At 45.3% G+C, this 54,143-nt stretch carries 53 protein-coding genes and 1 riboswitch; of the genes, 36 read left to right on the top strand and 17 right to left on the bottom strand.

Features of this window, described 5'->3' with window-relative positions:
• Nucleotides 1-750: 750 nt before the first annotated feature.
• The 4 genes from R7Z41_RS20680 to hemC are packed head-to-tail and all read right to left on the bottom strand — an operon-like array spanning nt 751 to nt 4,830.
• The gene (locus R7Z41_RS20680) at nt 751-1,932 is read right to left on the bottom strand and encodes a heme biosynthesis protein HemY (protein WP_104975683.1); all 1,182 of its coding nucleotides are present in this window, start codon (nt 1,930-1,932) and stop codon (nt 751-753) included.
• Entirely contained in the window at nt 1,932-3,143 is a 1,212-nt protein-coding gene (locus R7Z41_RS20685; RefSeq protein ID WP_206971043.1) for a uroporphyrinogen-III C-methyltransferase, read from the bottom strand. The genes R7Z41_RS20680 and R7Z41_RS20685 overlap by 1 nt, the downstream gene beginning before the upstream one ends.
• A 17-nt stretch (nt 3,144-3,160) precedes the next feature.
• On the bottom strand, nt 3,161-3,889 hold the full coding sequence (locus tag R7Z41_RS20690) for a uroporphyrinogen-III synthase (protein ID WP_005383386.1): 729 nt from the start codon (nt 3,887-3,889) through the stop codon (nt 3,161-3,163).
• 2 nt (nt 3,890-3,891) lie between these two features.
• Nucleotides 3,892-4,830 carry a hydroxymethylbilane synthase gene (gene hemC / locus R7Z41_RS20695; protein ID WP_206971042.1) on the bottom strand — a complete coding sequence of 313 codons (939 nt, stop codon included), beginning with the start codon at nt 4,828-4,830 and terminating at the stop codon, nt 3,892-3,894.
• Nucleotides 4,831-5,176: 346 nt separating this feature from the next.
• Here hemC and R7Z41_RS20700 point away from each other — a divergent pair, with 346 nt between their 5' ends.
• Nucleotides 5,177-7,705, top strand: a complete 2,529-nt coding sequence (locus tag R7Z41_RS20700) for a class I adenylate cyclase (protein ID WP_053350817.1) — start codon at nt 5,177-5,179, stop codon at nt 7,703-7,705.
• A gap of 69 nt (nt 7,706-7,774) precedes the next feature.
• On the opposite strand, the gene cyaY is transcribed toward R7Z41_RS20700, so the two are convergent.
• Nucleotides 7,775-8,089 carry an iron donor protein CyaY gene (gene cyaY / locus R7Z41_RS20705; RefSeq protein WP_005383391.1) on the bottom strand — a complete coding sequence of 105 codons (315 nt, stop codon included), beginning with the start codon at nt 8,087-8,089 and terminating at the stop codon, nt 7,775-7,777.
• 74 nt (nt 8,090-8,163) lie between these two features.
• On the opposite strand from cyaY, the gene lptM reads away from it, so the two are divergent.
• The 7 genes from lptM (at nt 8,164) to R7Z41_RS20740 (ending at nt 15,409) form a co-directional block, all read left to right on the top strand.
• The gene (gene lptM / locus R7Z41_RS24700) at nt 8,164-8,280 is read left to right on the top strand and encodes an LPS translocon maturation chaperone LptM (RefSeq protein WP_005378746.1); all 117 of its coding nucleotides are present in this window, start codon (nt 8,164-8,166) and stop codon (nt 8,278-8,280) included.
• A 61-nt stretch (nt 8,281-8,341) separates the two neighbouring features.
• Nucleotides 8,342-9,595: a diaminopimelate decarboxylase gene (gene lysA, locus R7Z41_RS20715; protein ID WP_033907276.1), complete on the top strand. Its 1,254-nt coding sequence runs from the start codon at nt 8,342-8,344 to the stop codon at nt 9,593-9,595.
• Between the two features lie 10 nt (nt 9,596-9,605).
• Complete coding sequence (gene dapF / locus R7Z41_RS20720; protein WP_005378744.1) at nt 9,606-10,436, top strand: diaminopimelate epimerase; 831 nt, start codon at nt 9,606-9,608, stop codon at nt 10,434-10,436.
• The gene (locus R7Z41_RS20725; RefSeq protein WP_005383398.1) at nt 10,430-11,161 is read left to right on the top strand and encodes a DUF484 family protein; all 732 of its coding nucleotides are present in this window, start codon (nt 10,430-10,432) and stop codon (nt 11,159-11,161) included. The genes dapF and R7Z41_RS20725 overlap by 7 nt, the downstream gene beginning before the upstream one ends.
• Nucleotides 11,127-12,059 (top strand): tyrosine recombinase XerC, encoded by a 933-nt coding sequence (xerC, locus tag R7Z41_RS20730; protein WP_005378742.1) that lies wholly within the window; start codon nt 11,127-11,129, stop codon nt 12,057-12,059. The genes R7Z41_RS20725 and xerC overlap by 35 nt, the downstream gene beginning before the upstream one ends.
• 8 nt (nt 12,060-12,067) lie before the next feature.
• Nucleotides 12,068-12,784 (top strand): 5-amino-6-(5-phospho-D-ribitylamino)uracil phosphatase YigB, encoded by a 717-nt coding sequence (gene yigB, locus R7Z41_RS20735; RefSeq protein WP_054575533.1) that lies wholly within the window; start codon nt 12,068-12,070, stop codon nt 12,782-12,784.
• A gap of 138 nt (nt 12,785-12,922) precedes the next feature.
• Nucleotides 12,923-15,409, top strand: a complete 2,487-nt coding sequence (locus R7Z41_RS20740; RefSeq protein WP_053307415.1) for an EAL domain-containing protein — start codon at nt 12,923-12,925, stop codon at nt 15,407-15,409.
• Nucleotides 15,410-15,492: 83 nt separating this feature from the next.
• Here R7Z41_RS20740 and R7Z41_RS20745 read toward each other — a convergent pair whose 3' ends face one another.
• On the bottom strand, nt 15,493-16,089 hold the full coding sequence (locus R7Z41_RS20745; protein WP_176311206.1) for a tRNA-uridine aminocarboxypropyltransferase: 597 nt from the start codon (nt 16,087-16,089) through the stop codon (nt 15,493-15,495).
• Nucleotides 16,089-17,639 carry a COG3650 family protein gene (locus R7Z41_RS20750; RefSeq protein WP_206971041.1) on the bottom strand — a complete coding sequence of 517 codons (1,551 nt, stop codon included), beginning with the start codon at nt 17,637-17,639 and terminating at the stop codon, nt 16,089-16,091. The genes R7Z41_RS20745 and R7Z41_RS20750 overlap by 1 nt, the downstream gene beginning before the upstream one ends.
• 47 nt (nt 17,640-17,686) lie before the next feature.
• Between R7Z41_RS20750 and R7Z41_RS20755 the strand changes: the two genes are divergently transcribed.
• Nucleotides 17,687-18,157, top strand: a complete 471-nt coding sequence (locus R7Z41_RS20755; protein ID WP_005378735.1) for an EVE domain-containing protein — start codon at nt 17,687-17,689, stop codon at nt 18,155-18,157.
• Nucleotides 18,158-18,207: 50 nt separating this feature from the next.
• Here R7Z41_RS20755 and R7Z41_RS20760 read toward each other — a convergent pair whose 3' ends face one another.
• Both R7Z41_RS20760 and R7Z41_RS20765 read right to left on the bottom strand, forming a co-directional pair.
• The gene (locus tag R7Z41_RS20760) at nt 18,208-19,032 is read right to left on the bottom strand and encodes a Cof-type HAD-IIB family hydrolase (protein WP_017636084.1); all 825 of its coding nucleotides are present in this window, start codon (nt 19,030-19,032) and stop codon (nt 18,208-18,210) included.
• 245 nt (nt 19,033-19,277) lie between these two features.
• Nucleotides 19,278-20,288: an alpha/beta fold hydrolase gene (locus R7Z41_RS20765; protein ID WP_005378733.1), complete on the bottom strand. Its 1,011-nt coding sequence runs from the start codon at nt 20,286-20,288 to the stop codon at nt 19,278-19,280.
• Between the two features lie 65 nt (nt 20,289-20,353).
• Here R7Z41_RS20765 and rhtB point away from each other — a divergent pair, with 65 nt between their 5' ends.
• The 7 genes from rhtB (at nt 20,354) to R7Z41_RS20800 (ending at nt 27,029) form a co-directional block, all read left to right on the top strand.
• The gene (gene rhtB, locus R7Z41_RS20770) at nt 20,354-20,971 is read left to right on the top strand and encodes a homoserine/homoserine lactone efflux protein (RefSeq protein ID WP_005378732.1); all 618 of its coding nucleotides are present in this window, start codon (nt 20,354-20,356) and stop codon (nt 20,969-20,971) included.
• Nucleotides 20,972-20,995: 24 nt separating this feature from the next.
• Nucleotides 20,996-22,219, top strand: coding sequence for an EAL and HDOD domain-containing protein (locus R7Z41_RS20775; RefSeq protein WP_225478167.1), 1,224 nt, complete (start codon nt 20,996-20,998; stop codon nt 22,217-22,219).
• Between the two features lie 154 nt (nt 22,220-22,373).
• Complete coding sequence (locus R7Z41_RS20780) at nt 22,374-22,709, top strand: metalloregulator ArsR/SmtB family transcription factor (protein ID WP_005378730.1); 336 nt, start codon at nt 22,374-22,376, stop codon at nt 22,707-22,709.
• Between the two features lie 42 nt (nt 22,710-22,751).
• Nucleotides 22,752-23,753: an ArsJ-associated glyceraldehyde-3-phosphate dehydrogenase gene (locus R7Z41_RS20785; protein WP_005383630.1), complete on the top strand. Its 1,002-nt coding sequence runs from the start codon at nt 22,752-22,754 to the stop codon at nt 23,751-23,753.
• 12 nt (nt 23,754-23,765) lie between these two features.
• Nucleotides 23,766-24,260, top strand: a complete 495-nt coding sequence (locus tag R7Z41_RS20790; RefSeq protein ID WP_005383629.1) for a cyclin-dependent kinase inhibitor 3 family protein — start codon at nt 23,766-23,768, stop codon at nt 24,258-24,260.
• A 254-nt stretch (nt 24,261-24,514) separates the two neighbouring features.
• Complete coding sequence (arsJ, locus tag R7Z41_RS20795; protein WP_005378722.1) at nt 24,515-25,732, top strand: organoarsenical effux MFS transporter ArsJ; 1,218 nt, start codon at nt 24,515-24,517, stop codon at nt 25,730-25,732.
• Between the two features lie 283 nt (nt 25,733-26,015).
• Complete coding sequence (locus R7Z41_RS20800) at nt 26,016-27,029, top strand: acyltransferase (protein ID WP_206971037.1); 1,014 nt, start codon at nt 26,016-26,018, stop codon at nt 27,027-27,029.
• Here R7Z41_RS20800 and R7Z41_RS20805 read toward each other — a convergent pair.
• Nucleotides 27,026-27,355, bottom strand: coding sequence for a DUF2500 domain-containing protein (locus tag R7Z41_RS20805; protein ID WP_005378719.1), 330 nt, complete (start codon nt 27,353-27,355; stop codon nt 27,026-27,028). The two genes, R7Z41_RS20800 and R7Z41_RS20805, sit on opposite strands and share 4 nt — an antisense overlap.
• Before the next feature lie 328 nt (nt 27,356-27,683).
• On the opposite strand from R7Z41_RS20805, the gene R7Z41_RS20810 reads away from it, so the two are divergent.
• From R7Z41_RS20810 to R7Z41_RS20825, 4 genes are all read left to right on the top strand, one after another.
• Nucleotides 27,684-28,052: a hypothetical protein gene (locus R7Z41_RS20810; RefSeq protein WP_005378717.1), complete on the top strand. Its 369-nt coding sequence runs from the start codon at nt 27,684-27,686 to the stop codon at nt 28,050-28,052.
• 1,081 nt (nt 28,053-29,133) lie between these two features.
• Entirely contained in the window at nt 29,134-29,754 is a 621-nt protein-coding gene (locus tag R7Z41_RS20815; RefSeq protein ID WP_005389670.1) for a lysoplasmalogenase, read from the top strand.
• Between the two features lie 69 nt (nt 29,755-29,823).
• Complete coding sequence (locus R7Z41_RS20820; protein WP_005378711.1) at nt 29,824-30,045, top strand: YecH family metal-binding protein; 222 nt, start codon at nt 29,824-29,826, stop codon at nt 30,043-30,045.
• A 106-nt stretch (nt 30,046-30,151) separates the two neighbouring features.
• The gene (locus R7Z41_RS20825) at nt 30,152-30,736 is read left to right on the top strand and encodes a YhgN family NAAT transporter (protein ID WP_005389671.1); all 585 of its coding nucleotides are present in this window, start codon (nt 30,152-30,154) and stop codon (nt 30,734-30,736) included.
• A gap of 56 nt (nt 30,737-30,792) precedes the next feature.
• On the opposite strand, the gene R7Z41_RS20830 is transcribed toward R7Z41_RS20825, so the two are convergent.
• The gene (locus R7Z41_RS20830) at nt 30,793-31,059 is read right to left on the bottom strand and encodes a DUF1145 domain-containing protein (protein WP_005378704.1); all 267 of its coding nucleotides are present in this window, start codon (nt 31,057-31,059) and stop codon (nt 30,793-30,795) included.
• 25 nt (nt 31,060-31,084) lie between these two features.
• Nucleotides 31,085-31,684, bottom strand: coding sequence for a 16S rRNA (guanine(966)-N(2))-methyltransferase RsmD (gene rsmD, locus R7Z41_RS20835; RefSeq protein WP_005378702.1), 600 nt, complete (start codon nt 31,682-31,684; stop codon nt 31,085-31,087).
• 230 nt (nt 31,685-31,914) lie between these two features.
• Here rsmD and ftsY point away from each other — a divergent pair, with 230 nt between their 5' ends.
• The 6 genes from ftsY (at nt 31,915) to glpG (ending at nt 37,492) form a co-directional block, all read left to right on the top strand.
• A complete protein-coding gene (gene ftsY / locus R7Z41_RS20840) occupies nt 31,915-33,147 on the top strand; it encodes a signal recognition particle-docking protein FtsY (RefSeq protein ID WP_064354405.1) in 1,233 nt (410 codons plus the stop codon).
• A gap of 22 nt (nt 33,148-33,169) precedes the next feature.
• On the top strand, nt 33,170-33,844 hold the full coding sequence (ftsE, locus tag R7Z41_RS20845; RefSeq protein ID WP_005378697.1) for a cell division ATP-binding protein FtsE: 675 nt from the start codon (nt 33,170-33,172) through the stop codon (nt 33,842-33,844).
• The gene (gene ftsX / locus R7Z41_RS20850) at nt 33,834-34,802 is read left to right on the top strand and encodes a permease-like cell division protein FtsX (protein WP_005378695.1); all 969 of its coding nucleotides are present in this window, start codon (nt 33,834-33,836) and stop codon (nt 34,800-34,802) included. Before ftsE ends, ftsX begins: the two co-directional genes overlap by 11 nt.
• 176 nt (nt 34,803-34,978) lie before the next feature.
• Nucleotides 34,979-35,836 (top strand): RNA polymerase sigma factor RpoH, encoded by an 858-nt coding sequence (gene rpoH / locus R7Z41_RS20855; protein WP_005378693.1) that lies wholly within the window; start codon nt 34,979-34,981, stop codon nt 35,834-35,836.
• A gap of 493 nt (nt 35,837-36,329) precedes the next feature.
• Entirely contained in the window at nt 36,330-36,650 is a 321-nt protein-coding gene (gene glpE, locus R7Z41_RS20860; RefSeq protein WP_005378691.1) for a thiosulfate sulfurtransferase GlpE, read from the top strand.
• Nucleotides 36,650-37,492 (top strand): rhomboid family intramembrane serine protease GlpG, encoded by an 843-nt coding sequence (glpG, locus tag R7Z41_RS20865; RefSeq protein ID WP_017636076.1) that lies wholly within the window; start codon nt 36,650-36,652, stop codon nt 37,490-37,492. The genes glpE and glpG overlap by 1 nt, the downstream gene beginning before the upstream one ends.
• A gap of 62 nt (nt 37,493-37,554) precedes the next feature.
• Here the strand turns inward: glpG and R7Z41_RS20870 are convergent, their stop codons facing one another.
• Nucleotides 37,555-37,965, bottom strand: coding sequence for a flagellar basal body-associated protein FliL (locus R7Z41_RS20870; RefSeq protein WP_005378687.1), 411 nt, complete (start codon nt 37,963-37,965; stop codon nt 37,555-37,557).
• A 161-nt stretch (nt 37,966-38,126) separates the two neighbouring features.
• Here R7Z41_RS20870 and R7Z41_RS20875 point away from each other — a divergent pair, with 161 nt between their 5' ends.
• Both R7Z41_RS20875 and ubiA read left to right on the top strand, forming a co-directional pair.
• A complete protein-coding gene (locus tag R7Z41_RS20875) occupies nt 38,127-38,666 on the top strand; it encodes a chorismate lyase (RefSeq protein ID WP_005378686.1) in 540 nt (179 codons plus the stop codon).
• Nucleotides 38,667-39,521 carry a 4-hydroxybenzoate octaprenyltransferase gene (ubiA, locus tag R7Z41_RS20880; protein ID WP_005378684.1) on the top strand — a complete coding sequence of 285 codons (855 nt, stop codon included), beginning with the start codon at nt 38,667-38,669 and terminating at the stop codon, nt 39,519-39,521.
• 64 nt (nt 39,522-39,585) lie between these two features.
• Here ubiA and plsB read toward each other — a convergent pair whose 3' ends face one another.
• Nucleotides 39,586-42,012, bottom strand: coding sequence for a glycerol-3-phosphate 1-O-acyltransferase PlsB (gene plsB / locus R7Z41_RS20885; protein ID WP_005389683.1), 2,427 nt, complete (start codon nt 42,010-42,012; stop codon nt 39,586-39,588).
• Between the two features lie 368 nt (nt 42,013-42,380).
• Between plsB and lexA the strand changes: the two genes are divergently transcribed.
• From lexA to dinF, 3 genes are all read left to right on the top strand, one after another.
• Nucleotides 42,381-43,001, top strand: a complete 621-nt coding sequence (gene lexA, locus R7Z41_RS20890; RefSeq protein ID WP_005378682.1) for a transcriptional repressor LexA — start codon at nt 42,381-42,383, stop codon at nt 42,999-43,001.
• A 194-nt stretch (nt 43,002-43,195) separates the two neighbouring features.
• Complete coding sequence (locus tag R7Z41_RS20895; RefSeq protein ID WP_053304469.1) at nt 43,196-43,990, top strand: class I SAM-dependent methyltransferase; 795 nt, start codon at nt 43,196-43,198, stop codon at nt 43,988-43,990.
• Between the two features lie 55 nt (nt 43,991-44,045).
• Nucleotides 44,046-45,395 carry an MATE family efflux transporter DinF gene (gene dinF, locus R7Z41_RS20900; RefSeq protein ID WP_225455826.1) on the top strand — a complete coding sequence of 450 codons (1,350 nt, stop codon included), beginning with the start codon at nt 44,046-44,048 and terminating at the stop codon, nt 45,393-45,395.
• Nucleotides 45,396-45,452: 57 nt separating this feature from the next.
• On the opposite strand, the gene sthA is transcribed toward dinF, so the two are convergent.
• On the bottom strand, nt 45,453-46,883 hold the full coding sequence (sthA, locus tag R7Z41_RS20905; protein WP_005389689.1) for a Si-specific NAD(P)(+) transhydrogenase: 1,431 nt from the start codon (nt 46,881-46,883) through the stop codon (nt 45,453-45,455).
• Between the two features lie 263 nt (nt 46,884-47,146).
• Here sthA and fabR point away from each other — a divergent pair, with 263 nt between their 5' ends.
• Nucleotides 47,147-47,788, top strand: coding sequence for an HTH-type transcriptional repressor FabR (gene fabR, locus R7Z41_RS20910; RefSeq protein ID WP_005378632.1), 642 nt, complete (start codon nt 47,147-47,149; stop codon nt 47,786-47,788).
• A complete protein-coding gene (locus R7Z41_RS20915; RefSeq protein ID WP_005378634.1) occupies nt 47,788-48,153 on the top strand; it encodes a YijD family membrane protein in 366 nt (121 codons plus the stop codon). The genes fabR and R7Z41_RS20915 overlap by 1 nt, the downstream gene beginning before the upstream one ends.
• 62 nt (nt 48,154-48,215) lie before the next feature.
• Here R7Z41_RS20915 and trmA read toward each other — a convergent pair whose 3' ends face one another.
• The gene (trmA, locus tag R7Z41_RS20920; protein WP_206971034.1) at nt 48,216-49,325 is read right to left on the bottom strand and encodes a tRNA (uridine(54)-C5)-methyltransferase TrmA; all 1,110 of its coding nucleotides are present in this window, start codon (nt 49,323-49,325) and stop codon (nt 48,216-48,218) included.
• A gap of 184 nt (nt 49,326-49,509) precedes the next feature.
• A riboswitch (cobalamin riboswitch) is annotated at nt 49,510-49,710 on the top strand.
• A 55-nt stretch (nt 49,711-49,765) separates the two neighbouring features.
• Between trmA and btuB the strand changes: the two genes are divergently transcribed.
• The 3 genes from btuB to murI are packed head-to-tail and all read left to right on the top strand — an operon-like array spanning nt 49,766 to nt 53,188.
• Nucleotides 49,766-51,601: a TonB-dependent vitamin B12 receptor gene (btuB, locus tag R7Z41_RS20925; protein ID WP_206955045.1), complete on the top strand. Its 1,836-nt coding sequence runs from the start codon at nt 49,766-49,768 to the stop codon at nt 51,599-51,601.
• A 59-nt stretch (nt 51,602-51,660) separates the two neighbouring features.
• Nucleotides 51,661-52,353, top strand: a complete 693-nt coding sequence (locus tag R7Z41_RS20930; RefSeq protein WP_017636068.1) for an ATPase — start codon at nt 51,661-51,663, stop codon at nt 52,351-52,353.
• 31 nt (nt 52,354-52,384) lie between these two features.
• Nucleotides 52,385-53,188 (top strand): glutamate racemase, encoded by an 804-nt coding sequence (murI, locus tag R7Z41_RS20935; protein ID WP_017636067.1) that lies wholly within the window; start codon nt 52,385-52,387, stop codon nt 53,186-53,188.
• Here murI and R7Z41_RS20940 read toward each other — a convergent pair.
• The gene (locus tag R7Z41_RS20940; protein WP_017821270.1) at nt 53,151-53,606 is read right to left on the bottom strand and encodes an RNA-binding protein; all 456 of its coding nucleotides are present in this window, start codon (nt 53,604-53,606) and stop codon (nt 53,151-53,153) included. The two genes, murI and R7Z41_RS20940, sit on opposite strands and share 38 nt — an antisense overlap.
• Nucleotides 53,607-54,143: the final 537 nt, after the last annotated feature.

The raw sequence follows: 54,143 nt of genomic DNA on the forward strand, positions 1-54,143 counted from the left end.
GGTTGAAAGCACCGGTCTTGAAAACCGGCATACGTTAATAGCGTATCTAGGGTTCAAATCCCTATCTCTCCGCCACTATTAAGAAGCCTCGCTAGAAATAGCGAGGCTTTTTTCATTTCCGCACATCTTTATTACTCTATCTGTGCTTGCCAAAAATCAATTCCATATGCGATCTACTTTTCGACAAAGTAATATTGGTATCGGTCTTGGTTGTGACGTTTTGATTTTTGCTAAGAAGTGCAGTTGCCTCTAAAGCTGTTCATCCTCATCACTGCATGCTGTCCCGATAAGGTTGTTGGAGATGCTTTGTTAAGGTGTTGAACCATCTATTGCCTTATCGTTCTCTTAAAGCACTACCATTGCTTCTCTAGCCCCTTTTACTGGATAGACCGAACAAATAAGCATACTCAAATAGCCACTGTTTCACTGATGTATCTTTTTGTTTTGCTCAGTCTAGCGATGCGTGTGCTCTATTGCCTAAATCTAGCTACGTCTTAAAACCATACATCAACAGGCTAAAGTTACGTATTCCTGCATCTTTTAAAATTGTTTTGGATTCTGCTGGAATGACAGGATCAGAGTAGTCAAAAGAGAAGAGTGAAAGTGAAACGATAGTGAGTTGCTAGGAAGTTGGAAATTACTTGGGAACCAATGAATTTGATAAACATATTGATGTAAGGACTAAAGGGTTAATAGCAGGCAATAAAAAAGCCGACAGGTAAGCTGTCGGCTTGGTTAGGTCATCTTAAGTTAGTCATTCTGTACGAGCGTGAGAGCTTTACGAGAGACTTCGTGAGCAGCTTTGGTTAGATTTTGCTTCTCTAGTGTGTCTGCTAGGAATGCATAGTCAGAGACGTCAGAGCGAAGCTTTAAGGCGATCTCAAAGTGATCCTGGGCTTCTTGCCACTTCTCTTGACGGAAATAGAAGTGCGCTAATGCGCTATGGGCAGCGGCGTTATCCGGTTCTTTCTTCACTACTCCCTCTAAGAAGACCACGACAGGGTGGGTATCTGGCAGATTTAGATCTGGCAGTAGTTGATAAAGCTCTGGGGCTGGTTGTTTTTTTAATGCTTCTTTTAGCACGGTAAAGGCTTCTGCATCAGCTTTTCGTGTGATGAGTTCTCGAGCAAAACAGGCAACGAGGTGTGTGTCTTGTTTCACTTTACGTGAGAGGCTATTCCAATGGGAGATTAGCCCTTCGCTACCCTGTTGCTGCGCTACTTCATGGAGTAAGCCGCACTGCGCCTTTTGAATCAGCTCTGCATGTTCTTCGTCCGAGATGAGTTTTGCTTTGGTTAGTTGTGGCAAGAGGTCAATAAGAGGTTGCCACAACTTTAGCTGCATGTACGTTGTTTTCAGCAAGTTCAATACAATAGAGTTACTCGCATACTGACTTTTTAACGATTGCAAGGTATCGAAAGCGGACTCGAACTCGTTGTCGCGGATAAATTGTTTCGCTCGAGTCAGCTCTACTGCGAGATGGGCGTTCTCTTGTTGGCTCGCTAGCTCTAGATAGTGATCTCGTTTTGCTTTATCACCTTGACCTTGTGCGGCTTCAGAGGCAACTAAGTAGCAAAGCAGCGGCATATCGTGATGATTTGCCCAGCGAGTTACTTTTTTCTCAGCACCTTTCCAGTCACCTTCTAGAAGTTTAATAATGCCTTCATTGGTGTATCGGCGGGAATGGCGCATTTTGCGAACACTGAAGTAGTTCCATGTTGTAGAACTAGCATAAACTAACTTCTTAATCAGGTACTCAAGCAGAAAAAGACCTGCGAGTGCTGCGATAACGAAAACCACTAATGTCGTTACGCTCATCTCGATCGTTTTCTCGGCAATGGAGATGAGTACATAGCCTTGCTGACCAGAAAGCTGGGTGCCAACAAATAGTCCTGCGCCTAGTACAACAAATAGGAAAATAAGACGAAACATTACTTATCCTCCATGCCTGTCATCGTTGTGACTTCACGACGTAGGCGTTCACGGATGACATCTGATAGTTGAGACTGACTTTGCAGTTTTGTTGGGTATTCCACTTGAATATTTTGCTGACTTAGCAGGTTAACCGTTTTGTTGAACTCTTTAACGGAATTATCGTCTTGGTTGAAGAAAGCTAATGCCCATTTGTCGGCTGTTTTTAGAGATGTGGTGTAAATTTCACCTTGTTCTTGGTACACCGCTTTTATTGCCGTTTCCAATTTGGCTTTGATGTTTTCTTTCAGGTAAAAGTGTTGCTCAGGAGAAAGCAGTGGAATGACGTTACCATCGCGCGTGCGGAAGGTAATGAAGTTTTCTGAAAAGTCCTTCAAAGAGGTCATTAAGTTATCTTGCCAGTTTGCGATATCTTCAGACACTTCAGTGTTTTCTACGGCTTCAGCTTCAGGTAGCAGTGCATTGGCGAGAGGGAGCTTGTCTACTTGCTGTTGCAGGGCAGTTAAGCGTAGTACCAATCCATCACGGTCAATTAGCGGGATAGTGCGAAGTTTGGTGATATCGTTTGCCATTGCTTTACGTAGTTTGACGAGACTAGGGTCATTCAGCGCTGCAATGCGTTGGTCTGCACTTTCCATCAGTTGAGTCGCGCTTTCTACATCGTGCTCTAAGAACAATTTACGGCCGGCTAATTTGACGAGGTAATCGGCTTCCGCCAATAGCCAGTCGTTTGGTCGACGACCTTTCACATCGGCAACGGCGAGCTGTAAGCTTTCAATGCTCTTCTGTTGCTGTCCAAGTACCACTTCCGCTTTGTGTGTCACGGTTGTTGCTTTCTCGATGGTTTCTTCTTGTACCCGGCTGAGCTCTTGCTTCATGGAAGCTTGAGTGCTTTCTAGCTGACTTTTTAGTTGGGCGATCTGCGCTTGGTAATCGGCTTGCTGTTGATGCAGCTTGTACGCGAGGCCACCGCCAAAAATAATCGATAAGATGATAGCGACCGTGCCTAGTTTGACACCGCGTTTACCTTGTTTTTCTTCAAACTCGACTTTGGTTGGCTCTGCTGTTTTTGGGGGCTCGGCCGCTTGTGGTTGCTCTTTTTTAAGGTCCGCATCCTGCTGCGATGTGGTTTTTTCGACTAGCGGTGTCGATGAGGTTTCTTCGGAAAGGTTTTTATCGTTATTTTTTTGGTCGTTATTTTTACTTGTCATGCCTATATCCTGTGTAGCTAGGGCTGGAGAGCCGCCAGTAATTCTTGGTTGGATGCGCTTCCCGTGCATCTCACGCGAGTGAACCCCCTTTGAATTGCAATGTCAGCGATACGCTGACTGGGGATATACAACTCTTGTTGATTAAGCCAAGTCAATTGCTCCGACGTCAATTGGCTGCACAAATAATCCAGTTGTTCACCACTGGTGACAATAATCTGGTTAATTTGTAGGTTTTTCCATAGTGAGATACAGCTTACTGGATCGAATGGGATGAATTCTCTCTTGTAAGTCTCACTATAGTGAACTTTTGCGCCACGCCTCACCAATGCATCTTTGATCAGCTCTCTTCCGCCGTTACCACGAAGGATAAGAACTTGTTGTTGTGCCACATTGTTGAGCTCTGGCAGTCGCAATAAGTGTTCACTATCACTGACTTGGGGATAGTGTACTTTCTGTTGGGTACATTTGCTTAAATAGTGTGCTGTTTTTTGACCAACGGCAAGGTAAATAGCTTGTTTCGGCCATGACATCCCGTTGCTGGCTAAGATTTGCTGTGCACATTGCACTGCATGTCGACTAACAGCGATAACAATTTGAGCTTGATGTAGATGTTTAGAGAGGTGCGTGTCCGTGAGATCGGCGACAATGTCGATCAGAGGATGGTGATATGCGGAAATGCCGTGCCTTTCGAGCAGAGAGCAAAGCGCGTTGCCTTGCTCTCCCGGCCGAGTGACCAACACTGCCATGGTTATTCGTGATCTGCGTACAGCTTAGTTAGGATTTCACGAGCGCCGTTATCTAGCAGCTCATTGGCTAGCTGCACTCCTAATGCTTCGCCGTCTTTACGATGGCCACGAATTTCACCACGCACAATTTCGCTGCCATCTGGTTCGCCAACTAATGCGCGTAGCCAAATGTTGTCGCCGTCTAGCAGGGCATAGCTGCCGATAGGTACCTGACAGCCGCCTTCTAGCGTAAGGTTCATTGCGCGCTCACACAAAACGCGGTCTACGGTGTCTTGGTGGTTAAGTGGCTCAAGCAGCTTAAGCAGTCTTTCATCGTCAAGGCGGCACTCAATACCGACAGCACCTTGCCCTACCGCTGGTAGTGATTGCTCTGGTTCGATAAAGCTACGAATGCGCTCTTCAAGCATCAATCGTTTGAGGCCAGCCGCAGCAAGAATGATTGCATCATACTCACCCGCATCTAACTTACCAAGGCGAGTGCCCACATTACCGCGAAGCTCTTTGATGATGATGTCCGGACGATATTCTTTCAGTTGGCATTGACGGCGCAAACTGCAAGTACCAACCACGGCACCTTGAGGGAGCTCATCAATGTGGCTATAGGTATTAGAGACGAAGGCATCACGAGGATCTTCACGCTCACAAATGGTCACGAGGCCAAGGCCTTCTGGGAAATCGACGGGTACGTCTTTCATTGAGTGAACGGCGAGGTCTGCACGTCCTTCTAGCATCGCGATTTCAAGCTCTTTTACGAACAAGCCTTTGCCGCCAACTTTTGCTAGTGGTGTATCTAAAATCACGTCACCTTTGGTCACCATGGTTACTAACTCGACTTCCAAGCCAGGGTGAGCGGCTTGAAGGGCGTCTTTAACAAAGTAAGCTTGCCATAAAGCAAGAGGGCTTTTTCGAGTTGCAATGCGAATCGGTGTGGATTGTGTCATGATCTTCTCAATGCTGTTTGGATTTGGGTTTATCCTACCATTCTCATCAAGAAATGCTTACTGTTAGTTCGTTATCTCTGAAGGCTATGAATGGAATTACATGACGTTATGAAAATAGTGTGACTGGATTCTCAATTAGACTAAGGACTATTATTAGTAATAGGTAATAAGAGCGAAACTACCGCGCGATTAATTTTGTGACTAAAGTATGGTTTTGTATCCAGAGTGATACGCGGGCGTGAAGCTTTACCCGCACCAATAAAAGTGTTAAATTGATCACGTTTTTAAGCCATTTTGGTTTAAAACGTCAGCAGATTTTCGTGATTGTTCAACCAAGGAATTCCCCTTGCAGGCTTACACCCAAAAAATCATCCAGCGACTAGATAATTTGAATCAGCAGCGAGTTGATCGCGCGCTGGCGCTTATGGATTCGCAAAGCCAGCAAGTCTTCCATTTGATTCCTGCCTTGTTGAATTACAACCATCCTGTAATTCCTGGCTATTATGATGCCGATGTCCCTTTTGGTGTGCATGGGCTTGAACTAAATAGCATTCAGCAACAATTCATAGATGATATTCAACTTGCCATTGGTCAGCCGCTCAAGACGGTAGAAAAGCCCGCTATATTGGGTTTGTACACCATGGGCAGTACCTCCTCGATTGGTCAAAGTACTTCCAGTGATTTGGATATTTGGGTGTGTATCTCACCAGAGATGGATTGTGACGAACGCGAGTTATTGACCAATAAATGCTTACTCATCACGGATTGGGCACAAAGCAAAGGCGTGGAAGCGAACTTTTTCTTAATGGATAAAGAGCGCTTTAGAAGCAATCATTCTGAGGAGATGACAGGTGATAACTGTGGTTCATCTCAGCACTTACTTTTGCTAGATGAATTCTATCGTAGTGCGGTGCGTATTGCCGGACAGCGTTTGTTATGGCAAATCGTGCCGCCAGAAATGGAAGAGTGTTACGACGAGTACGTTTCTCAACTGTGCAGTGATGGTTACATCGACTGTAGTGAATGGATCGACTTTGGTAAATTGAACTGCATTCCTGCTGAAGAATACTTCGGCTCGAACTTGTGGCAGTTATACAAAAGCATCGACTCTCCCTACAAATCGGTATTAAAAGCCATCTTGCTAGAAGCTTACTCGTGGGAATACCCGCATACTCAATTGTTAAGCATCGACACTAAACGTCGTTTCTTTGCCCATGAGCCTGATCTCTATGGCATGGATGCGTACTACTTAATGTTGGAAAAAGTAACCCGTTACTTAGAGCGAATTCAAGACGATACACGTTTGGATTTAGTGCGTCGCTGTTTCTATCTCAAAACCCATGAAAAATTATCTCGTGAGCCGAATGTTGGCTCAGTAGCTTGGCGTCGTGAAGCGCTGAGCGATATGATTGCAAAATGGAATTGGGATGCCAGTGTCGTTGCAGAGCTCGATGACCGCCGTAATTGGAAGGTTGAACAAGTAAAGGTGGTACATCATGCATTGCTGGATGCGTTGATGCAAAGCTACCGTAACTTGATTCAATTTGCGCGTCGTAACGACATCACTTCTGCTATCAGTCCGCAAGACATCAGTATTTTGGCCCGTAAACTTTACGCAGCTTTTGAAGTATTGCCGGGCAAAGTAACGTTACTAAACCCACAGATTTCACCTGATCTGCACGAGCCTGACTTGAGCTTTATCGAAGTGAAAAAAGGGGGGGTAAACAAGTCTGGTTGGTACCTCTATAAACAACCGCTTATTGCGCACCGCATTTTGGGGCAACCATATCTAGAGCATCATGAATACTTGAGTAAGTTGGTTGCTTGGGCATTCTTCAATGGCTTGATTACTGAATCGACTCGTTTACATGCCGTGGTACGTGAAGCGCAGCTAGATATTGATAAGTTTTACCAAATGGTGAGTGACTTACGAAATACTTTTGCGTTGCGTAAGCGTCGTCCATCTATGCAGGCGCTAGCGAGTCCTTGTGAAATAAGCCAGCTTGCGATGTTCATCAACTTCGAAAATGATCCGACGTCTGAACTTTCTGGTCGTTCGTTGAAAGTGGATGTTAAGAACACCGATATTTTTAGCTTTGGTCCAGAACATAAAAATTTAGTCGGCAGTGTTGACCTTGTTTACCGTAACTCTTGGCATGAAGTGCGTACGCTGCATTTCAAAGGGGAAACGGCGATGCTGGATGCACTGAAAACCATTTTGGGCAAAATGCACCAAGATGCGTTGCCACCAGAATCAGTGGATGTGTTCTGCTATGCGAAGAACATGCGTGGTGTGATGCGTAATATGGTTTACCAGCTTTTAGCTGAATGTATCGACTTACGCTTAAAACCAGTAGAGCAAGAGAAACGCCGCCGCTTTAAAGCGATGCGTCTTGGTAACCAGACTTATGGGTTGTTCTTTGAACGTCGTGGTGTGTCGGTGCAGAAGCTAGAAAATTCCATCGATTTCTACCGCAGCATTTCCACTAACAAACTCAAAGGCTCGCCGCTGTTAATGCTCGATCGTGAGCAAGAATATCAAATGCCTGAAGCGGTGGATGGGTTTGCCAGTGAAGGTCTAGTGCAGTTCTTCTTTGAAGATAACGAAGATGGCTTCAATATTTATGTGTTGGATGAGTCAAATCAAGTGGAAGTGTATCACCAATTTAGCGGCTCTAAAGATGAAATGATTTCGTCTGTAAACAGCTTCTACACGTCGGTAAAAGACGATAGTCGCGTCGCGTCTAAGTTTATTAACTTTAACCTGCCTCAGTACTATCAAATTATTCACCCTGAAGAGGGGAATGCGTATATCATTCCTTACCGTAATGACGGTTGTTCACCGAGTCGCCCGACCAAAACTGTGAACGCGTAATTAAACCCGTATCAATAAACAAAAAGAGCACTTCGGTGCTCTTTTTGTTTTGGTGACGATTGACCAGAATTATGCCCAATCAATGGCTTCGCCTGCGTGCTTTTCACATTCTTGCTTCACCATTTCAAATAGCTCCATACCCGTTTTTGAGCAGGTCCATTTACCTTCAATAAGTTTGAAGTGGAAACCACCAGATTTGGACGCTAGCCAGATCTCATGCATCGGCTCTTGGCGATTAATGATGATTTGGCTGCGGTCTTCAAATTCCAATGTCATTACGTTGCCAGTGACTTCGTAATCAATGTCTGCGCCTGAATCATCGATGGATTCTTCGATGATTTGCATCTGCGCATCCACCAGTTGATGAAATTCAGTATCGTTCATCCGTCTATCCTATTGCTTTTCCTGAGTGTGGTGCGATTATAGGGGGCATTGATTCAATAATCACGATATGCGAAATGAAAAAATTAGTTACTGTGTTGTTTGTGATGGTTGCCGCGACCTTAGCGGGGTGTGGTCAGTCTGGCTCACTATACATTCCAGATGACACTCAACAGAATGAGCAATCACAATAAATAACCGCACCTTAGGGTGAAATTAGGGTTCAGCAGTCGAATAAAATAAGGGAAGCGAATTTTGGATTACTTCAACTATCAGGATGATGGCCAGCTTTGGGCCGAAGACGTCCCACTTCAAGCTCTTGCAGAGCAATATGGCACTCCTCTTTACGTATATTCTCGAGCCACGCTAGAGCGCCATTGGAAGGCGTTTGATAGTGCTGTGGGTCAGCATCCTCACCTAGTTTGCTACGCGGTGAAAGCCAACTCAAACTTAGGCGTATTGAACACGCTAGCGCGTTTGGGATCGGGTTTTGACATCGTGTCGGGTGGTGAACTTGAGCGTGTGATTGCCGCAGGCGGTGATCCGAAAAAAGTCGTTTTCTCTGGTGTTGGTAAAACATCGGCAGAGATGAAGCGCGCTCTTGAGCTAGGTATCAAATGTTTCAACGTTGAATCTGAGCCAGAGCTAGAACGTTTGAACAAGGTTGCGGGTGAGCTTGGTGTGATTGCACCAATTTCTCTGCGTATCAATCCAGATGTCGACGCGAAAACACACCCTTACATTTCGACTGGTCTTCGCGACAATAAATTCGGCATTGCGTTTGATCGTGCGCCAGATGTTTATAAATTCGCGCAAAGCCTGCCGAACTTGAATGTGCAAGGCATCGACTGCCACATTGGTTCTCAGCTGACCAATATAGACCCATTTATCGACGCGACAGACCGTTTATTAGCTCTGATTGATGATTTAAAAGCACAAGGCATTAACATTCGTCACCTTGATGTCGGCGGCGGTTTGGGTGTGGTCTATCGTGATGAATTACCACCTCAGCCTTCTGATTACGCCAAAGCGTTACTAGGCCGTCTTGAAAATCACCAAGACTTGGAGCTGATCTTTGAGCCAGGCCGTGCAATTGCTGCGAACGCAGGTATCTTGCTAACGCGTGTTGAGTTTTTAAAACATACTGAGCATAAAAACTTTGCGATTATCGACGCTGCAATGAACGACTTGATGCGTCCTGCGCTATACCAAGCATGGCAAGATATTGTGCCAGTTTCACCGCGAAAGGGTGAAGCTCAGACTTACGACTTGGTTGGTCCTATTTGTGAAACCGGCGACTTCTTGGGTAAAGATCGCGCACTCGTTTTGCAAGAAGGTGATCTACTCGCGGTTCGTTCAGCAGGTGCCTATGGTTTTGTGATGTCTTCGAACTACAATACTCGTACCCGAGCGGCAGAAGTGATGGTGGACGGTAAACAAAGCCACTTAGTTCGCCAGCGTGAGGAGCTGACCAGTTTGTGGCAGCTGGAACAGATTCTACCGGAGTAACACACAACAAATGCATTTCCACTTTTCCAAAATGCACGGTTTGGGCAACGACTTCATGGTCGTCGACTGTATTACCCAGAACGTGTTTTTCTCGCAAGACCTGATCCGCCGCTTGGCGGATCGTCATACTGGCGTTGGTTTTGACCAATTGCTTGTGGTAGAGGCCCCTTACGACCCTGAAACCGACTTCCATTATCGGATTTTTAATGCCGATGGTAGTGAAGTTGAACAGTGTGGTAACGGTGCACGCTGTTTTGCCCGCTTTGTTCGCTTGAAGGGGCTGACCAATAAATACAGCATCAGCGTGAGCACCAAGAAAGGAAAGATGATTCTCAACATCGAAGATGATGGGGAAGTGACGGTCAACATGGGCGTGCCAGAGTTTGAACCGAACAAAATTCCTTTCAAAGCGAAGCAAAAAGAGAAAACTTACATCATGCGAGCAGGCGACAATACCTTGTTTTGTGGTGCTGTGAGCATGGGTAACCCGCACGTAGTGACCGTGGTCGACGATGTGGATACGGCAGAAGTGGAAACTCTCGGTCCGCTGCTTGAGTCGCATGAGCGTTTCCCAGAGCGCGTCAACGCTGGCTTTATGCAGGTGATGAGTCGTGACCATATTCGTCTTCGAGTTTACGAGCGAGGCGCAGGAGAGACACAAGCTTGTGGTAGTGGTGCATGCGCGGCAGTCGCGGTTGGGATTCTGCAGGGCTTGTTGGATGAAAACGTTAAGGTTTCTCTACCTGGTGGTGAATTGCGAATTGCATGGCAAGGTCCTGGCAAGCCGTTGTTTATGACCGGACCTACAACGCATGTATTTGATGGTCAATTGTCTTGCTAGTTGAAGAAAAAGGAAACGGTTTGTCTCAAGTAGAAGCAGATGCCTTAACGGCTGAAGTAGTGGCCGAGTACCTCAAAGATCATCCAGACTTTTTTGTGCAACGTCCGGAGCTTGTGGATCGTTTATCTTTCCCACACTCAGACTTAGGCGCGGTATCTTTGGTGCACATCCAAATGAATCGTCAACGTCAGCGCATTGAAGAGTTAGAGGAAGAGATCACTACACTAATGTCGCTTGCGGCGAACAATGATCGCACCTTTTACGAATTTATGGATTTGCAGGGGCAGATTCTAAAGTGTGGTGACTTTAAACAAGTCATTCATTCTATCGAAGAGAAAGCCAAAGCATTGGGCTTACGTGCGTTTGTTCGATTGTTTAGTCAGTGCGACGCATCGATTCAATTGAGTAAGGAAAGTTATCAACGCTTTGCGACCACTCACTTAAATGGCAAAGATGCGTACTTAGGACGTCTTCGCAAAGTGGATCGTGAAGCTTTGTTTGGCAACATGGAAGTGCCGGAAATGGGGTCCTATGTGGTACTGCCGCTCGTGAAACAGCAAACACTGGGCGTGCTTGCTTTTTCTAGTGAAGATGGCGGCCATTTTCAGCCAGATATGGATACCTTGTTTTTGCGTCACCTATCATTAGTGGTGGCACATCTCGCTCAAACACTGGTATGGCAAAGTTACGATGACGACAACTCCCAACACTCCTCTGCCAAATAGTCTGCAAAAGCCTCTTGAGCGCTTCTATGAATTCTTACGAAGCGAAAAGGGGCTTAGCCTACATACTCAGCGCAATTACAAACAGCAGCTAGAAACAATGGCGCAGCACCTAGCTGAAATGGGGCTCAAAGATTGGTCTCAAGTGGATGCTGGTTGGGTGCGCCAATTAGCAGGTAAGGGTATGCGAGAAGGCATGAAAGCCAGCAGTTTGGCAACGCGACTCTCATCGCTGCGTAGCTTTTTCGATTTCCTTATTCTGCGTGGCGAGATGTCGGCTAACCCAGCCAAAGGGGTTTCAGCACCTCGCAAAAAACGCCCGTTGCCCAAAAACCTCGATGTTGACGAAGTGAGCCAATTACTTGAAGTCAACGAGGACGACCCGTTGGCTGTGCGCGATCGCGCCATGATGGAGCTGATGTACGGCGCCGGTTTACGTTTGGCTGAGTTGGTGGGTGTGGATGTACGTGATGTACAACTGCGTAGTGGTGAGCTTCGTGTTATTGGTAAAGGCGATAAAGAACGTAAAGTGCCGTTCTCTGGGATGGCAACCGAGTGGGTTGGGAAGTGGCTACGCGTTCGTGGTGATTTAGCCGCTCCAGGTGAGCCCGCCTTGTTTGTATCTAAGCTCGGAACGCGTATTTCGCATCGTAGCGTGCAAAAGCGCATGGCTGAATGGGGGCAGAAACAGTCTGTCGCAAGCCATATTAGTCCGCATAAATTGCGTCACTCATTTGCGACACATATGCTCGAATCAAGCAATAACTTACGTGCGGTGCAGGAGCTTTTAGGGCACGAGAACATTTCGACGACCCAAATCTACACGCACTTGGATTTCCAACATTTGGCGCAAGCCTACGACCAAGCCCACCCACGCGCACGCAAAAAGAACGGGGAGTGAGCCGAAGTATGAAATTTTATCGCCGTATCGAGCCTATTAAGGCAATGACCTTTGACCTAGATGATACCCTCTATGACAACTATCCTGTGATCGTTCGCATGGAGCGTGAGTTGCTATCTTGGCTCAAGCACCATCATCCAGCGGTTGCTCATATGAACAAAGCGGATTGGTTTGCTCTCAAACAGCGAGTTGTGCAGCAACAACCCGAGCTGAAGAGCGATGTCACTTTATGGCGTTTAGTGCAACTTCAGCAAGCCTTCTCCCAAGTAGGCTACGACGAAGACGCAGCACATGCCGCCGCGAAAGCCGCAGTAGACGTTGCGTTGGACTGGCGTAGCCGTTTTGAAGTGCCGCAGCAAAGCCTCGATGTACTGGAGGAACTCGCGCAGCACTTCCCGTTGGTGGCAATCACCAACGGTAATGTGGATTTAGACCGCATCGGTCTTACGCCTTATTTCCAACAGGTACTTAAAGCAGGGCCAGATGGATTGGCGAAACCCGCAACCGATATGTTTACTAAAGCGAAGCGATTCTTGGATATTCCTGCGGAGAATATTCTGCATGTCGGTGATCATCTAACCACGGATGTGCATGGTGCAAAGTTGGCTGGTTTTGCAGCCTGTTGGTTTAATGATATGAATAAAAATGTCATTAACCATTCAAAAACACGTACTTTACCTGATATTGAAATCAATAGTTTGCAGCCGTTACTCACACTTTTTTAATTGCTTTCGCATTAATCCATTCTAATCTCATTTTGTGTCTAGAAAAGCAGCGCAAAGCCACGTAAATTATTCTCTATTAAATAAAAATAGTAACGCCACAAGTCGTGGTGAAGATAGTGTTACGGCAGTGGTAGGTCCATGCGAGCTTTTTCAAAACTGGTTCACGATGTCAGTCAACTGAATGACTTTTTAGTCACTTTTCCGACTTCCTCAGATAAACAATATTTAGTACAAATATTGTCGACGCAATCGCGCGAAATTACGACCACACTTGCAGACGCCGTTTTGTCGTCGCTGCCGAATGCTCATGTTATGGGGCATAGTACGCGTAATGTGATTCTGGAAGGGGAGATATTTACCTCTGGTTGCCTAGTGAGTGTGATTGAATTTGAGCAAACCACGCTGACTTCTGCGGTACAAACATACTCTTACTCCCCTGACATTGATGGCGGGGAGCTCAAGCGCTCTCTTCTAATGCAGCATAATTCACAGGTGATCCTCAGCTTTGCTGTGCAAATTGAACGACGTGACTATCCCTTGTTTCAAACCTTCGCCAGTGAAGAAGTAGTGATTTCTGGAGGGTTGGCGCAGAGTATTGACGATGGCTGCTGGGTGCTATATCAAAACCGAGTTTACGATAACGCTGTGGTTGCCGTAGCTTTGCACAGTGATACTTTGAAGCTATGGACTGATGCGTATTCGGAATGGAACCCGATTGGCATGCCACACAAAGTCACTCATGCAAAAGGAACGCGCTTGTATTGTTTAGGTGAGAAGAAAGCGCTGGAAGTATACAAGCGTTACTTGGCGGATGGCCATGACGTGACGCTGAGTCAACTGCTCAGCTTTCCTTTGTATCGAGAAAGCTTAGGGCGAAAGGAAGTTTGTACGGTAACGGAGCTACACGCTGATGGCAGTATGAGCTTCGACAGGCCCTGGTGTCTTGGTGACGAAGTGCAATTTTGCTATAACCATCCCTCGTTAACGCTCGAGCAAGTGCGGCATGGTGTGGTTGAGTTAGCCATGCACCAACCTGAAGTCGTGATGATTTTTAACTGCGCGTCACGGTTAGACTTTATTGACAGCAGCGACGAAGTCCAAGCCTTTAAAGATATTGCGACGACGTTTGGTAGTTACTGTATGGGGGAACTGCATGGTGGTATTGGTCAGCCCGAAATTCTTCATCACAGCCTGACGTATTTAGCGATGCGAGAGGGAGACGAAGTGCAAACATTGAACTTGCCTAAGTCGCCCGTTAGCTCCTCTATTTCACCGTTGTTTAGCTTGATTCGAAATGCGATCGGCGATCTCAACCATATGAACGCGCATATGGGATATCAACTCGATCGCCAAACGCGCAAGTTACAAGAAAGCTATCGACGCGACAGTCGCACGGGGTTACAAAACCGGGTCGCATTGCAAGAGCGGCTGAGTAACATCGATTTGGATGAGCATTTGTTGACTCTAAAGCTACTTAACTTTAGTCATATCAACGAAAAATACGGCTACCGAGTGGGAGATCAATTACTCAAAGATCTCTCAATGCACTTTACGAATCGATTACGAAAGCGTTTCGGCATGCCAACGGCTTTGCAGCTTTATAGTATTGGGGTTGGTGAATGGGCGTTCATATTTAAAGCTGATCAAAGCAGCGAGACCATCAAACAGCACTTTACGCGTTTTGCTGACGCGGTAGAACAAACTAATTTTGAGCCAATTGGCCTACGTGAAATAGATTATCTTTCTATCTCGCTATGCGGCGGCTTAGTGAGTCGTCGAGACTTTCCATCCGCTTCAGTAGATGAGCTCTTACTCAAAGGCATCGAAGCGAGGCGCTCTGGTGTACGCAGTAATACCCATATCTGTAATGCGAAAGATATTGAAGTCAGTGAGGATGTGCGCAAAGAGCAACTTGGATGGCTAAGTTGCGTCAGTAGAGCCATTCTCAAACAGAATATCATCACCTATAGCCAACCGATTGTGCATGCGGGTAGCCACAAATTGGCAAGCCAAGAATGTTTGGTTCGTATTCTGGAAGCCGATGGAACGGTGATTGCGCCAGGGCGTTTTCTGCCAATTATCTCTGATACGCATCTTTACACTCGACTAAGTCGGCACATGATTCATTCTACGTTGCATTACATGCGAGATAAGCAAGGTGACTTTTCTATAAACTTATCGCCGCAAGATTTGCTCAGTGATAAAACTTTAATACTTTTAGAGCATGAAATTAGCCAGCTAAATGACCCAAGGCGAATTGGTTTAGAAGTGCTGGAATCTGAGCAGATCAAAGACTATGGCCGAATGATAGAAGTGTGCAGTCATTTTAGAAGCTTAGGGGCGCGTATCATTGTTGATGACTTTGGGTCCGGCTATTCGAATATCGATGAAATCCTAAAGTTGGAGCCAGAAGTCATAAAGCTCGATGGCAGCTTGATTCGTGATATTGATAAAGACTTAAAACAGCGCAAGATCGCTTCCCAGTTGGTGCGTTTGTGCCAGGTGTTTAACGCGGAGACGGTGGCGGAGTTCGTCCACAATCAGGAGGTGTGTACCATTGCACAAGACATGGGGGTGGATTATTTGCAGGGTTACTATCTTGGCGAGCCGACTCGACTGTTTTAATGATGTTTCACGTGAAACTTCTTGTCGTAAAAAACGCAGCGTAGGCTGCGTTTTTTGTTTGATTCTTCTACTAAGCTTAATGTTTACCGCTTAAGAGCGTGTCCACTCTTTTCAGCTTGGAACAAAGCGAGGTAATGGGCAAAAAAGCGCTGCATTTGTTGTTGGTTGTTTTGTTCTCCAAGTTGCCCGAGCAAATGTGCAGCGACTTCAAACGTGCACAAGTTACCTTGTTGTTGGTTGCGTCGCAGCTGATATTGTGAGTCCGCCGACGCAGACAATCCCATAGTAGGGATACCTTCTAACCAAAGGCTCTTATTGATCATTTTGCGCGCCTCTTGCCAGGTGGCATCCAAAATAATAAACAGCGGAGTTTTGGTTTGTTGCTGGCTTTGGAGTACCACATGTTCGAGTGTGATACTTTCTTCACAGGGGAAGAGCAACACCGGATACCGCGACGGATCAGTTAATAGAGTGAGCAATTCTGCTGGTGGCTGTTTGCGATCCCAGATTACTCGCTCAATGTTGAGTTGGCACTGCTCTAGTAGCTGGCCGGTATTAGTATCACGCTTCAGTTCATTCGGATGCATTAACAGCAGGATGTTGTGCTCACTGTTAAGTTTCGGCATTAGCGAGCACATACAATTGAATTGAAAACCGCAGGTTGGACACGGTTGTGACATTACAGACGAACTCCTTCTCGCACCGGGCTTATCCCATCAGAGAACAGACGCACGCCACTGACTTGGTTCGGCGTTGCCGTTGGCGCCATGCTTGGGTTGAGTGGGTAGCTAACCCCAGTGTATTGCATCACGTGTTGAGCCGCTTTAGCTCCGCCACCGCTGACATTAAAAATCAGATCTCGCCAACCATGAGAGGTTTGTTGGCCGAGCATAATCGGGCTTTGCACTAGTGTAATGCGGCTATTAAATCGCCATTCCTTTTCGTGATGTTCAAATATCAGCAATGTACAGCCTCCGGAACCACACCAATCCAACTGTACCAATAGCTCTTCGTTACCATCGCTGTTGAGGTCGTAAGTTAGCCAACGGTATTGGTTATTGTTGGGGGTGGTTTGATGGATAAAGAAGTAGTTGCGCACCGCGGCATCTACTTTTGAATCAAACTCTGCACTAGAAGGGACGTCAGCACTACCGATGGGGTTGTTGGTGCGTTTTTCGGCTGGTTGCATGATGCCTTCATCACGAACGGTGGCAGGATAAAGGACTAAACCACCATCGGCGATTGGGTATACTAAGTTACCGACTTTTTCTTTGGTCGCTTTGAGCTGATTGCCTTCTCGAGTAAACAGTCGCTCTGACATTAGCCTTTGCTGTTGATGATGCGTCATGACAACTTGAACCTGAGACGGACTTAACTGTTGCCAGTAACCACGCTCGATTAATGGTGCTTGTCCATTGGAGTAACGGTATTTTGTTGTGGCGCTGTGGTCTAGGTTTAAGGTCATTTGTACTTCAAAGCCTTGTGATTGAGTTGAGGTCGCGACATAGGTATTAGCCCAGCCAAGCGTTGCATCGACGTTTGCAGCCATACCACAACCTTGATACGTCTCGCCATCATGTTTTAGTGTTGCTTTCCAGCCATACAAAGAATCGCTCATTGTGTCTGAGCAGAGGTTTTCTGTTAAGTGAAGCTCACCATCTTGTAGTTGATAAGTGCGCTGGCGAGGTTGAAGCTGACTGCTTTTAATCGCTAATTTTGTGGTTTGTTTGCCGATTTGCTGGAATGTTAGTCCATTAGCCTCAAAGCTTGCCGACCAAGAAGGCTCATTACCAAACACGCGAGTTGGTTTGTTTGGTTGCTGACAACGGTTTGGATTTTCCGTTGTGAGGAAGTTCACTTGTTCCACGACAAAGTTAGCATCGAAATCAGCAGAAAACCCATCGATGCCCGGTGGGTTGAGGTGGCCGATAACCTCGCCATACATGGTCTGGTAAGGCTCGTTATTTAACTGAATTGCTCGTTGCATTTGCTGTGGTGATAGTTGCAACCAATATTGCTTGTCGCTGCCACAAGGCATGATGTATTGGCTCTCGTGACCGACGATCACTTTTCCGCGCAGCATAAAAGTTTGAGGTTGAATGGTTTCAGGCTTATCTAAGGTTGCTGGTGGAGAGGTTGGGTTAGCAGCACCAGATTGTGGCGGCTGTGAACTACATGCTTGCAGAACCAGCAGGGTGGCAAGCGCCACTGGGTTTTTCAAAGCCTTCATGTTATATCTTCCTCATTATTGTTACTCAATCGGCATCGGATGGCATTATGGCATATTGGTTATTTAAAACTGAACCAGATACCTTTTCTATTGACACGCTTCGAACCCAAAAGGTTTCATGTTGGGAGGGAGTTCGTAATTATCAGGCGCGCAATATGATGCGTGACCAAGTGAAGGTGGGCGATTTAGTCCTGATTTACCACTCTTCTTGTAAACATGTTGGCGTGGCAGGTATTGCTAAAGTTGTGAGAGAAGCCTATCCCGATCATTTCCAATTCGATCCCGAAAGCGATTATTACGATCCAAAGTCAGACCCAGACAACCCGCGTTGGATTATGGTAGATGTCGAGTTTGTACGTAAAACGGCGCGAGTGATTCCGTTGTCGGTGATGAAAGCGATGCCAGAACTTGAGAACATGCCGTTGGTGAAACGTGGAAATCGCTTGTCGATTATGCCCGTGACAGAAGAAGAATGGGACGCGATTCTTGGCAAAGAGAAGCTGCCAAGTCAGCGATAAAAGAAAAGGGCTGCGAATGTGCAGCCCTTCATTATTTGGAGTATTGAAGCTTACAGCAAGTGTTCTTGTAGGTAGTGTGCAACCGCATCTTCTGCATTGCTGCCAATCACTTCATTATTTGGTAGAGCTTTCATCACTTTTTCGTGTGATGTACCCATAACTAGCCCTTTACCTGCCATCGACAGCATTTCTACGTCATTCATGCCATCACCAAATGCTACGCAGTTTTCTAACGTGAGGTCGAGTTTTTTCGCTACCGCTTCAAGAGCATGACCTTTAGACACGCCAGCGCTCATTACTTCCAAACACCAAGGCGTTGAAAATGCGATGTTCAGCTTATCACCAAACTGCTCACGTAGTTTGTTTTCAAATACGACCAAACGTTCGTGGTCTTCTCCTGGATGCGTGAAGAAAACTTTCGCAATACCGTCAGTTGGGGCGTGGTCTTCATCAAATAAGACGTAAGTGAATTCATCGTGGAAGTCACGTAACGTTTCATCATCCTTGTTCATCAACCAGCTATCATTTTGATACATGTGAATAAGTATTTCTTGATCATGTTTGATCGTGTCGATCACGCCTTGTACCAGTTCCGCAGGGACATTCTCGCTGTACATTAGCTGATCTTCCTGGTCATGCACTCGGGCACCATTCGACGTGATCATATAAGCTGGAATGCCAACTTGGCGACGGATGCTCGCAACGTCTACGTGGTGACGGCCGGTTGCAAAGACAAAGGTATAACCCTTTTCATGCAGCGCTTTTAGCGTCTCTTTTGAGTAAGCACTGAGCTGATGGTTAGGTGCGAGTAACGTGCCATCCAGATCAGAGGCAACGATTTTGGTGATCTCTTTGCAAGGTAGCGATGTGCTCATGAAGTCCTCGTAAACGGTTTGGATAGTGTGGAACAGGTGAATTGCAAACGGAGTACAGCAGACTGACTAGATCGTACTGCTCCGAATGCGGGGGGAACTTGGGCTCGTAGCACTATGCGGTTAAACACAGTGTCAAAGTAGCCAAGTTCAAGCAGTGTACGTCAAAATGAGGATGAAAAAGAGGGTAAATCGATGTGTAGACATTTCCTCTTTAATCTTAGTCGTGAAATGGTCGCCTAGAGTTCTTATTGTGCTTGTTCGTTTGATGGCGATTTAGGGTCATTCATAAAGCGGAAAATCGCATCGAGCGCTTGATTACGATACTTATCGGTCTCGAACAAGATTTCATGCTGTGCGCCTTCGATAGAAAGCAGCTCCGCGTGCGGGTTGGTTTTCCGCAATTTATCAATAAAACGCTTTTGCGCGAGGTTGCTAACAATCCGATCGTTTCCGGCTTGGATTAGGATGACTGGTATTTTGACTTGGCGAGTTAATAAAAAGCACTGCTTAGCGGCCATGAGCCCTTGCCAAACCCAGCGAGTGCTTGGCCCACCGACTTGCAGTTCCGGTTTTTCCGTATATAGGTTTCGGAACCATTGGTAGCGGCCGTAACTTTGGCTAAGTGGGTTATCTTCAAAGGGCTTAGGGAAATAGGCCTGATGTCCTGGTGCATAGCGTGGCAAAGTCGATACCGCTGACATAATTTGTGTGACCGGAATCGCTATTGGTGATAGGTACCATGGCAGGTTAATGCCAAACATGGGGGCACTTAGAATCAAACCAGTAAAAGGGTGTTCTGGGTGAGTTTGCAGGTAACGTGTCGCGATCGCGCCGCCCATAGAGTGCGCGATGATGAAGCATTGTTGATATTCGCTAAGGTCGTGTTTTTTTACGACGATGTCCATATCATCAATATAATCAGTAAAGTCATAGACGTGACCCATATCTGAGTCAGATAATAAACGATCTGATAAACCTTGACCGCGGTGGTCAAAGGAATAGACATCGAAACCTTGGCGGTAGAGATCGTAAAACAGCTCTTGGTATTTCCAGGAAGACTCAATGCGTCCATTTACGATGAGCACGGCTTTTTTATGCTCTGGGTTGGTTAGCTTGCACCAGTAAATGTTCTTTTTCTCAGTCCCTTTAACAAAGCCCTCTTGGCGAGTTTGCCAAAGTGCTGCGATCGGACCACCAATTGCTTGCTCAAATAATGTCTCTTGAGTATAAGTCAAAGGTGAATGGTTAGTCGCCATTAGTTGATTACCTGAAGATACGTTGTTTACGCGATGTATCATCGAAGAATTAGTGAGGAAATGCAATGGATACCCATGTCTGGTTAGCTTATGTAGTAACAGCAATCGTTTTTAGTTTGGCTCCGGGCTCTGGCACGGTGAACTCAATCAGTAATGGTTTGAGTTACGGTACCCGTAAATCACTGGGTGCCATTATTGGCTTACAAATTGGTTTAGTTATCCACATCGCGCTGGTGGGGGCGGGTATTGGTGCGCTTGTCGCGCAGTCAGCAACCGCATTTTCTGTCATTAAATGGGTTGGTGCCGCTTATCTGGTTTGGTTGGGGATTCAGAAATGGCGCGACACATCAAGCTTAGTCGCAGCTGAAAACCACAACGAGATGTCAGGCACGGCGCTGTTGTACAAGGCAGTGTTAATTAACCTCACCAACCCTAAATCGATTGTTTTTCTGGTGGCGTTGTTCCCGCAGTTTATTGACCCGGCAAAAGACCAAATCACGCAACTGTTGGTGCTTGGCGTCACTACAGTCGTGATTGATGCGTGTGTAATGTTGGGTTACACGAGCTTGGCAGCACAAATGGGACGCTTTATTCGCTCCGATAAAATCATGGGAAAAATAAACAAAGTATTCGGTTCAATGTTCATGGGTTGTGGTGCATTATTAGCAGCTGCAAAGTCATAAGCCATTTATAGGTCCTTCTTTAGCATGAATACAACGTATGTCGCTCGCCAGCCGATCTTTAACCGAAAAAGACAGACGCTGGGTTATGAATTGTTGTTTCGAGACGGGGAGAGTAACGCATACCCTTCACATATTGATTCAAATCGAGCGACATACCGACTGATTGTCGAAAACTTCCTATCGCTGGGTACTAACCCAGTAATTGCCTCTTCTAGATGCTTTATTAACTTTCCTCATCAAAGCTTGGTGCGACGTTTGCCGCGCAGTTTGCCGAAAAACAAAATTGTCATCGAAGTGTTGGAAACGTGCCAACCTACGGATGAGCTTCTTGATGCGATTCGTGAGTTTTATCGAGAAGGTTACTTGATCGCTTTGGATGACTTCATCCTAACACCAGAATGGCGTCGTTTTTTGCCATATGTGCATATTGTGAAGCTCGACATTATGGCGATGGGGCTCGAAAAGGCCTGTGAACTGGTCAAAACACACCTTGCCAAACGCGTCAAATACCACTTTTTAGCAGAACGTGTTGAAACCGCAGAAGAGTTTGAGCAAGCGAAAGCGGCTGGCTTTAAATTTTTCCAAGGTTATTTTTTTAGCAAGCCACTCGTCTCGCAGACTAAATACGTCAGTCCTGAGCAAGTGTTGGCATTGCAACTGTTTCGTGAAGTTTGTGCTCCTGAGCCTGACTTTACTCGTATCGAGTCCATCATTACGCAAGATGTCGCGTTGTCATATAAATTATTGCGTTTTGTAAATACGCAAGCGCCGAATTTGGCTGTCGAAATCAGCTCTTTTCGTCAGGCATTGATTTATCTTGGCCAGGATAACCTTAAGCAGTTTGTCTCTTTGGTTGTGGCATCGTATATCTCCAGTAACAAGCCTCGAGAGCTGTATCACCTTTCATTGCAACGAGCTCAATTTTGCCAATTGATGTCGCGCTATCAGCCATTCTCTCACCTCAGCGAGCAAGGTTTCATGGTTGGTTTGCTGTCGATTCTAGATGCGCTGCTGGATCTTTCGGTGGAATCCTTAGTTAGGCAGTTACCGCTTAGTCATTCAGTACAACAAGCGCTATTACATCGCAAAGGGGTTTATGGTGCACTTATTTCCCTCGAAGAGTGCTACGAGCGTGCCGATTGGTCAGGGGTTGAAAAAATCACGATGCAATTGGGGTTGCCTTTAGAGGAAGTGAAGCTCTCCTTAGGTGAAGCGGCTCGCTGGAGTCAAAGCATCGCGACTGCATAATTTCTTGTCTTATCTTTTATCTCTTTGAATCTCTCTCTTTACAATCAAGCTGTTCGTTAGATGTGAAACTTTTATGACGATGGACGGTTTCCTCTTGACGATATATCTTAATTAAATAAACATATACGCATATCCATATATAGGTATGTTCATTATGCTTCCACATCAGTTTTTTAAGCTGTTATCCGATGAAACACGCGTACGTTGTTTAATGCTCGTGGCCCGTGAAGGTGAAACTTGCGTTGGCGATTTGGCGTTTGCTCTACAAGAGAGCCAGCCGAAAGTTTCTCGTCATCTTGCTCAGTTACGATCCAGTGGCATCTTGGTGGATAAACGCCAAGGGCAATGGGTGTATTACGAGTTATCACAGCAATTACCAGGTTGGATGCGAAAGTTAATTGAAGACTTAGTGGCATCAAACTGTTTGAAGCAGGAATACCAAGACGACATCACACGCTTACACGATAAAAGTCGTGAGGCTTGCTGTTAACAGCGAATAGAGATTCAAGGTAGAAGATTAGAGGGTAAAACTATGACAATTAAAGTAGGAATTAATGGCTTTGGCCGAATTGGTCGCTTAGCGCTGCGAGCGGCATTTGATTGGCCAGAATTGGAGTTTGTGTTAATCAACGATGTCGCAGGTGACGCCGCTACGCTTGGTCACTTATTAGAATTCGATTCAGTGCAAGGTCGTTGGCATCATGGAGTTCAGGTCGAAGGCAGTGAGCTCGTCATCAACGGCAAGCGTGTCGCCACGACTCAACAACGCGATATCGATGCGGTGAACTGGTCTGATTGTGATGTTGTGATTGAAGCGACAGGCGTACATCGCAAAACATCATTCCTAAACAAATACCTAGAGCAAGGTGTGAAACGTGTCGTGGTAAGCGCACCTGTGAAAGAAGAAGGTATTGCGAACATTGTGGTGGGCGTGAACGACCATATTTTCGACCCTGAAAAACATCGTATCGTGACAGCAGCTTCGTGTACGACTAACTGTATCGCACCTGTGGTTAAAGTCATTCATGAGAAATTGGGTATCGAACAATCTTCTTTTACGACCATTCACGACCTGACGAATACGCAAACTATTTTGGATGCGCCACACAAAGATCTACGCCGTGCAAGAGCATGCGGCATGAGCCTTATCCCGACCACGACGGGGAGCGCGAAGGCGATTGTCGAAATTTTCCCAGAATTAAAAGACAAAATTAATGGTCATGCGGTTCGCGTACCTCTAGCAAACGCATCGTTAACAGACATCATTTTTGATGTGAAGCGTGATACCACAGCAGAAGAAGTGAATGCACTGTTAAAAGAAGCATCTGAAGGTGATTTGAAAGGCATCCTTGGCTTCGAAGAGCGTCCTTTAGTTTCTATCGATTATAAAGGCGACCAACGTTCAACCATCGTTGATGCGCAATCAACCATGGTTGTGGGTTCTCGTATGGTTAAGATTTACGCTTGGTACGATAACGAAATGGGTTATGCAACGCGCACAGCAGAGCTGGTTCGTAACGTTGGTTTGGCTTAAAAGGGGGTCACAATGTCTCATCCTACATGGCAATTAGATTTGGACTCCGGTGCTTTAATCTTAACACCGTGCCCAGGAACGAAAGGTGTCGATTTGCATGCGTCGTTAGAACAGTTGAAAGAGCAGGGTGTTCAAGCGGTCGTTACTGCATTAGATGATAGTGAATTAGCTGCGAAGAATGTCTCTGCATTGGGTGAAGCCACTCAGCAACTGGGTATGAAATGGTTCCAGATCGAGATTGAAGACGACTGCGCACCAAATGAAGAATTTGCGACGAAGTGGCAACAAGCCAGTCCGGAACTGCACGCGATTCTTGCTCAAGGTGGCAAAGTTGCGATGCATTGCATGGGTGGTTCGGGGCGCACAGGTTTGTTCGCTGCTCACCTACTCCTAGAAAAGGAATGGCAGTTAGAAGATATCGTGCGAGAAGTACAGGCATTGCGCCCTGGTGCATTTACAAAACCTGTGCAAGTTGAGTACATCGAACGCGTGGCTCAAGACGCTTGATCAGCTTAAATAGCTTTTGGTTCATTATGATCCAAAAGCTAAATTCGAGCTTCTTCAGGATACGACTGTTTACAAAAAAAGCCATTAATATTAACTAATGCATTGTTTTTAAGGTGTATTTTTCTTTTTATTGATGTTGGGGCATTTTTTGAAAATCACAGCAACATTGTATTGGTCAATGTTGCTGTACAGGTTAGGAAGTATTTAGAACATGATGATCTAAATGCTTCTATCGCTGTACATATGAGGTCAATATGATTTCTCAATTAAGCAAAAGTATTCGTCAGTACATGTTAGTGACGTTTAACTATTGGAACTTTACGGTGACCGATGGCGCACTGCGTATGCTGGTGGTGCTCTATTTTCATGACTTAGGTTATTCCACGTTAGCTATTGCGTCACTGTTTCTTTTCTATGAATTTTTTGGTGTGGTGACAAACCTGGTTGGTGGTTGGTTGGGCGCAAGGTTAGGCCTAAATAAAACCATGAACATTGGTTTAGCGATGCAAGTGTTTGCGTTGCTGATGCTCGCAGTACCAAATGCATGGCTGACCATTCCTTGGGTGATGGCAGCGCAAGCTCTGTCGGGGATTGCCAAAGATCTGAACAAAATGAGTGCTAAGAGCGCGATTAAAACGCTAGTACCAGACGAACAGCAAGGTGCGCTCTACAAATGGGTAGCGATTTTGACTGGCTCGAAGAATGCACTCAAAGGAGCGGGCTTTTTTGTTGGTGGCTTGCTGCTGTCTTGGGTGGGTTTTCAAAACTCGATGTTTATTATGGCGGGTGTACTTACATTAGTGTTTGTTTGCAGCATGATCTGGCTAGAAGCGGACATGGGTAAAGCAAAGAGTAAACCTAAGTTTCGCCAAATATTCTCCAAGTCTGAATCGATAAACATTTTATCCGCAGCACGCATGTTCTTGTTTGGTGCTCGTGATGTGTGGTTTGTCGTTGCTCTGCCTATTTATCTTGGTAGCGTGTTTGGCTGGGATCACTTGTGGGTTGGTAGCTTTCTCGCAGCGTGGGTCATTGCTTATGGGTTTGTGCAAGGCTTTGCGCCGCGTATTACTGGCAAAGCGCAAGGTCGTGTGCCTGATGGTAGTGCAGCATTGGTGTGGGCAGGAATCCTAGCGTTAATTACGGCTGGTATTGCTTATGGTGTGCAAATCGGTTGGCAGCCTGAATTGGTGATTGTGGTAGGTTTGATGATTTTTGGCGCTGTGTTTGCCATTAACTCTTCGCTGCACTCGTACTTGATAGTGAGCTACGCTAAAGGCGATGGCGTCTCGTTGGATGTCGGTTTTTACTACATGGCCAATGCGATGGGACGTTTGATTGGCACGGTATTATCGGGTTGGATCTACCAAGAGGCTGGTCTTGCAGCGTGCTTATGGGTTTCTTTTGCTTTCTTGGCACTGACGACGCTGATTTCAATTAAGTTGCCAAAAGCTAATGTTGCTACTGCGTAACTACCCCCAGTATCGCTATCTGTAGATGGTATAAATGGCTCCAAATCGGAGCCATTTTTGTTTCTTATGCGCCGTTTGCTGTAATCAGATTGTTTCGGTTTGGCATCGAGAGTGAATACTGATGCTTGGTTTTTGGTTCTCGTTAAGTGATTAGAGTGGTGATGAAATCCCCGTTGTAGGTCATTGTTGAGTTAAAAATAAGCAAAAACAGATTGTTAACTATTTCACTGGTTGAGATTTACCCTATGCTATAAACGATAAGCGACTCAAAGTAGGGAAAGGTATGAGAGAAAGGGTTCTGTTTTTTGATTTATTGCGCTGCTTCGCAGCGGTAGCAGTGATCGCCATTCACGTCTTGGCACCGTATCGAAATGAGTTAGGAGTGATTCCATTTGACCAATGGCTGACAGCGGTAGGCGTGAATAGCGTAACCCGCTGGGCAGTGCCAGTTTTTATTTTGATCACCGGAGCGCTAATGCTCAGTGACACTCGACCATTTGACGGTAAGTATTATATCAAAAGGCGTTTGGGCAAAGTTTTAGTTCCATTTCTTATTTGGTCGATGTTTTATGCATACCTTTCAGGCTGGACGTCTCAAGGCTTTGATTTTGAAACCGTAAAAGAGGTATTAAGCAATAGCCCATTCCACGCAACGTATTACCATCTCGGCTTTTTCTATTACTTTATACCACTGTATTTTGTGATTCCGCTGTTTCAATGGATGGTACGCAACGTGGATGACAACGTCTTGTATACCTATCTCGCATTTTGGCTTTTCACCAGCACTCTGTTCTTGTTCAAGATTGATGGCCCTTGGAGTAATCAGATGTGGCTTTATATGGGTTACCTTCCACTGGGGTATGTTTTATTTCAAAAGGTACCTTTGAATCGCTCTATGGTGACCTTATTTGTTGGGCTAGGACTCGTGGCGTTGGCAGTGACCTTTACGATGGTTGTGACAAATAGCTTAGAGGCGGAGAAGTATACGGTTGGGCGCTGGCTCTCTTATAAAACACTGAATGTGATTCTAGCGGCTTCGATGATTTTTATGATCGGGCGTTACTTTGGTGAAGGCTTATCACCAAAAGTACAAAAAGTGGTCAGTGTGATCAGTCAGCACAGCTTGGGGATTTACTTACTTCACCCTATTTTCTTATGGCCGATGAAAGAGTTCGGTTGGTACACAGGACATCCTGCGTGGGTGATTCCAGTCTGGATCGTTCTAAGTGGATCTGGAGCCTTGACGATGAGCTATCTCTTTTCTCGTTCTGCCAAGACTCGTTGGTTACTGCCTTAACGTTTGATAGCGAAGTGAAGGAACTTGTTGCCGCGATAGGTCAATGTTCCCTTATCTCCAGGGTTGAGTGCATGGTAGTAATGCACTCCAATTTGGAATTCACGCTTTGGACCGATAGAACCACGTTGAACGTAAATCCAATACTCTTGATCGTCTTGACCTGGTGGTGCGTTTGGTATGTCTATCGCTTGTTTATCTAAAACCGTTACCTGCGCGCTTTGCTCTGGAGCGTCTTCGCCCACATAGTGCTTACTATAAAAACGGAAAAACACCCACGCGCCCAAGGCAATAAGGGCGAATAGGGCGAAAATAAGTGAGATTGGCATATTAACCTCCAATGTTTTATCGGGTCCCATTCTACAGAACTCGCTGACGAAACGATGAGTTGAGGTAACTTATTCATAATCTAATGAAAGGGATATGAATTTTATTCGGCGCACTTCACGGTTTATCTTAATGGGGACGCGATGAAATTGTTGCTTCATCTGTAAGCTACGTCACTAAAGCTGAACTAAGCAGCTTTCACTTGTCTGGCTATATGAGCTCAAGGGCACAAATTGAAAGTAAAATTGCACTTAACGGCTCGAAAAAGCTCTAAATTTATAGAAGAATAAAAATAATGAACATAGGAAGGGTCTGGTAAGGAGGGTTACGATGTCAGATATTGAAAAAGTAGTCATGCGTACCCGAACGATCGAAAAACTTTTGCGTACTCAGTACCATGCAGAAGGGAAAGGGTTGCACCAACTTATTAATAGTTGTGAAGAACGTTTACCGCATGACGTGATAGCAAAGCTTCGATTCATCGCAACCGTGCGTAACAAAGTGGTGCACGAAGACGATTACAAGCTGGATGATCGTAAAGGCTTTATGGCGGCATGTGATGCTTGTGAAAAAGAGCTGACACCAAGAAGCTCTCGCTTTATTTGGCGTACAGCAATTTTGCTAATGACGTTGATTACGCTGGCAGCTCTTGGTTTTTACTATATGCACTGGGATATTTTGTCTAAGCACATTCAGTAGAGCTATACAGATAAATAAAAAAGGACGCATTTGCGTCCTTTTTTATTTTAAATCATTGGGTTAGTACATCATTGGCAGTGTCATTAAACCCACAACCACTGCAATCATAACCAGCCCTTGTTTTTGAGAAGATGAAATCATAACACTACCCCTTAATCTTTGATGAACTCGATGAATTTAATATAGCACTGTTTTTGGGGTTTGATCAACATATGCTCGTTAATCTTTTCAAAAACCACACTTAACTTGTCTGGTTTTACGTGATTCTGACTAATGAAACTATGTTTTTTGTGCTGTATTTAAAGTGTTCACATTGTTTTATTTCTATCCTTTTTTGTTTTAAGTGTATGATTTTATAATGTTAAATGGTTTGTGATGTTGGCTTTGTAATTGTTTTTTGTTTCGAATGGTATGTTGGGTGTTTATTTTGTCTGTATTTCTCAAAAATTGAGAAAATTAAAAAATGTGCTATGAGGTTGCATCGTCAAATCGAAAGCATGGAGTGAGATTTTCTTACCTTATGAGAAAATATGGGCTTCAAAAGTGTTTAGTGATTTTATGGTTTATGAAGTCCGCACTTTTATCTGTTATTGAAATTATGGTTTTATTTATCATTGACTTACTTTTCTTGTCTGATGTTTTTTTTACTGAATTAAGGTCGGTTTTCTTAGTTTTTACCCCTAGTCATCAGTGGTTTCTCCTCTCTTAGAGCGCTACTAAGACTATTTTCTATTTTGTGTCTGTTATTTATGCTTGTTGCCTGCATTACATACATCCTGGTGGTTTAATCGTCAGTTTGTGAAATGGCGGCTTACCTGGAGCACTTATCTGTTTTTCAGTTAAATAGTTTTAGAAAGCGTTGGTTATTGTGTCGTGTGATTTGATGGGTTCGGCTGATGAGCAAAGCTTGGCCCCAATGTTTAGTGGCATCATTCAGGCTCATCGGCTTTATTATTACGTAGGCTGAGGGTTACAAAATGTTTCGAATCGCTAGCGAGATCCAACTTTCGTAGATTGTGTCTTTACATCAAAACTGGTCTACCTAGACTAGCGGCGAGTTTAAGTAAAAGGTGTATACTGCATGTGGAGTTGGCTGGCGATAGGGCTATCAGGTGTGTATTCCGTGTTGGGAGCAAAGCAAGCTAACCCGACACAATCCCTCGTGTTTAAAATCTTTACTCTGCTACTTCTTCTTGTGTTGGTGTTAACTCAAGGTGCATCCGCAACATATACCTACTGGATTGCGGGTGGGCTTATTGTGTCTATGGTGGCAGATACGCTGCACTCGTTTAAAACTCGTAAGCTAATCTATTTTACGGCTTATCTGGTTGCCCAGGTATGCTACAGCAAGTCATTTTGGGTGCAGCTTAATGGTGAGATTGTCTGGTGGCTGTTGGCCCTGCTGCTTGCAGCGAGTATCGTGGCGTTCTTTTTGTTGCTACCTCAACTCGACTCTCTGGTATTCCCTGTTGTGATCATGGGGATGATGCTGGTTCAACTTGCTTGGGCAGCCGGTGAAGTTTGGTTACAAGTGCCGAGTTACGCCAATGCTATCGGTTTTAGCGGAACCTTAGTTCTGATCTATTCGGCGCTGGCATACGCGATACACGGTTATCGAAAACCGATGAAACACGCCTATTTGTGGGTGAGTGGCAGTTACTTTTTTGCTCATGCCCTCATTGTTGCCTCAATCATTTACTAATTTAAGTCAAAGCAGCTCTTGAGGATTTCAGTAAACTGAACGCATTGTTCTTAATAACTGGAGTCAATAATGAGTGAAATCCATGCTCACGAGCTGCTAAACCTACTTAGAGAAACACCAATGGATCGCGAAGCCCTCACACAGCACTTTGGTGCTAGCGTTCGCTTTCACACCTGTAAACTGAATGATCTAGACTTAGATGCATTACTAGCATTTTTGCTCAAGCGCGACAAAATTCGTGAGCTTGAAGGTAAGTTTGTGGTCAATATGGCGCGAGTTTGCAATCACTAAACGGCGGCTAAGATCGAGGGTGACTATGGTGTTTTCGCCCTCAGTCATATACTCATGTTGTCAGTTTGCTATACACTGGCCGCCATTTTTTAGGTGAGGCCAGAATATGGACATTCTTTCTGCAGCGACCATGCTGTTTCTAATCATGGACCCCCTCGGTAACTTGCCGATTGTGTTGTCTATTCTCAAACATATCGATCCCAAGCGTCGTCGTAAGGTATTGATTCGTGAACTACTGTTTGCCTTACTGATCTTGATGCTGTTTCTGTTTGCAGGACAAAGCATCTTAAGTTTTTTGCATGTCCAGCCAGAAACGCTCAGCATTTCAGGTGGCATTATTCTCTTCATTATTGCGATTAAGATGATTTTCCCGAGTGCTGGCAGCATCACTGGACTGGCAGCAGGCGAGGAGCCCTTTATTGTTCCGATGGCCATTCCTATGATCGCGGGCCCTTCAGTGATTGCAGCCTTGCTTTTACTGTCTTCGCAACATCCAGAGAAAATGTTGGAAATGTCAGCATCAGTCGTAATTGCGTGGGGCGCAACATTTTTTATACTGATGTTTTATGGCTTCTTTAATCGCTTGTTGGGTGAACGTGGCTTGAAGGCGGTAGAACGCTTAATGGGCTTGTTACTGGTGATGATCTCCACTCAAATGTTCTTAGATGGTGTAAAAAGTTACATTGGGTGACGAACGAAACGCAGAAAAAAGCCGCTCACAAGAGCGGCTTTTTCGTATCTGAGCGATTACATCATGTGTTTACGACGAATATCGAGTAGGGCAAAAATACCAAAAATCAGGATTGAATATTTTTCCCAACTGCTCATTTTTATTTTGTCGCCAAATGCACCAATGAAGATGGCCATTTGTAAACCGTGCATGATGAACAAAAAAGCGGTCATGATGTATAGCGCAATCGCGGCATTGCCGGGGAAGGGCATAAAAATATTTAGGATTAATACTAACCAAACAAAGGCGATAGCCGCTTTGGCCAGCATAATTAGTGCTTTCATTTAAGTATCCTTTTAAATCGAGGCGTTATGCGGAGGTACGTTCGTACAGACGATAGCTCACTTGGCCTGCTGTTTTTTCTCGATGTAATTGCCAGTTTTCTGGTAAGTCGGCAATATTGAGTTCTTTTTCTGTTTCAATATAAATCATCGCATCTTCCGCGAGCCAGCCATTTTGTTCTAGCAGAGCCACGGTCTCATCCAATAGACCTTTGCGAAACGGTGGGTCAATAAACACCACATGGTGAGCAGAACCCGGTTGCTTCAAAAAACTCAGTGCGTCGGTATTTACCACTTGGATGTTGTTCGCGTTAAGAGAGGCAACATTCTTTTGTAACTGTTGGAAAGCTTGTGGGTTTAGCTCAACCATGGTCACTTGCTCTGCTTGGCGCGAAGCTGACTCAAATCCCAAGCCGCCAGAGCCAGCAAACAAGTCGAGACATTTTGCCTGTGGTACATCTTGAGCTAACCAGTTAAACAGCGTTTCTTTGACGCGATCGGTCGTGGGGCGTAAGCCTTCAGCATCGTGTACAGGAAGTTTTCTGCCTCTCCATAAGCCACTAATAATGCGAACAAAGCCCGTTGTTGGCTTTTTTTGTGATGAGTTTTGCTGGCGACGTCTTACCATAGATTTTTTGACCGCTAATAAAGTGATACTATATCTAATCGCCCAAGCAATGAGCTTGGAGCTTGGATACAGCCCAGAATATTCAAGATGACAGAGTGTAACACTAATAAGATTAGAATTACCTAATCGGAAAGTTTTCAGAACTTTGTCATTAGCCTTTTTTAGACAGATAATAATCTTGTCAAAAAAGAGTCATTAATAGATAAAAGAACAATCTAGGATAGCCCCAGATGACGGAAAAAAAGAAGCGCGGATTACTTTCGTGGCTAGGTTTTGGTGACGAAGAACAAAGCCCAAAACCAAAAACTGAAGAAACAGTAAAAGAAGAAGCAGTGGAAGCGCCTTCTGAAGAGCAGCAAACCGAAGCGGTTGCTGAGCAAGCGGAAGCAACGCCAGAACTTGAAGAAGAAGAGAAACAATCAGAGGCTGCCCCAGCAGAAGCAGAAGCAGAAGCAGAAGCAGAAGCAGAAGCAGAAGCAGAAGCAGAGGAGCCAGAAGTCGTATCGGCCGCGCCTCGTGTTCAAGAACAAGAAAAGCCAACAGAAAGCTTTTTTGCTCGTCTTAAACGCAGCCTAAGCCGAACAAAAGCAAATATTGGTGCTGGCTTCTTCGGTCTGTTCAGCGGTAAGAAAATCGATGAGGACTTATTTGAAGAGCTAGAAGAGCAACTGCTTATTGCTGATGTGGGCATGAATACCACAACAAAAATTATCAACAACCTGACAGAAAAAGCCACACGTGGCGATCTGAAAGACGGCGAAGCCCTTTATGGTTTGTTGAAAGAAGAAATGGCTGAGATTCTTTCTAAAGTCGAACAGCCACTAGAAATCGATAGCAACAAAACGCCTTACGTCATCTTGATGGTGGGTGTAAATGGCGTGGGTAAAACCACGACCATCGGTAAGCTTGCCAAGCAGTTCCAAACTCAAGGCAAAAAAGTGATGCTTGCAGCGGGAGATACTTTCCGTGCCGCAGCGGTTGAGCAGCTACAAGTGTGGGGTGAACGTAATAATGTTCCTGTGATTGCTCAACATACTGGCGCAGACAGTGCCTCTGTTATCTATGATGCGATTGAAGCGGCAAAAGCACGTGGTGTGGATGTGGTGATTGCTGATACAGCAGGTCGTCTACAGAACAAAGCGAACCTAATGGAAGAGCTGCGTAAGATTGTACGTGTGATGAAGAAAATTGATGACTCTGCACCACATGAGATCATGCTAACGCTTGACGCAGGTACAGGACAAAATGCCATTAGCCAAGCGAAACTTTTCAGTGATGTTGCCCCTCTAACCGGGATTACTTTGACTAAGCTGGATGGTACAGCCAAGGGCGGCGTAATTTTCGCTATCGCTGATCAGTTCGGTATTCCAATTCGTTACATTGGTGTGGGTGAAGGTATCGAAGACTTGCGTCCATTTGAAACTCAAGAGTTTATTGACGCACTGTTTAGTCGTGAAGAATAAAAAGAGTTAGAGGAAATCAACGGTGATCAAATTTCAGCAAGTAAGCAAAGCTTACCGAGGTGGTCGACAAGCACTGCAAAAAGTCGATTTTCACCTGAGGCGCGGTGAAATGGCGTTTTTAGGCGGACATTCCGGGGCTGGTAAAAGTACCTTGCTGAAATTGATCTGCGCGATAGAGCGACCAACCGATGGCAAAATCCATTTTAATGGCCACGACATCACGCGTATTCCAGGCAAAGACATCCCTTTTTTGCGCCGCAATATTGGGATTGTTTTTCAAGATCATCGCCTATTGATGGATCGCAGTGTGTACGACAATGTCGCTCTGCCAATGCGTATCGAATCGATTTCTGAAAACGAAATCAAACGCCGTGTTTCTGCGGCGTTAGATAAAACGGGCTTACTCGATAAAGCTCGTTGTCTACCTAGTCAACTTTCTGGTGGTGAGCAACAGCGCGTCGGTATTGCCCGTGCTGTGGTTAATCGACCAACGTTGCTGGTGGCTGATGAGCCTACGGGTAACCTTGACCCAGAATTATCCAACCGTGTGTTGCGTCTATTCGAAGAATTTAACCGTGCGGGCGTGACAATCTTACTTGCCACGCACGATGTGGGGTTAGTAAACACTCGCCCACAGTATCGTCATTTTGAATTGAACCAAGGCTTCCTAAGTGAGGTAGAAGACTATGGCAGGTAACAAGCACTCCCAAAAGAAGGGGAAAGGCCGCAGTGCCAAGCGTGCGAATACCGATGGTTTTTTCTCTGTCCACGCAAAACAAGCTAAATCCTCTTTTAGCGCCTTATGGCAACGACCACTAGGCAACATTCTGACCCTAGCGGTCATCTCCATGGCACTTGCCATGCCAGCTTGTTTGTATCTATTGGGGAAAAACGTTGCAGGGGCAGCGGAAGATGTCGCTTCTCCTTCACAAGTTAGTGCTTACTTAGTTGAAGGCATGCCGGATGCGCGAGTGATGGTTCTCAAAGATCAAATTGAAACTTGGCCTTTGGTAAAAGAGGTAGAATATATTTCACCGCAACAAGGTCTATCTGATTTAAGCCAATATGCAGGGTTCGACCAAGCTATCAGTCTTTTAAGTGGCTATGCGCTTCCTGGTGTGTTGGTGATTACGCCAGATTCGGAGCTAAAAAGTGATATTCAGTCATTAGCCAAAGACGTTCGAGAGCAACAAGATGTGACCGACGTGAGACTTGACGAAGACTGGCTGGCGCGTCTTGATGCAATCAAAACTCTCGCGAGTATTATTGTCATTACCCTGACAGTGCTGATGCTCGGTGCGGTATTTTTAATCGTTGGCAATACATTGCGATTTAATGTGCTGGCGAATAAAGAAGAGATTCAAACCATGAAACTGATCGGTGCGACGGACAGTTTCATTCTGCGCCCTTACTTGTACACAGGTATGTGGTTTGGCGTGTTAGGTGCCACTATTGCGTGGTTGGTAACGGCTTTAGTGACCATTGTCATGAATAGTGCGGTGGAAGACCTTGCTGCGTTGTACGATAGCCAGTTCCGCCTGATTGGTCTAAGTTGGGATGAATCTTTGTTACTAATCATCATTGGGAGTCTTTTGGGATGTATTGCGGCGCGCTTTTCTGCGCAACGACATTTAAAAGAAATTGAACCAGTTTAAGTGATGGCGGTCTTATTACTTGGATTTTATTAGCACTAGCTAATTTTGAACCCTTGCTTAGACCAAATGTTTATGGATAATTGCTTCCCCTTCTTGAAACTTGTTCATTTTGAGTTCAAGATATCGAAGCTAAATTGCAATGTAATGCTCCAGATCAGAGATTGATGAGGAATTGAATGACAAAAGAAGCGTATCCGATGGCTCTAGTCACGCAAGATAGCCTTGATAGCTATATTCGCTCAGTAAACAGCTACCCAATGCTGACTGCAGACGAAGAGCGTGAGCTGGCAGAACGATTACACTATAAAGGTGAGATTGAGGCTGCAAAAGGTCTAATTCTTTCGCACCTACGATTCGTTGTTCACGTTGCTCGTGGTTACTCTGGCTACGGTTTGCCAATGGCGGATCTTGTGCAAGAGGGTAACATCGGTCTAATGAAAGCCGTTAAGCGTTTTAACCCAGAAGTAGGGGTTCGCTTGGTTTCTTTCGCTGTCCACTGGATCAAAGCAGAGATCCACGAATACGTGCTACGTAACTGGCGTATCGTGAAAATTGCGACCACTAAAGCGCAACGTAAATTGTTCTTCAACCTGCGTAAGTCGAAAAAGCGCTTGGGTTGGTTTAACAACGGTGAAGTGGAAACCGTTGCGCGCGAGTTAGGTGTTGAGCCTTCTGAAGTTCGCGAGATGGAATCACGCTTAGCGGCGGTGGATTCAACCTTTGATATGCCAACTGATGAAGACGACAGTTCAAACGCTTACACAGCGCCGATGCTATACCTAGAAGACAAATCGTCTGATGTGGCCGACAACATTGAAGCCGCCAACTGGGAAATGCATACCAACAATCGCTTGGGTCATGCATTAGCGAGTTTGGATGAGCGTAGTCAGCGCATCGTGCGTTCTCGTTGGTTAGATGATGAGAAAGCAACATTGCAAGACTTAGCTGATGAGTTCGGTGTTTCCGCCGAGCGTATTCGCCAGCTAGAAAAAAATGCAATGAAGAAACTAAAATTGGCCGTGGGTGAATTTTAATTTCCACTGCTAATTGAAAGTAAGATTTTCATAGAAAGCCGAGATCATGTGATCTCGGCTTTTTTATTGTCGATCGAAAATCGATAGCGTTTGCGATCCGGATTTTATGTGCTACCTGTGTATAACTCTGTGAAGTAATTATTTATCAACTGTTCGAAACCCGGACAAAATAAGGGATTCAAGCACTTTTCCATCTGGGGATAGTTATAGATATACACACAGTTAGATCAGGATCATCACTACATATTGTGGATCAAAAGATCCAAATACACTTTATCAACGCAATTCACAGCTTTATCCACAAATGGTTGGAATGTGTACACTTTTGGAAAACCTGATTATCCATGTGTCTAAGTTTGCCGTTGGATAGGTTACAATAGCGGCAGTATACCCAAGCAGCTTCAAATATGGATTTTATGCTGTACCACGGGTGCTGATTAGTACGTTAGGTTCGAGGTTGCTTGGGTATATTAATAAGACAATGAGAAAGTAAATGGATCAGTTTAAGCATATCGATGTACAAGGTGCGCAAGCGCTGCTCGAGCAGGGTGATGCGAAGCTTGTAGATATCCGTGACCCTCAATCGTTTGCCGTTGCGCATGCGGAGTCCGCGTATCATTTAACTAACGATACGATCGTTGCGTTTATGGATGAAGTGGAGTTCGAACAACCTATTCTGGTGATGTGTTACCACGGCATTAGTAGCCAAGGTGCGGCGCAATATTTAGTTAACCAAGGCTTTGAACAGGTGTACAGTGTAGATGGTGGCTTTGAAGCCTGGCATCGAGCAGAACTACCGATAGTGAGAAGTTAATGAAGAGATTGGTAACGTTAAATAATCCACGTATGGCGCAAGCCTTTATTGATTATATGGCCTCTCGCCAAATTGACATCGAAATGATGCCTGAAGGGGATGGGCAATTTGCGCTGTGGCTGACTGATAGCCAGCATGAAATAGAAGCGGAAGCCGAACTTAAGCTGTTCCTTGCTAACCCGTCTGATTCAAAATACAGCGCCGCCTCGTGGGACGTTGCCGATACTCGTAAGAGCACATTTCATTATTCCAGCCCGAGTATCATGAGCATGGTCAAAGCGAAAGCTGGCCCCATGACTTTGCTGATCATGACAGTCTGTATCATCATCTACTTGTTACAAATGTTTGGCTTTGGCAATGGCGTGTTTAAGTTGTTGCACTTCCCGGCTTTTGAGGGGCAACAATGGCAAGTGTGGCGATGGCTAAGTCATGCGTTACTGCACTTTTCAGTAACTCACATCGTGTTTAACTTACTATGGTGGTGGCAGTTGGGGGGCGACATCGAACGTCGTCTCGGTTCCGGTAAGCTATTGCAACTCTTTGTGGTGTCGGCAGCGCTTTCAGGGGCAGGCCAGTTCTATGTTGAAGGGGCTAACTTCGGCGGCTTGTCTGGTGTGGTCTATGCACTGCTTGGTTATTTGTGGATATTGGGTTACCGCTTGCCACATTTAGGCCTTACGCTACCCAAGCCAATCATCGTCTTTATGTTGGTATGGTTAGTTCTTGGTTTTGTGCAGCCATTTATGGCGATTGCAAACACCGCTCACTTAGTTGGGCTACTGTCGGGGATGGCGATTGCGCTGTTTGATTCAGGCAAGATGAAATACCAACAGCAAGCCTAAAGCAGATGAAATGAAAAGACCGCTCAAGAGCGGTCTTTTTTATGTTCAAAACGGATTTGGGTTTATTGATAAAGGTATTTTGTAAACAACAAATCGGCAATGATGGTTTTACCTGTTTCAGGCAAAAGCGTTTCGTTGAGGGTCGTCACTAAGGTTTTGCGCAGATCTTCTCGGCCAGACAGGGACTTAATCGTATCTTCTGTTTGCTTACCCAATAATTCAATCACTGCATCGCGAATCAAAGGTTGGTGATGCTCAACAACTGATAAATCTTGTTGACTCATTACCATGATGTCGATGCGCACTTGCACATAACCTAACTTTTTGCCTTTGGTGTAAAAGTTAGTAGTGAGGTCAGGCTCTAGGGTAAAGTATGCCAACTTAGGTCCAGCTTCTTCCGTTTCAGCCCAACTTGGTGCGGCGAATAGTATGGTTAACGCAAAAATAATTTGGGCTATATAACGTTTGTACATATTTCTAACTTTTCTTTCTCTGGATCGCGATATTCGAATCGCTTCAGTCTTGATACAATGGGCCGTCTATAACAAATAACGGAACTTACGGTTACATACATTACTATGGACGGTAAGTTGTTGCTTTATTGTACGCATAAAGCCTCCAATTGAATACTAGTATGAATCAGCCAACATCACTCTATCTTGCTTCTTTATTGGAAGTAGAGTGGCAAAACCCCGAAGAATTCGAATTTCCAAATGAATTTGCCAAGCACTGGCTTGAAGAGCAAGGGTCTTTGTCACGTCGTTTAAAACAGCACTGCCAAGCGTTAACGGTAGAATTGCTACAAAATCAGATCGTCACTGCAGCGACATTAAAACAGGACGAAAGCCAGTTATTGTCCGAACAAGATTGCTTACTGAGAGAGGTAATTTTGTGCGGTGACAATAATAACTGGGTTATTGGGCGGACATTGATTCCTCGCTCAACCTTAGTTGATCAGCAGTATGATTTGGCTCAACAAGGGGATATCCCATTAGGATTAACAGTGTTCAGCGCAGATAACGTTGAGCGAGACTCTTTACAAATGGGATGGGTAGCCGTACCAGAAGGACGTTTGTTAGCGCGACGCTCAAGGTTGTGGATGAATCACAAACCGATGCTAGTCGCCGAGTTATTCTTATCTAATTCACCAGTTTACGCTAAGGAGACAGTGTAAATGTCCGCAGAAAAAGCCAAAGCATATTGGCAACTGATGCGCATGGATCGCCCGATTGGTTCACTGTTACTGATGTGGCCAACGATTTGGGCGCTAATTATCTCAGCCCAAGGGATGCCGAGTTGGGATGTATTCATCGTGTTTGTATTGGGGGTATTCCTAATGCGTAGTGCGGGGTGCGTGATTAATGATTTTGCAGATCGCAAAGTCGACGGCCATGTAAAGCGTACTAAGCAACGTCCACTGCCATCAGGGAAAGTGACAGCAAAAGAAGCGATTGGATTATTTTTGGTTTTGGGTATCAGCTCGTTTTTGTTAGTGCTGACCATGAACCCGCTGACGATTCAGCTATCCTTCGCTGGCATTGTGTTGGCGTTCATCTATCCATTTATGAAGCGTTACACTCATATTCCGCAGCTATTTTTAGGCTTGGCTTTTAGCTGGGCGATTCCAATGGCGTGGGCTGCACAAACTGGGGAATTACCATTGATTGTTTGGTTTTTGTTCCTCATTAATGCTTTGTGGACCATTGCGTACGACACTCAATATGCGATGGTAGACCGAGATGATGATCTAAAGATTGGCATTAAATCGACGGCAATTCTGTTTGGTCGTCATGACAAGCTTATTATTGGTGTGTTGCAACTGATTACACTCGCGATGTTGGTTTGGTTAGGGCAGTTCTACCAATTGGGACAAAGTTACTACTGGACCCTTTTGATTGCAGCGTCGTTGTTTGTTTATCAGCAGCACTTAATTCGTCACCGTGAGCGTGAGTTGTGCTTTAAGGCTTTCCTTAACAACAATTATGTTGGCATGGTGATAGCGATAGGGTTACTGGTCGCATTTTGGTAAGCGAAGAAATAGAAAAAGGCATCCGATTGGATGCCTTTTTTCTTATTGGACGAAGGTAAAACGGTTACGACCGAAGTTGGTGAATACTCTCTTCGATCGTCAGTTTCACTTCTGGATAAAGCAGAGTGAACAGTAGCCGTGCAAATTGCTGCGTTTTCTTCGTGTCACAGTTACCATCGTTATCGAGGTATTTTTGCTGTTTGAGCGTATTGAACATCGCGGTAAACACACCTTTATCGAAGAATTCTGGCGCATTAATACCGTGCAAACGCCCTAGGCGCTGAGCAATATCTTGGCTCTTCTGCTCTAGGTCCGATTTACCGAGTTCAGGGTAAGCAACAAGCAAGTTCATCGCGATAGAGTAGCGTTGCAGCGTTTCAGTTATCGTGCGACCTAACAGAACCAAAGGCTGGTTGTTCGACTGATTGATCTCTAGCTTATCACCATCCAGACTAATCATTTTCTGATCGGCAAATTCATGCAGTGTTTTAACGACCAATTCATCTAACTCGTCTTCTTGGTAACTTAAGAACAGCTCTTTCTTCAAGAATGGGTAGATTTGCGCGACATTCGCTTGAATCTTGGCTACCGAAAGGTTGCGCTGACGAATGAGCATTTGGGCAATTAATGACGGCAGAGCGAACAAGTGGATGATGTTGTTGCGGTAGTAGGTCATCAGGATCGATTGGCTACGGTCCAGCGAAATGATGTCACCCATGCTATCGGTTTCAATCACGAACTTATCAAGCGAAATTGCATGATCGACCAACTCCTCAGCACTTTCGGTAGGGATAGTGGAGGTGCTTGAGTACGGGTTATTTTTGAGTAGCTTTAAGTAACACTCAATCTGATTGATCAGCGAGTCACGAGAAAGTGCACGTTGACGAGAAGCAAGCAGTGCGGTTGCACACAAGGTCAACGCGTTTGCTGCCGCCGCATCATTGATGTGCGTCATCATCTTATTAGCGAGGTCGTTCACCACAGGATTCATCCATTGTGGTTTGTTACCACCCATGCTGTCGATGTCTTTCGTCCACTCAGGAGCATGCTCGTTCAAGTATTGGTTGAGCTGAATTGGCTCACCGAAGTTCACATAGCCCAAACCAAAGTTACGCAGTTTACGCAGAGTACGCAGTACAAGCCCTGCGTTTTCTTTCTCTTTGCGTTTGCCACGCAGCTCTTTCGCGTAAGTGCCTACTTCCATTACGTGCTCGTAACCGATGTAGACCGGCACTAGTGTTACTGGGCGGTTTAGACCACGTAGCATTGCTTGGATGGTCATAGCCAGCATACCCGTTTTCGCTTGCAGTAAGCGACCTGTACGTGAACGACCACCCTCACTGAAGTACTCGACTGAATAGCCTTTGGCAAACAGCTCAGCTAGATACTCACGGAAAATGGTTGAGTACAGTTTGTTGCCTTTAAAACTACGACGAATAAAGAACGCCCCACCACGACGGAAAAGCGGACCGGCCGGGAAGAAGTTCAAGTTAATGCCTGCCGCAATGTGCGGAGGCACCATGCCTTCATGGTATAAAACATAAGACAACAGCAGGTAGTCCATATGACTACGGTGACAAGGAACGTACACAATTTCGTGGCCGTCTTGCGCTAAACGACGCACAGTCGAGGCGTTATTGATGTGCAAACCTTGGTATAGTTTTGTCCATAACCAACTCAGGATGCGGTCGCCGTTTTTCACTAGACTGTAGGAGAAGTCGGCGGCGATTTCATCCATGATGTCGTGGGCTTCTTTACGTGCCTTATCAATCGAGATGTTTTTGATCTTGGCTTCGTCAGCAATCGCCAGTTCAATAGCTGGAGATTTTAGTAAACGAGCAAACAACACTTGGCGTTGTGGCAGGTTTGGGCCTGAAGCAGCCAGTTTCTGGCGTGAGAAGTGGATACGCGCCACGCGAGCCAGTTTGTGCGCAATTGCGCTGTCGGTACCGTGAGAGTCTGCCATATAACGCAGAGATACCACGGGACTAAAGCGAACTAAGCAGTCGCGTCCCGCCGCCATTACTGCTTTGGCTTTTTGCGGACCATTCATCGGTTGAAGGTAAGGCTTTTGGTTCTCTTCTTTACCTGGCTTACGACCCCAAAGCACGGTTGCAGGGATCATTTGAACATCCAACTCACTATCCAGCTTGTGCAGTTCCAGTAAGTCAGTGAACAGAGAAACAGAATCGGTTGGGACATCATTATCGTTGTTCATCACAGTTGGACGCGCAGCGATAAAGACGAAACGGTTCAGCGTTTTGCCATTGATTTCCAGCGGGCTGAGCGGGTCGGGTAGACCAAGGCTCATGGCTTGTTTTTGCAGTGTCAGCAAATCCACGTTCGAGCGGAACGGCAGGGCATATACAATCGGTTTAGTTAGGTCGATGTTCAGATCTTCAATCGGGTTCGACGGGATTGTGGTGCCCTTTACCAGTACCGATAAAGGTAGTTTTAGTAATGAACGTGAAAATGATTGTCCAGAAGACATAAAGTTCACAGCCTCAATAGGTATTCAAACAGGCCTAACCTTATTTCAGTTTCCGCTTTGCATGTCTTCTCTATAAAAAGAGATGAGTACGGCAATAGAAATAAGCCTAGGCGATAAAATTTAAGCGCTGCAAGGATACCAGAAACTGGTCAAACCTTTTAATTTTATTGGCTGTAAATTAGTCGAACCCCTAAGTTATTGCTTTGACTTGATTAACTGAAAAGTCGGTGTTTTAAACGAATAAAGAATGAACTTAATCGGTAAGCTGAAAGCTCTCCACAAATAAATTAAAAAACAACCAATTGGGTTTTCATTTGAGCATTTACTGGATATACTCACAGTTAACTGTATAAAAAGACAGGTGAGACATGAAGCCGTTAACGCCACGCCAACAACAAGTCTTCGATTTGATTAAAAGTAAAATCGATGACACCGGAATGCCACCAACTCGTGCAGAGATTGCGCGTGAGCTTGGCTTCCGCTCTGCGAATGCCGCAGAGGAACACCTAAAAGCGCTTGCTCGTAAGCAAGCAATTGAAATTATTCCAGGCGCTTCTCGTGGGATTCGTATCCTGCTTGAAGACGCAGCCAATGATGAGCAGGGTTTGCCTTTGATTGGTCAAGTCGCAGCGGGTGAGCCAATCTTGGCTCAAGAGCACGTAGAGGCGCACTACCAAGTCGATCCTGCGATGTTCAAACCGCAAGCGGATTTCTTACTTCGTGTAAATGGCGAGAGTATGAAAGACATCGGGATTATGGATGGCGATTTGCTCGCGGTGCATAAAACCCAAGACGTGAGAGACGGTCAAGTTGTCGTTGCGCGTGTTGATGATGATGTGACTGTGAAGCGTTTGGAGCGCAAAGGCTCAACCATATTACTGCATGCTGAGAATGAAGAGTTTGCCCCAATCCAAGTGGACTTAACGTCTCAGCACCTTACGATTGAAGGCTTAGCCGTTGGTATTATTCGTAATACCGATTGGATGTAAGTGTATTTAAGCAGCCCAGTTGATCTGGGCTGTTTTGTCTTTTCTCTTCTTTTCTCTTTTTCTACTTCCTCCAAAAGCTTGCTCATCATCTTGACCTTGTTTGTTTTGGCCAATTTATAAGCTTGATAATGTAATTGATATTCATTATCATCTTTATTAATGTCTATGTTTTCTCTCTGGCGCAGGAAATGCCCATGTCTCAGTCTAAACATCAAGTTCCTAACCATCTATTGAAGCCACTGTTATTGCGTAGCCGTGAAAGCATGGTCGACAATGGCTTGGTGTACGATCCGATAGCTGCTAAAGCGTGTTTGAGCTGTAAGATGGCGCCGGATTGTTTAAGTGGTGATATTGCGCAGAAGCAATTGCTGCACGTGACGCTGACTCAGCTTTGTGACCAGCAGGTTAGTCACTTCTTACAGCAGTATCCCGATGCTTGGATAATCAATGTCGGAGCGGGGCTGGATACCCGCTTTTATCGTTTGGATAATGGACGCTGCCATTGGATAGAGCTGGATGTGACGGAAAATTTGGTATGGCGTCAGCGCTTGTTCCACAAAAATGAACGCTATGAACATCGCTGTGGCAGTGTGGATGAAATGTCGTGGCTAGAGACGTTAGCCATTCCAGAGCAAGCACCGGTGCTCATTTTATGTGAAATGGCACTGCTCGATTGCACAGAGCGTCAAGTCGCGAAATTTATTCAAACCTTGGGTCGACATTTTGTTTCTGCTGAACTGTGTATGGTGCTGGCAGGAGATTTAACGGAAACCAAGTGGGGACAAAAGCTTGGCTCTGATCGTTATGCTCATGGCTTTGAAGCGCCTGCAGCACCGATATTGCAATGGTTACCATGGGCACAATGGGTGAAAGCTTTCTCGCCATTCGATAGATTCTGTTCTCGTTGGAAAGCTTGGCAGCGTTGGCTTAATAAGATTCCAATGTTGAAGCATCGCCTCACGCCAGTCCTCGTTCACATCAAGTGGTAATTGGCTAGTCGTTAAGCGCTCAGGTACACTCGTCGATCTTACTGATGAGGTGCCTGTGACAAATTCAATCTTCTCTCCTTTATCTAACCCAAAAGTTCATCGCCAAGTCTTAGCTTTAGCTATACCTATGGTGCTGTCGAATATTACTGTTCCATTGCTCGGTTTGGTCGATGCTGCGGTGATTGGTCATCTAGACCACGCTTGGTATTTGGGTGGTGTTGCGTTGGGCAGCACCATGATCAGCGTGACGTTTTGGCTGCTTGGTTTTTTGCGTATGTCGACTACTGGGTTGGCGGCGCAGTCCTATGGCGGTGAAGACCGAAAGCAACTTGCCTTGGTGTTTATGCAAGGCTCACTTATGGCGCTGCTGTTTGCGTTAGTCTTCCTTATTGCCCATAACCCGATTGCTGATTTGATCTTTGGCTGGAGTGACGCCAGCGCAGAGGTAAAACACTACGGCATGCAATATTTCTCTATCCGTGTGTGGAGTGCCCCCGCTGCGCTAATGAACTTTGTGTTGTTGGGGTGGCTGCTCGGAACGCAAAATTCCAAAGCACCAATGTGGATGGTGATCATCACCAACGTGACTAATATTGCCCTCGATTTGTTGTTTGTGATTGATTTGGGGTGGAAAGTAGAAGGCGCTGCGCTGGCATCGGTGATTGCTGACTACTCTGGCATGGGTTTTGGTCTCATGTGTGTCTGGAAAACCTGGCGAGAGAGGCAATTACCATCACCTCAAAAGTTGCTAGCCAGCACTCAACACGGTTTAGGGCGATTCGTGAAATTGAATCGCGATATTTTCTTACGCTCTTTGTGTCTGCAAGCGGCTTTTAGCTTTATGACGTTCCAAGGCGCGAGCTTTGGTGATGAGGTTGTCGCTGCAAATGCGGTTCTGATGAGCTTCCTGATGATTATCTCGTATGGCATGGATGGCTTTGCTTACGCAATGGAGGCCATGGTCGGGAAGGCGATTGGTGCCAAAGATAGGCAACAATTGAGTGAATCGCTTGTCGGCACTTTCTTTTGGAGTTTGGTTATTTGTTTAGGACTGACCGCGCTCTTTGGTTTGGCGGGATCGCAGTTGATCGCCATGATCACTTCAATTGAGGCGGTACAACAGCAAGCAGCGGTATATCTACCTTGGCTGGTGGTGATGCCACTTGCGTCGATGTGGTGCTTTCTATTGGATGGCATTTTTGTCGGTGCAACCAAAGGCAAAGACATGCGCAATAGTATGTTTGTCGCGACCAGCAGTTTCTTCGTTGTCTTTTACTTATTCGCCGAGTGGGAAAATCACGCGCTGTGGTTTGCAATGACGAGCTTTATGTTGATGCGGGGTATTGGTTTAGGGGTTATCTTTCTCTACCAATGGCACAAGGATACCTTCCTAACACAATGTTGATATAAAAACAGCAGGTCCAAGCCTGCTGTTTTTCTGTCTGCTATCAAGAAGCATAGATTAGAACAAGCGGTTCAAACCATTCAACGCAGCGACACGATACGCTTCGGCCATTGTTGGATAGTTGAAGGTGGTATTGACGAAATACTCGATGGTATTCGCTGAGCCTTTTTGCTCCATAATGGCTTGACCGATGTGGATAATTTCCGCAGCACGTTCGCCAAAGCAGTGAATCCCTAAAATTTCTTTGGTTTCACGATGGAACAATATCTTCAAGCTGCCGATGTCTTTCCCTGCGATCTGTGCACGAGCTAGATGCTTGAACGAAGAGCGTCCTACTTCATACGGTACTTTCGCAGCTGTTAGCTCTTGCTCGGTTTTACCCACAGAGCTAATCTCTGGGATGGTGTAGATACCCGTTGGAATATCATCAATCAGGTAGTTTTCTGCCTGACCTTTCGTAATGGCTTGTGCGACAAATCGCCCTTGGTCATAAGCGGCGCTTGCAAGGCTAGGGTAACCGATGACATCGCCTACAGCGTAAATGTGTTCGATATCGGTTTGGTAGTTACGGTTTACTTTTAGTTGTCCGCGAGAGTCCGCTTCCAGACCCACTGCACCCAAATTCAACTTATCGGTGTTACCTGTTCGACCATTCGCATACAACAAGCAGTCTGCCTTCATCTTCTTGCCAGATTGTAGGTGAATAATCACGCCATCTTCTGTGCCTTCGATTTTTTCATAGGTCTCATCATTACGAATTACTACACCGCTGTTCCAGAAGTGGTAAGACAGCGCATCTGACACTTCGTTATCCAAAAACTCCAACAAGCGGTCGCGGGTATTGATAAGGTCGGTTTTCACTCCAAGGCCGCGGAAGATAGAAGCGTATTCACAACCGATAACGCCCGCACCGTAAATGATGATATGGCGAGGGTCGTGTTTCAGGCTCAAAATGGAATCACTGTCGTAGATGCGCTCATGCAAGAAATCTACGTCGTTAGGCTGATACGGACGAGAACCCGTCGCGATGACAAACTTATCTGCAGAATAGATTTCTTCTGTACCGTCGCTTTGCATCACTGCAATTGAGTAGTTATCGATAAATCGCGCGGTTCCGAACAAAAGTGTGCATGAGTTACGGTCATAAAAGCCCTGACGAAGTCGAGTTTGCTTATCAATGACCGATTTAGCATGACCTAAAATGTCAGAAAATGTTGCATGAACGCTGGTGTTGTTTCGACAAAATAGCGGGTTGCTATTAAATTCGATGATGCGGCTAACGGCATGACGCAGTGCTTTTGATGGAATGGTACCCCAGTGAGTACAACCGCCGCCGACACTGCTTTCTTTCTCGACAATGGCAACATTCAGTCCCGCTTTGGTTAATCCCATTGCAGCCCCTTCTCCGCCAGGGCCACTACCGATTACGATCACGTCATAGTGATTAACATGCGCCATGATGCCTTCCTTGTTATATTTGCTTAACATTGCTTTAGCGCGATTTTAACTCATTTACTCTATTGGTACACGTCATGCCTGTTAGAGAGTGGAAGTGATCACGCAGAATCGACCAAAAGGGTGATTTGGTATGTTGTATGTCTATAAATTGCATCGAGAACATTGCAATTAGATGCATGCCAATAGTAACGTTCTCGGCGCTCAGAGCGAGCGAAGCAACATATCTTTCTCCGTAGGAGCAAATTGCGTTATATTGAGGCTCTTGTACCCTACAGAAAAAGAGCAAGTTAAGAATGAAATCGATGGGAATCCGCGCACAGCAAAAAGAGAAGACACGTCGATCATTGATCGATGCGGCATTTAGTCAATTAAGTGCGGATCGCAGCTTTTCCAGCCTTAGCTTGCGAGAAGTCGCCCGAGAGGCAGGGATTGCACCGACTTCTTTTTACCGTCACTTCAAAGATATGGATGAGCTAGGCTTAACCATGGTTGATGAAGGCGGTTTGCTACTACGTCAACTGATGCGTCAGGCGCGTCAACGTATTGTGAAAGAAGGTAGCGTAATTCGTACCTCGGTCGAAACCTTTATGGAATTCATTGAAAGTAGTCCGAACGTTTTTCGTTTGTTGTTGCGTGAGCGCTCCGGCACTTCTGCTGAATTTCGTACCGCTGTTGCTCGAGAAATCCAGCATTTTGCGGCAGAATTAACCGAGTATTTAATGAGCACCGGCGTGACCAGAGAAGAGGCGTATACTCAAGCAGAAGCGTCTGTGACTTTGGTTTTCAGTTCGGGAGCTGAAGCTTTAGATTTAGATCGACGTGAGCGCGATGAACTCGCCGAGCGATTGATCATGCAATTGCGAATGATAGCCAAAGGGGCCTATTGGTATCGCAAAGAACGTGAACGTAACCGATTAAAAGGCGGGATAGAATAATGTCGAATGGAAATAAATCTGAAAAGAAAACGCTGATTTTGGCACTGGTTGCAGGTATGTGTGGTGATGCTTTGTTGTCATGGTTGACCATGAGTGAAGTGTCTTTTTCAATCTTCCCATTGATTGCACTCGTACTGGCTGTACAAGCTCTTTACCAAGAGTACCTAAATAATCCGGTATCAGAAGATATCCCATTAGTTGGCTTGGCGTGTTTCTTCGTAGGTGCGTTTGGTCACTCTGCGTTTATTAAAGCGCAATACCCAGAAGCAGGCTCAAACTTCTTCGCGATCATGGTTTCAATGATCTTACTCGCATGGATTGGTAAGAAGCTAGGTTTTGTCAGCAAGAAGACTTCTGCGGAATAAGCAAAACGAATCAAATTAAAAAGCGAGCCATTGAGCTCGCTTTTTGTATTTGACGCCGTGGGTTACACTTTGCGTTCCAATAGCACTCCCGCTTCCATGTGGTGGGTATAAGGGAATTGGTCAAACAGAGCAAAACGCGTCACGTTGTGTGTTTCGCATAGAATGTCCAAGTTCTCTTTTAGAGTCTCAGGGTTACAAGAGATGTACATGATGCGCTCGTAACCTTGCACCATCTTACAAGTATCGACATCCATCCCAGCACGTGGTGGATCGACAAAAATCGTGTTGCAGTTGTAGCTCTCCAGATCCACACCTGCATCTTGTAGACGACGGAATTCACGCTTACCTTCGATCGCTTGAGTAAATTCCTCTGCTGATAGACGTAAGATTTGTACGTTATCAATCTTATTGGCGGCGATGTTGTACTGTGCAGATACCACAGATGGCTTCGCTAGCTCAGTTGCCAGTACGCGGTCGAAATTCTGTGCCAACGCCAGCGAGAAGTTACCGTTACCACAGTAAAGCTCTAGTAGGTCGCCAGTGCTTTCTTGGGTACAGTCGACCGCCCATTCCAGCATCTTCTCTGCGACTTTGCCGTTCGGCTGAGTGAAGCTGTTCTCCACTTGTTGGTAGATGTAGCTTTGACCATTTACATCGAGCTTCTCGATCACGTAGTCGCGGTCTAGGACAATCTTCATCTTACGAGCGCGACCAATGATGTTTAGGTTAAAGCCTTCATCATTTAAACGCTGTTTAAGGGCTTTCGCGTTTTCAATCCACTCTTCATCAAGTTGGCGATGGTAAAGGAGTGAAACCAGAATCTCACCACTTAGCGTCGATAGGAAATCCACTTGGAACAGTTTACGACGTAGTGAGTCGTTGTCTTTCATCGCTTCAACCAATAGCGGCATCAGGTCGTTGATCAGACGGCTTGCTGCAGGAAATTGGTCAACACGGTATTTCTCACGAGTTTCTTGGTTGAACATGATGTAGTAAAGATCTTCGCCTTCATGCCAAACACGGAACTCAGCACGCATGCGGTAGTGCTGCTCTGGTGATTCAAACACTTCCAGTTCTGGCATGTTGTATGGCGCGAACATGTCCGTGAGACGTTCGACTTTTTCAGCCAGTTGTTCTTGGTAGCGTTGTGGGTTTACATCAAGAGTAGCCATGATCTTACCTTTTATGGTGCATTCAATTTAAGAGCGCAGATTTTATTCAATCTCAATAGGATGTCCAGTTTTGTACTGGAATTGATTTAAAGATAGTGCGTACAGGCAGAGTAGAAAGCAAAATCAATCAAAACGTTACAACTTCTAAGGGCAATATTGGCTGGACAAATAATCAATAGCTGAATAATATTTGCCTCAAGTTGGTGCTATCTAGCAATCTAGATGGCTGAAATGGGAATCTGGTGTGAATCCAGAACTGACGCGCAGCGGTAAAAGAGAACGAACGCTCATCAGACACTGCATTAGTTTATGTGGGAAGTCGAGCAAGTAGGCGGTACACCCGTGCTCTTGAGTCCGAATACCTGCCAACAACTGAGCCACAGCACTGGACTGTCATGATGACAGGGCTCGGAAGGAATTACGCGATTTAGGACAATACAATGAGAAAATCCGCACTGGCGATCACTTTGGCATCGCTGCTTTCACCTGTCTCTTATCTACAGGCCCAAGAAACCTCCACTGACGAAACCATCGTTGTTACTGCAAACCGTTTTGAGCAAGCCGAAAGCCGTACGTTGGCAGATGTCGAAGTAGTTACACGACAAGACATCGATCGCATTCAAGCGAAAACCCTACCAGATGTATTGCGTCGCCTTACGGGGATTCAAGTTTCACAAAATGGTGGTCGTGGTCAGTTAGCGTCTTTATTTGTTCGTGGAACCAGTTCCGACCAAGTTTTAGTACTGGTTGATGGCGTACGTTTTGCGCGAGCAGCGAAGGGCGCTGTGGACTTTAACCAAATCCCACTTACTTACGTTCAACGTATTGAGTACGTGCGTGGTGCGCGTGCGTCACTTTATGGCTCAGAAGCGATTGGTGGCGTGATCAATATCATCACCATTGCGCGTGCTGACGAAGAAGGAACGAAGTTAAGTGCGGGTTTAGGTAGTTTAGATTATCAAGAATTGAGTGTGGCATCTGGTATTAAAGTCACAGAGAGCGGCCAGCTAAATATCGCGCTTGGTAGTGAAAGTGATGATGGTTATAACGTTCGTCCTGTACCGGGAGTTAATGACGGTGATCGCCATGGCTTTGATACAAAGAATGGTCTGCTAGGTTACGTGCATAACTTCAATGACCAGTGGTCTGCATTTGGTAACCTACGTGCTTACGAAAATGTTTATCAATATGACAGCAGCTACGGCAGTCGCGGTTACTACGAAGCAGAAAAAGATGATCTTTCTGTCACTCTGGGCGGTAAGTATCAGTCTGATAATGTGATGTCAGAACTACAAGTAACGGCACAGAAACAGAAGTCTTGGAACTATGAGCAAGCAAAAGGCAAACACTCAGGTACTGAAGATGAACTTGAGCAGCAAAATGTCCAGTGGACCAACAGTTACTTGCTAAACAACAATACGACGTTTGCTGGTGGTATTGATTGGCGCAACGAGTCTTATAAAGACAAGAGTGCGAATAAAACGTTTGATCGGACCAATGGTGCTCTGTTTGGTATGGCAACCACTAGTATTGATAAAGCAATGCTCGAGGGCAGTGTTCGCCTTGATGATAACGAAGAATACGGTAGTGAGTTCACTTACAGTTTAGCGGCTGGTTACCAGTTTGTACCAGAGTTTGGGGTTAAAGCCTCTTTTGGTACTGCATTTAAGGCTCCAAACCTATATCAACAGTATGACCCAACATACGGTGAGAAAGATCTGAAGCCGGAAGAGTCAGATGCTTGGGAGCTAGCATTCAGCGGTGATGTCCAAGGCGTTTTTTGGTCCGTAACGGGTTATGACTATATAATCACGAATCTTATCGATTACCATCCAACCACATACAAATATTTGAATGTCGATGGTGAAACACATATCCAAGGTGTGGAGCTTGTTGCTGAGTTTGATACAGGGATTGTGCAGCACCAGTTGAGTGCAGATTACAAAGATGCTGAAGACGATAAAGGGCATCAGTTGCAGCGCCGCGCTAAAGAAATGTATAAGTGGAATGCTTTAGTGAGCTTCGATAAAGTGGATTGGTCGGTTAGCTATCAGTACGTCGGTAAGCGTCCAGATGTGGATTACAGCACTTGGCCTTCACAAGATATTACGCTTTCTTCTTACTCGTTGGTTGATACGGCGGTGACTTACTATCCGAATGAGTCGACCTCTATTAGTGCTCGTATCGATAATCTACTTGATGAAGAGTATGAGATGGCAAAAGGTTACCCTGCTGCAGAGCGAGCGTACTATCTCAACGTTGGCTACGAATTCTAATCGTGAATGAGCACAAACCGCCTTCGGGCGGTTTTTAATATTTTGTGGTGGAAAATCGAATGAAGAAACCCAAGCGAGTTGTGATCAGCTGGTCCAGTGGTAAAGATTCGACATTAACGCTTGAGCGCCTTAACGAGAATCCAAATTATCAAGTTGTCGGTTTGTACACGACTTACGTAGGGAAAGAAGTCCCTTTCCAAGCAACTCCGCTTGAAGTCGTACAAATGCAAGCAGACTTACTTGCGCTTCCGCTCATTACTATCGAGCTACCTGAAATCTTTCCAAGTAACGACATTTATCAATCGACCATCGTTAATGCATTACAAAGTAGTGGTCTGAACATAGAAGCTGTCGCATTTGGTGATATGTTTTGTAATGGCATTGCCGATTACCGACGCAGCTATATTGAACCTGTTGGCTGGGAATGCGTCTTTCCTCTATTAGGGGAGAGCAGCGAAAAACTAGCGATGGAAATCATAGAGCGTGGTATTCAAACTATGTTAATCACCATCGACGGAAGAGTTCTCCCTCCAGAATGGTGTGGTCGCTGGTATGACAAAGCCCTAATAGAGTCATTACCAAGTCAAATTGATCCCTGTGGGGAAAATGGTGAATTTCACACATTGGTCACGTCTTCGCCATCTTTTCAAGGACATATCGAGTTGACGAAGCGAAATGTAGAATCTGGAGATAGATTCAGCCATCAAAGATACCATGCTAAAGCATTGCCAAAACAAATCTACGCAGTATGATCGCAACGTTTCTGTTCTTTAGGTAAGACTCGTGCGAGTAGCAAGTAAGAAAAAAGTCCTAGTTTTTGACTCTGGTGTTGGTGGTCTTTCTGTATTCCAAGAGATACATCGCCTATTGCCCCAGCTAGACTACTTATACTTATTCGATAATCAGGCTTACCCTTATGGTGAACTCGATCAGGCTGTACTCGTTTCACGAGTTAACCAACTGGTCTCTTCTTTAGTCGAAGAACACCAAGCCGACATTGTCGTCATTGCTTGCAACACGGCGAGCACCATAGTGCTTCCTTCCTTACGCGAAAATTTATCGATTCCCGTTGTTGGTGTTGTCCCTGCGATTAAACCCGCATCGCTTTTAGCATCAAAAGGGGTAGGGCTGATCGCCACTCCGGCGACAGTAACACGCCAATATACTCACGAGTTAATACGGGACTTTGCGCAAGGCAAACCAGTTGAGCTGGTGGGATCAACTCGCTTGGTAGATATGGCCGAAGAGAAGTTGCGAGGCAACAGCGTTTCTCTCGACGAACTGACAAATATCCTGCTTCCCCTTCGCGATAAAGTCGATGTTGCGGTGCTCGGTTGTACTCACTTCCCTTTAATCAAAGAGGAGATTCATCAAGCTTTGGGTGGGGACGTTACTTTAATTGATTCAGGCGCAGCGATTGCACGTCGAGTAAAAGCATTGCTATTAAGTGATGAAATTGAGGATACAGAAGAGGGAAGTAAGTCGATTTATGCCAGTGCAACTCCTTGGCAGGAAGATGCACTGAACATTTGTTTAAAGAAGCTAGGTTTTAATCCTGTTCAGGTTTACCACCATCCGGATGTTTAGGATCGTTCGCAATTCTCACTTTTAGCGTTCTCTCCATATATTCCTTTTCATTAAGTTTAGCGATAGCTGGCTTGGCATCTGCCGCAGCCATCACTACAAAACCAAACCCTCTTCTTTTTCCAGTACGCTTATCTTTCATTAAGCGTACCGCATAGACCTGTCCATATTCAGCAAACAAATCGCGAACATGACTCTCATTGGCCTTATAAGGAAGGTTGCCGACATACAGCGTTTTAGTTGAAGGATCAGGCTCCGAAGATTGAAGAACAGGTGTTTTGCTAGAAAATGAAAAAAGAAAAGCAGTAGCGATAACACCAATGAGGAAGCTCAAGGCTGGTGGGATGATGAATTGAGAGAAAATGATTCCCCCAACGATGGCCAGCCCAACACATAAAATCAGATTTTTTTTAGACGTCATTTTAATTACTACACATAGTGATAAAGAGATCGATTGTCCATTAACAGAATAGACACATGAATCTTACGTATATGGTTGGTGTTTTTCCAACCAATTGCTGTGATATGTCTCAAATGTGACGAAGAAATATGCAAATATCGCACTTTTGGCTAATTTGTGACCGGTTGGTTTTTTATTTGCAAAAAACACTTGTACTAATTTCTCAACTCCCTATACTGCGCATCCACCGACACGGAGTGAGACGAAAGTCACACAGCGAGTCGGGAAGAGAGAAAATAAATTTGAAAAAATGCTTGACTCTCTCATGGTGTGAAGTAAGATACGCACCCCTAACGACGAGCAACTAAGTTGCTGAAAATGTTAGAAAAGCTCTTTAAAAATAAGAACCTATCAATCTGTGTGGGCACTCGTTGATGATAATCCAATTCGATACTTCGGTATCAAATTAGGTTTCAATGAAACGAAGTGACCATTGAATCTTCGGATTCAGCACAGTCAATTCAAACATTACTTTATGTAATGTTCAGTATTCATTGA

The sequence above is a fragment of the Vibrio sp. 1457 genome, from assembly GCF_033340195.1.
GTDB lineage: Bacteria > Pseudomonadota > Gammaproteobacteria > Enterobacterales > Vibrionaceae > Vibrio > Vibrio alginolyticus.

What these genes read in the sequence shown, in the direction of transcription:
- R7Z41_RS20680 (WP_104975683.1), bottom strand. Translation starts at nt 1,932, where the DNA reads ATGTTTCGTCTTATTTTCCTATTTGTTGTACTAGGCGCAGGACTATTT.
- R7Z41_RS20685 (WP_206971043.1), bottom strand. Translation starts at nt 3,143, where the DNA reads ATGACAAGTAAAAATAACGACCAAAAAAATAACGATAAAAACCTTTCC.
- R7Z41_RS20690 (WP_005383386.1), bottom strand. Translation starts at nt 3,889, where the DNA reads ATGGCAGTGTTGGTCACTCGGCCGGGAGAGCAAGGCAACGCGCTTTGC.
- hemC (WP_206971042.1), bottom strand. Translation starts at nt 4,830, where the DNA reads ATGACACAATCCACACCGATTCGCATTGCAACTCGAAAAAGCCCTCTT.
- cyaY (WP_005383391.1), bottom strand. Translation starts at nt 8,089, where the DNA reads ATGAACGATACTGAATTTCATCAACTGGTGGATGCGCAGATGCAAATC.
- lptM (WP_005378746.1), top strand. Translation starts at nt 8,164, where the DNA reads ATGAAAAAATTAGTTACTGTGTTGTTTGTGATGGTTGCCGCGACCTTA.
- dapF (WP_005378744.1), top strand. Translation starts at nt 9,606, where the DNA reads ATGCATTTCCACTTTTCCAAAATGCACGGTTTGGGCAACGACTTCATG.
- xerC (WP_005378742.1), top strand. Translation starts at nt 11,127, where the DNA reads ATGACGACAACTCCCAACACTCCTCTGCCAAATAGTCTGCAAAAGCCT.
- yigB (WP_054575533.1), top strand. Translation starts at nt 12,068, where the DNA reads ATGAAATTTTATCGCCGTATCGAGCCTATTAAGGCAATGACCTTTGAC.
- R7Z41_RS20740 (WP_053307415.1), top strand. Translation starts at nt 12,923, where the DNA reads ATGCGAGCTTTTTCAAAACTGGTTCACGATGTCAGTCAACTGAATGAC.
- R7Z41_RS20745 (WP_176311206.1), bottom strand. Translation starts at nt 16,089, where the DNA reads ATGTCACAACCGTGTCCAACCTGCGGTTTTCAATTCAATTGTATGTGC.
- R7Z41_RS20750 (WP_206971041.1), bottom strand. Translation starts at nt 17,639, where the DNA reads ATGAAGGCTTTGAAAAACCCAGTGGCGCTTGCCACCCTGCTGGTTCTG.
- R7Z41_RS20755 (WP_005378735.1), top strand. Translation starts at nt 17,687, where the DNA reads ATGGCATATTGGTTATTTAAAACTGAACCAGATACCTTTTCTATTGAC.
- R7Z41_RS20760 (WP_017636084.1), bottom strand. Translation starts at nt 19,032, where the DNA reads ATGAGCACATCGCTACCTTGCAAAGAGATCACCAAAATCGTTGCCTCT.
- R7Z41_RS20765 (WP_005378733.1), bottom strand. Translation starts at nt 20,288, where the DNA reads ATGGCGACTAACCATTCACCTTTGACTTATACTCAAGAGACATTATTT.
- rhtB (WP_005378732.1), top strand. Translation starts at nt 20,354, where the DNA reads ATGGATACCCATGTCTGGTTAGCTTATGTAGTAACAGCAATCGTTTTT.
- R7Z41_RS20775 (WP_225478167.1), top strand. Translation starts at nt 20,996, where the DNA reads ATGAATACAACGTATGTCGCTCGCCAGCCGATCTTTAACCGAAAAAGA.
- R7Z41_RS20780 (WP_005378730.1), top strand. Translation starts at nt 22,374, where the DNA reads ATGCTTCCACATCAGTTTTTTAAGCTGTTATCCGATGAAACACGCGTA.
- R7Z41_RS20785 (WP_005383630.1), top strand. Translation starts at nt 22,752, where the DNA reads ATGACAATTAAAGTAGGAATTAATGGCTTTGGCCGAATTGGTCGCTTA.
- R7Z41_RS20790 (WP_005383629.1), top strand. Translation starts at nt 23,766, where the DNA reads ATGTCTCATCCTACATGGCAATTAGATTTGGACTCCGGTGCTTTAATC.
- arsJ (WP_005378722.1), top strand. Translation starts at nt 24,515, where the DNA reads ATGATTTCTCAATTAAGCAAAAGTATTCGTCAGTACATGTTAGTGACG.
- R7Z41_RS20800 (WP_206971037.1), top strand. Translation starts at nt 26,016, where the DNA reads ATGAGAGAAAGGGTTCTGTTTTTTGATTTATTGCGCTGCTTCGCAGCG.
- R7Z41_RS20805 (WP_005378719.1), bottom strand. Translation starts at nt 27,355, where the DNA reads ATGCCAATCTCACTTATTTTCGCCCTATTCGCCCTTATTGCCTTGGGC.
- R7Z41_RS20810 (WP_005378717.1), top strand. Translation starts at nt 27,684, where the DNA reads ATGTCAGATATTGAAAAAGTAGTCATGCGTACCCGAACGATCGAAAAA.
- R7Z41_RS20815 (WP_005389670.1), top strand. Translation starts at nt 29,134, where the DNA reads ATGTGGAGTTGGCTGGCGATAGGGCTATCAGGTGTGTATTCCGTGTTG.
- R7Z41_RS20820 (WP_005378711.1), top strand. Translation starts at nt 29,824, where the DNA reads ATGAGTGAAATCCATGCTCACGAGCTGCTAAACCTACTTAGAGAAACA.
- R7Z41_RS20825 (WP_005389671.1), top strand. Translation starts at nt 30,152, where the DNA reads ATGGACATTCTTTCTGCAGCGACCATGCTGTTTCTAATCATGGACCCC.
- R7Z41_RS20830 (WP_005378704.1), bottom strand. Translation starts at nt 31,059, where the DNA reads ATGAAAGCACTAATTATGCTGGCCAAAGCGGCTATCGCCTTTGTTTGG.
- rsmD (WP_005378702.1), bottom strand. Translation starts at nt 31,684, where the DNA reads ATGGTAAGACGTCGCCAGCAAAACTCATCACAAAAAAAGCCAACAACG.
- ftsY (WP_064354405.1), top strand. Translation starts at nt 31,915, where the DNA reads ATGACGGAAAAAAAGAAGCGCGGATTACTTTCGTGGCTAGGTTTTGGT.
- ftsX (WP_005378695.1), top strand. Translation starts at nt 33,834, where the DNA reads ATGGCAGGTAACAAGCACTCCCAAAAGAAGGGGAAAGGCCGCAGTGCC.
- rpoH (WP_005378693.1), top strand. Translation starts at nt 34,979, where the DNA reads ATGACAAAAGAAGCGTATCCGATGGCTCTAGTCACGCAAGATAGCCTT.
- glpE (WP_005378691.1), top strand. Translation starts at nt 36,330, where the DNA reads ATGGATCAGTTTAAGCATATCGATGTACAAGGTGCGCAAGCGCTGCTC.
- glpG (WP_017636076.1), top strand. Translation starts at nt 36,650, where the DNA reads ATGAAGAGATTGGTAACGTTAAATAATCCACGTATGGCGCAAGCCTTT.
- R7Z41_RS20870 (WP_005378687.1), bottom strand. Translation starts at nt 37,965, where the DNA reads ATGTACAAACGTTATATAGCCCAAATTATTTTTGCGTTAACCATACTA.
- R7Z41_RS20875 (WP_005378686.1), top strand. Translation starts at nt 38,127, where the DNA reads ATGAATCAGCCAACATCACTCTATCTTGCTTCTTTATTGGAAGTAGAG.
- ubiA (WP_005378684.1), top strand. Translation starts at nt 38,667, where the DNA reads ATGTCCGCAGAAAAAGCCAAAGCATATTGGCAACTGATGCGCATGGAT.
- plsB (WP_005389683.1), bottom strand. Translation starts at nt 42,012, where the DNA reads ATGTCTTCTGGACAATCATTTTCACGTTCATTACTAAAACTACCTTTA.
- lexA (WP_005378682.1), top strand. Translation starts at nt 42,381, where the DNA reads ATGAAGCCGTTAACGCCACGCCAACAACAAGTCTTCGATTTGATTAAA.
- R7Z41_RS20895 (WP_053304469.1), top strand. Translation starts at nt 43,196, where the DNA reads ATGTCTCAGTCTAAACATCAAGTTCCTAACCATCTATTGAAGCCACTG.
- sthA (WP_005389689.1), bottom strand. Translation starts at nt 46,883, where the DNA reads ATGTTAAGCAAATATAACAAGGAAGGCATCATGGCGCATGTTAATCAC.
- fabR (WP_005378632.1), top strand. Translation starts at nt 47,147, where the DNA reads ATGAAATCGATGGGAATCCGCGCACAGCAAAAAGAGAAGACACGTCGA.
- R7Z41_RS20915 (WP_005378634.1), top strand. Translation starts at nt 47,788, where the DNA reads ATGTCGAATGGAAATAAATCTGAAAAGAAAACGCTGATTTTGGCACTG.
- trmA (WP_206971034.1), bottom strand. Translation starts at nt 49,325, where the DNA reads ATGGCTACTCTTGATGTAAACCCACAACGCTACCAAGAACAACTGGCT.
- btuB (WP_206955045.1), top strand. Translation starts at nt 49,766, where the DNA reads ATGAGAAAATCCGCACTGGCGATCACTTTGGCATCGCTGCTTTCACCT.
- R7Z41_RS20930 (WP_017636068.1), top strand. Translation starts at nt 51,661, where the DNA reads ATGAAGAAACCCAAGCGAGTTGTGATCAGCTGGTCCAGTGGTAAAGAT.
- R7Z41_RS20940 (WP_017821270.1), bottom strand. Translation starts at nt 53,606, where the DNA reads ATGACGTCTAAAAAAAATCTGATTTTATGTGTTGGGCTGGCCATCGTT.